At 71.2% G+C, this 56145-nt stretch carries 61 protein-coding genes and 1 other RNA gene (2 of these 62 running past the window's edge); 23 read left to right on the plus strand and 39 right to left on the minus strand.

Annotation, left to right across the window (positions count from 1 at the left end):
• Positions 1–275, minus strand: the 5' end (the start) of a protein-coding gene (locus E4P38_RS05295) for an alpha/beta hydrolase (protein WP_245160804.1). The gene continues 598 nt to the left of window position 1, outside the view; the window shows 275 of its 873 coding nt (coding positions 1–275); it begins with the start codon at positions 273–275; the stop codon falls past the left edge of the window.
• Between the two features lie 128 nt (positions 276–403).
• On the opposite strand from E4P38_RS05295, the gene E4P38_RS05300 reads away from it, so the two are divergent.
• Together E4P38_RS05300 and E4P38_RS05305 are read left to right on the plus strand one after the other, a co-directional pair.
• Entirely contained in the window at positions 404–1642 is a 1239-nt protein-coding gene (locus tag E4P38_RS05300; RefSeq protein ID WP_135130733.1) for a serpin family protein, read from the plus strand.
• Between the two features lie 45 nt (positions 1643–1687).
• Positions 1688–2722, plus strand: coding sequence for a uroporphyrinogen decarboxylase family protein (locus E4P38_RS05305; RefSeq protein ID WP_135130734.1), 1035 nt, complete (start codon positions 1688–1690; stop codon positions 2720–2722).
• Between the two features lie 61 nt (positions 2723–2783).
• On the opposite strand, the gene ssrA is transcribed toward E4P38_RS05305, so the two are convergent.
• From ssrA to prfB, 13 genes are all read right to left on the minus strand, one after another.
• Positions 2784–3159: a transfer-messenger RNA gene (gene ssrA / locus E4P38_RS05310) on the minus strand.
• A 66-nt stretch (positions 3160–3225) separates the two neighbouring features.
• Entirely contained in the window at positions 3226–3636 is a 411-nt protein-coding gene (locus tag E4P38_RS05315) for a protein-tyrosine phosphatase family protein (RefSeq protein WP_135130735.1), read from the minus strand.
• A gap of 3 nt (positions 3637–3639) precedes the next feature.
• Entirely contained in the window at positions 3640–4779 is a 1140-nt protein-coding gene (locus E4P38_RS05320) for a magnesium and cobalt transport protein CorA (protein ID WP_135130736.1), read from the minus strand.
• A 237-nt stretch (positions 4780–5016) separates the two neighbouring features.
• Positions 5017–5901 (minus strand): hypothetical protein, encoded by an 885-nt coding sequence (locus E4P38_RS05325; RefSeq protein WP_209308947.1) that lies wholly within the window; start codon positions 5899–5901, stop codon positions 5017–5019.
• Positions 5902–5911: 10 nt separating this feature from the next.
• The gene (locus E4P38_RS05330) at positions 5912–6913 is read right to left on the minus strand and encodes a GNAT family N-acetyltransferase (protein ID WP_135130737.1); all 1002 of its coding nucleotides are present in this window, start codon (positions 6911–6913) and stop codon (positions 5912–5914) included.
• 76 nt (positions 6914–6989) lie between these two features.
• Positions 6990–7367 carry a VOC family protein gene (locus E4P38_RS05335; protein WP_245160805.1) on the minus strand — a complete coding sequence of 126 codons (378 nt, stop codon included), beginning with the start codon at positions 7365–7367 and terminating at the stop codon, positions 6990–6992.
• Complete coding sequence (locus tag E4P38_RS05340) at positions 7367–8263, minus strand: amidohydrolase family protein (RefSeq protein ID WP_209308948.1); 897 nt, start codon at positions 8261–8263, stop codon at positions 7367–7369. Before E4P38_RS05340 ends, E4P38_RS05335 begins: the two co-directional genes overlap by 1 nt.
• Complete coding sequence (locus E4P38_RS05345) at positions 8263–9186, minus strand: NADP-dependent oxidoreductase (protein ID WP_135130740.1); 924 nt, start codon at positions 9184–9186, stop codon at positions 8263–8265. The genes E4P38_RS05340 and E4P38_RS05345 overlap by 1 nt, the downstream gene beginning before the upstream one ends.
• Entirely contained in the window at positions 9183–9659 is a 477-nt protein-coding gene (smpB, locus tag E4P38_RS05350) for an SsrA-binding protein SmpB (protein WP_135130741.1), read from the minus strand. Before smpB ends, E4P38_RS05345 begins: the two co-directional genes overlap by 4 nt.
• The gene (locus E4P38_RS05355) at positions 9632–9970 is read right to left on the minus strand and encodes a hypothetical protein (RefSeq protein WP_135130742.1); all 339 of its coding nucleotides are present in this window, start codon (positions 9968–9970) and stop codon (positions 9632–9634) included. The genes smpB and E4P38_RS05355 overlap by 28 nt, the downstream gene beginning before the upstream one ends.
• Before the next feature lie 53 nt (positions 9971–10023).
• Positions 10024–10908, minus strand: coding sequence for a permease-like cell division protein FtsX (ftsX, locus tag E4P38_RS05360; RefSeq protein WP_135130743.1), 885 nt, complete (start codon positions 10906–10908; stop codon positions 10024–10026).
• Between the two features lie 84 nt (positions 10909–10992).
• Positions 10993–11682, minus strand: a complete 690-nt coding sequence (gene ftsE / locus E4P38_RS05365) for a cell division ATP-binding protein FtsE (protein ID WP_135130744.1) — start codon at positions 11680–11682, stop codon at positions 10993–10995.
• A gap of 158 nt (positions 11683–11840) precedes the next feature.
• Entirely contained in the window at positions 11841–12953 is a 1113-nt protein-coding gene (prfB, locus tag E4P38_RS05370; RefSeq protein ID WP_135130745.1) for a peptide chain release factor 2, read from the minus strand.
• 46 nt (positions 12954–12999) lie between these two features.
• Between prfB and E4P38_RS05375 the strand changes: the two genes are divergently transcribed.
• Positions 13000–13287, plus strand: a complete 288-nt coding sequence (locus E4P38_RS05375) for a DUF6343 family protein (RefSeq protein ID WP_135130746.1) — start codon at positions 13000–13002, stop codon at positions 13285–13287.
• Between the two features lie 3 nt (positions 13288–13290).
• Here E4P38_RS05375 and E4P38_RS05380 read toward each other — a convergent pair whose 3' ends face one another.
• Positions 13291–15054: an EAL domain-containing protein gene (locus tag E4P38_RS05380; protein WP_245160806.1), complete on the minus strand. Its 1764-nt coding sequence runs from the start codon at positions 15052–15054 to the stop codon at positions 13291–13293.
• Between the two features lie 120 nt (positions 15055–15174).
• The gene (gene cutA, locus E4P38_RS05385) at positions 15175–15501 is read right to left on the minus strand and encodes a divalent-cation tolerance protein CutA (RefSeq protein WP_135130748.1); all 327 of its coding nucleotides are present in this window, start codon (positions 15499–15501) and stop codon (positions 15175–15177) included.
• A gap of 69 nt (positions 15502–15570) precedes the next feature.
• Between cutA and E4P38_RS05390 the strand changes: the two genes are divergently transcribed.
• A complete protein-coding gene (locus tag E4P38_RS05390) occupies positions 15571–15795 on the plus strand; it encodes a hypothetical protein (RefSeq protein ID WP_135130749.1) in 225 nt (74 codons plus the stop codon).
• Positions 15796–15798: 3 nt separating this feature from the next.
• Here the strand turns inward: E4P38_RS05390 and E4P38_RS05395 are convergent, their stop codons facing one another.
• The 11 genes from E4P38_RS05395 to E4P38_RS05445 all read right to left on the minus strand — a co-directional run bounded on the left by E4P38_RS05395 (position 15799) and on the right by E4P38_RS05445 (position 24634).
• Positions 15799–16839: a hypothetical protein gene (locus E4P38_RS05395; RefSeq protein ID WP_135130750.1), complete on the minus strand. Its 1041-nt coding sequence runs from the start codon at positions 16837–16839 to the stop codon at positions 15799–15801.
• Positions 16836–17294, minus strand: a complete 459-nt coding sequence (locus E4P38_RS05400; protein WP_135130751.1) for a hypothetical protein — start codon at positions 17292–17294, stop codon at positions 16836–16838. The genes E4P38_RS05395 and E4P38_RS05400 overlap by 4 nt, the downstream gene beginning before the upstream one ends.
• Positions 17295–17418: 124 nt before the next feature.
• Entirely contained in the window at positions 17419–17832 is a 414-nt protein-coding gene (locus E4P38_RS05405; RefSeq protein WP_135130752.1) for a VOC family protein, read from the minus strand.
• Between the two features lie 106 nt (positions 17833–17938).
• A complete protein-coding gene (locus E4P38_RS05410) occupies positions 17939–18394 on the minus strand; it encodes a DUF4383 domain-containing protein (RefSeq protein WP_135130753.1) in 456 nt (151 codons plus the stop codon).
• An 85-nt stretch (positions 18395–18479) separates the two neighbouring features.
• Positions 18480–20885 carry an EAL domain-containing protein gene (locus tag E4P38_RS05415; protein WP_135130754.1) on the minus strand — a complete coding sequence of 802 codons (2406 nt, stop codon included), beginning with the start codon at positions 20883–20885 and terminating at the stop codon, positions 18480–18482.
• A gap of 131 nt (positions 20886–21016) precedes the next feature.
• Positions 21017–21478, minus strand: a complete 462-nt coding sequence (locus tag E4P38_RS05420) for a hypothetical protein (protein WP_135130755.1) — start codon at positions 21476–21478, stop codon at positions 21017–21019.
• The gene (locus E4P38_RS05425) at positions 21475–21879 is read right to left on the minus strand and encodes a TadE/TadG family type IV pilus assembly protein (protein ID WP_245160807.1); all 405 of its coding nucleotides are present in this window, start codon (positions 21877–21879) and stop codon (positions 21475–21477) included. Before E4P38_RS05425 ends, E4P38_RS05420 begins: the two co-directional genes overlap by 4 nt.
• Positions 21880–21917: 38 nt before the next feature.
• Positions 21918–22124, minus strand: coding sequence for a hypothetical protein (locus E4P38_RS05430; RefSeq protein ID WP_135130757.1), 207 nt, complete (start codon positions 22122–22124; stop codon positions 21918–21920).
• Between the two features lie 29 nt (positions 22125–22153).
• Positions 22154–23095 (minus strand): type II secretion system F family protein, encoded by a 942-nt coding sequence (locus E4P38_RS05435; RefSeq protein ID WP_209308949.1) that lies wholly within the window; start codon positions 23093–23095, stop codon positions 22154–22156.
• A gap of 73 nt (positions 23096–23168) precedes the next feature.
• Entirely contained in the window at positions 23169–24032 is an 864-nt protein-coding gene (locus E4P38_RS05440; protein WP_135130758.1) for a type II secretion system F family protein, read from the minus strand.
• The gene (locus E4P38_RS05445) at positions 24029–24634 is read right to left on the minus strand and encodes a CpaF/VirB11 family protein (RefSeq protein ID WP_245160808.1); all 606 of its coding nucleotides are present in this window, start codon (positions 24632–24634) and stop codon (positions 24029–24031) included. Before E4P38_RS05445 ends, E4P38_RS05440 begins: the two co-directional genes overlap by 4 nt.
• Positions 24635–24659: 25 nt before the next feature.
• Here E4P38_RS05445 and E4P38_RS05450 point away from each other — a divergent pair, with 25 nt between their 5' ends.
• The 4 genes from E4P38_RS05450 (at position 24660) to E4P38_RS05465 (ending at position 29535) form a co-directional block, all read left to right on the plus strand.
• Positions 24660–26084, plus strand: a complete 1425-nt coding sequence (locus E4P38_RS05450; RefSeq protein ID WP_167760452.1) for a recombinase family protein — start codon at positions 24660–24662, stop codon at positions 26082–26084.
• Positions 26085–26794: 710 nt separating this feature from the next.
• Positions 26795–28201 (plus strand): AAA family ATPase, encoded by a 1407-nt coding sequence (locus tag E4P38_RS05460; protein WP_209308950.1) that lies wholly within the window; start codon positions 26795–26797, stop codon positions 28199–28201.
• 256 nt (positions 28202–28457) lie between these two features.
• Positions 28458–28598, plus strand: a complete 141-nt coding sequence (locus tag E4P38_RS22810; RefSeq protein WP_167760453.1) for a hypothetical protein — start codon at positions 28458–28460, stop codon at positions 28596–28598.
• The gene (locus E4P38_RS05465; protein ID WP_135130762.1) at positions 28591–29535 is read left to right on the plus strand and encodes a hypothetical protein; all 945 of its coding nucleotides are present in this window, start codon (positions 28591–28593) and stop codon (positions 29533–29535) included. The genes E4P38_RS22810 and E4P38_RS05465 overlap by 8 nt, the downstream gene beginning before the upstream one ends.
• Positions 29536–29832: 297 nt before the next feature.
• Here the strand turns inward: E4P38_RS05465 and E4P38_RS05470 are convergent, their stop codons facing one another.
• From E4P38_RS05470 to E4P38_RS23400, 10 genes are all read right to left on the minus strand, one after another.
• The gene (locus tag E4P38_RS05470; protein ID WP_135130763.1) at positions 29833–30354 is read right to left on the minus strand and encodes a hypothetical protein; all 522 of its coding nucleotides are present in this window, start codon (positions 30352–30354) and stop codon (positions 29833–29835) included.
• 50 nt (positions 30355–30404) lie between these two features.
• Complete coding sequence (locus tag E4P38_RS05475) at positions 30405–30590, minus strand: hypothetical protein (protein WP_135130764.1); 186 nt, start codon at positions 30588–30590, stop codon at positions 30405–30407.
• 139 nt (positions 30591–30729) lie between these two features.
• Entirely contained in the window at positions 30730–31242 is a 513-nt protein-coding gene (locus E4P38_RS23390; protein WP_280791048.1) for a translation initiation factor IF-2 N-terminal domain-containing protein, read from the minus strand.
• 456 nt (positions 31243–31698) lie between these two features.
• Entirely contained in the window at positions 31699–32493 is a 795-nt protein-coding gene (locus E4P38_RS05485) for a hypothetical protein (RefSeq protein ID WP_135130765.1), read from the minus strand.
• A gap of 82 nt (positions 32494–32575) precedes the next feature.
• Positions 32576–32773: an ATPase, T2SS/T4P/T4SS family gene (locus E4P38_RS05490; RefSeq protein WP_348633780.1), complete on the minus strand. Its 198-nt coding sequence runs from the start codon at positions 32771–32773 to the stop codon at positions 32576–32578.
• Between the two features lie 27 nt (positions 32774–32800).
• Entirely contained in the window at positions 32801–33910 is a 1110-nt protein-coding gene (locus E4P38_RS05495; RefSeq protein WP_135130766.1) for a site-specific integrase, read from the minus strand.
• 120 nt (positions 33911–34030) lie between these two features.
• Complete coding sequence (mobF, locus tag E4P38_RS05500) at positions 34031–37702, minus strand: MobF family relaxase (RefSeq protein WP_135130767.1); 3672 nt, start codon at positions 37700–37702, stop codon at positions 34031–34033.
• 772 nt (positions 37703–38474) lie between these two features.
• On the minus strand, positions 38475–38783 hold the full coding sequence (locus E4P38_RS05505) for a helix-turn-helix transcriptional regulator (RefSeq protein WP_167760454.1): 309 nt from the start codon (positions 38781–38783) through the stop codon (positions 38475–38477).
• A 1902-nt stretch (positions 38784–40685) separates the two neighbouring features.
• A complete protein-coding gene (locus tag E4P38_RS23395; RefSeq protein WP_245160811.1) occupies positions 40686–40844 on the minus strand; it encodes a hypothetical protein in 159 nt (52 codons plus the stop codon).
• 392 nt (positions 40845–41236) lie between these two features.
• On the minus strand, positions 41237–41734 hold the full coding sequence (locus tag E4P38_RS23400; protein ID WP_245160812.1) for a hypothetical protein: 498 nt from the start codon (positions 41732–41734) through the stop codon (positions 41237–41239).
• Positions 41735–42757: 1023 nt separating this feature from the next.
• Here E4P38_RS23400 and E4P38_RS05515 point away from each other — a divergent pair.
• The 3 genes from E4P38_RS05515 to E4P38_RS05525 all read left to right on the plus strand — a co-directional run bounded on the left by E4P38_RS05515 (position 42758) and on the right by E4P38_RS05525 (position 44498).
• A complete protein-coding gene (locus E4P38_RS05515) occupies positions 42758–42967 on the plus strand; it encodes a helix-turn-helix domain-containing protein (RefSeq protein ID WP_135130769.1) in 210 nt (69 codons plus the stop codon).
• 180 nt (positions 42968–43147) lie between these two features.
• On the plus strand, positions 43148–43804 hold the full coding sequence (locus E4P38_RS05520; RefSeq protein WP_135130770.1) for a hypothetical protein: 657 nt from the start codon (positions 43148–43150) through the stop codon (positions 43802–43804).
• On the plus strand, positions 43797–44498 hold the full coding sequence (locus tag E4P38_RS05525) for a LuxR family transcriptional regulator (protein ID WP_135130771.1): 702 nt from the start codon (positions 43797–43799) through the stop codon (positions 44496–44498). Before E4P38_RS05520 ends, E4P38_RS05525 begins: the two co-directional genes overlap by 8 nt.
• Positions 44499–44907: 409 nt before the next feature.
• On the opposite strand, the gene E4P38_RS05530 is transcribed toward E4P38_RS05525, so the two are convergent.
• Both E4P38_RS05530 and E4P38_RS05535 read right to left on the minus strand, forming a co-directional pair.
• Positions 44908–45126: a hypothetical protein gene (locus tag E4P38_RS05530; RefSeq protein WP_135130772.1), complete on the minus strand. Its 219-nt coding sequence runs from the start codon at positions 45124–45126 to the stop codon at positions 44908–44910.
• 119 nt (positions 45127–45245) lie between these two features.
• On the minus strand, positions 45246–45485 hold the full coding sequence (locus E4P38_RS05535; protein ID WP_135130773.1) for a hypothetical protein: 240 nt from the start codon (positions 45483–45485) through the stop codon (positions 45246–45248).
• 249 nt (positions 45486–45734) lie between these two features.
• Here E4P38_RS05535 and E4P38_RS23405 point away from each other — a divergent pair, with 249 nt between their 5' ends.
• The 12 genes from E4P38_RS23405 to E4P38_RS05590 form a co-directional block, all read left to right on the plus strand.
• Positions 45735–46169 (plus strand): hypothetical protein, encoded by a 435-nt coding sequence (locus E4P38_RS23405; RefSeq protein ID WP_245160813.1) that lies wholly within the window; start codon positions 45735–45737, stop codon positions 46167–46169.
• A 35-nt stretch (positions 46170–46204) separates the two neighbouring features.
• Positions 46205–46891, plus strand: a complete 687-nt coding sequence (locus tag E4P38_RS05540) for a response regulator transcription factor (RefSeq protein ID WP_245160814.1) — start codon at positions 46205–46207, stop codon at positions 46889–46891.
• Entirely contained in the window at positions 46888–48252 is a 1365-nt protein-coding gene (locus E4P38_RS05545; RefSeq protein WP_135130775.1) for a HAMP domain-containing sensor histidine kinase, read from the plus strand. Before E4P38_RS05540 ends, E4P38_RS05545 begins: the two co-directional genes overlap by 4 nt.
• Entirely contained in the window at positions 48249–48944 is a 696-nt protein-coding gene (locus tag E4P38_RS05550) for a VIT family protein (protein ID WP_135130776.1), read from the plus strand. Before E4P38_RS05545 ends, E4P38_RS05550 begins: the two co-directional genes overlap by 4 nt.
• Before the next feature lie 98 nt (positions 48945–49042).
• On the plus strand, positions 49043–49699 hold the full coding sequence (locus E4P38_RS05555) for a response regulator transcription factor (protein WP_348633781.1): 657 nt from the start codon (positions 49043–49045) through the stop codon (positions 49697–49699).
• Positions 49696–51084, plus strand: a complete 1389-nt coding sequence (locus E4P38_RS05560) for an ATP-binding protein (RefSeq protein WP_135130778.1) — start codon at positions 49696–49698, stop codon at positions 51082–51084. The genes E4P38_RS05555 and E4P38_RS05560 overlap by 4 nt, the downstream gene beginning before the upstream one ends.
• Positions 51085–51172: 88 nt before the next feature.
• Positions 51173–51517: a hypothetical protein gene (locus E4P38_RS05565; protein ID WP_135130779.1), complete on the plus strand. Its 345-nt coding sequence runs from the start codon at positions 51173–51175 to the stop codon at positions 51515–51517.
• Entirely contained in the window at positions 51510–51761 is a 252-nt protein-coding gene (locus E4P38_RS05570) for a hypothetical protein (RefSeq protein ID WP_135130780.1), read from the plus strand. Before E4P38_RS05565 ends, E4P38_RS05570 begins: the two co-directional genes overlap by 8 nt.
• 16 nt (positions 51762–51777) lie before the next feature.
• Entirely contained in the window at positions 51778–52656 is an 879-nt protein-coding gene (locus tag E4P38_RS05575) for an FAD:protein FMN transferase (RefSeq protein ID WP_167760455.1), read from the plus strand.
• Positions 52653–54287: a 2Fe-2S iron-sulfur cluster-binding protein gene (locus tag E4P38_RS05580; RefSeq protein WP_135130782.1), complete on the plus strand. Its 1635-nt coding sequence runs from the start codon at positions 52653–52655 to the stop codon at positions 54285–54287. The genes E4P38_RS05575 and E4P38_RS05580 overlap by 4 nt, the downstream gene beginning before the upstream one ends.
• A 93-nt stretch (positions 54288–54380) precedes the next feature.
• Positions 54381–54665, plus strand: coding sequence for a hypothetical protein (locus tag E4P38_RS05585; RefSeq protein WP_135130783.1), 285 nt, complete (start codon positions 54381–54383; stop codon positions 54663–54665).
• A gap of 696 nt (positions 54666–55361) precedes the next feature.
• Positions 55362–56145 carry the 5' portion of a SpoIIE family protein phosphatase gene (locus E4P38_RS05590; RefSeq protein WP_245160816.1) on the plus strand. It continues 1055 nt past the right edge of the window, so the window shows 784 of its 1839 coding nt (coding positions 1–784); its start codon is at positions 55362–55364; its stop codon lies beyond the right edge, outside the window.

Consider the following 56145-nt stretch of genomic DNA (forward strand, 5'->3'; position numbering starts at 1 on the left):
AGCGCGGAGATCAACGTCCAGTGCTGCGGGGAGATCTCGCTGATGTAGGCACCGCCGTGGAGGTAGATCGCCGCGCGCGTGGACCGGCCGTCCCGGGGGGCGACCGTGGTGCACGGGAAGCCCTCGACCTCCCGGCTGCGTACGTCGTGCCGCTTGCGCAGTGCCGCGGGTGGTGCGTAGGACGCCTTCGGCGCCGCGATCCGCTTCCGGGCACGTTCGACGGTGGCCATCCCGCGTTTGCGGGTCAGCCGCAGTACCGCCCGCACAGCTCTCATCCGCAGGCTGGCCATCTGCTCCCCCGTTCGCCGGCGTTCGTGCCGCGGAGACCCTATGCGTCCGCCTCGGCAGGCAACCCCGGGCCATCGGTGCGCGTCCAGGAGGCAGACGACCGAAAGGAGATGCGATGTCGGGGCACGCACGACTGGCCGTTGCTGCCTGCGCGGCCGCGGGGCTCGCCGCATGCGGCACGGCGGGCGCCTCGCCGTCGGTGCACCGGGGAGCGGTGGTCCCGGTGCAGACCGGGACCATGACCTCGGCCGAGGTCCCCGAGCGTCAGACCGCCTTCGGTCTCGACCTGCTGCACGCGGTGTGCGGAGGGACCGCGGGCGAGAACCTGCTGCTCTCACCGACCTCGGCGGCGGAGGCACTGAGCCTGCTGTTCCCCGCCGCCGACGGACGGACCGCGGACGCCGTGGGTGCCCTGCTCCACCTGCCGCCGTGGTCACCGGACCTCGTCGCCGCGATGCGCGAACACACGCAGGCGCTCGACGGCCTGCGCTACGACGGCGACCTGGACGCCGACGACGCACCCGACGCGCTGCAGATGAGCAACCGGCTCTGGACGGCGACCGGCCTGGAACCCGACCCGCGCTACCTCGACGACCTCGCGACCGCCTTCGACGCGGACGTGCGCGCGCTCGACTTCGCCGGCGATCCGGACGGCGCCACGGACCGGATCAACACCACGGTCGCCGACGACACCCGCGGGATCATCGAGGAGCTCTTCGACGAGCCCCTCCAGCCCAGCACGGTGGCCGTCCTGACCAATGCCCTGCACCTCAGGGCCCGGTGGGCGGACGCCTTCGACGACACCGAGCCGGCTCCGTTCGCGACGCCGTCCGGCGAGGTGGACGTCGACATGATGAGCGGCGCGACCGGTGCCGGCCGCGCCGTCGACGGGTGGCAGTCGGTCGAGCTGCCCTACCGGGACGGCACCCTGAGCGCGGTCGCCGTCCTGCCGCCCGAGGGCACCGATCCCTGCACGGTCGACGGCACGACGCTGGCCGGACTGCAGGACGCCGAATCGGAGGAGACGGGTGTCCGACTGCCGCGGATGACGATCGCGCAGTCACACCAGCTGCTCGACGTGCTGGCCGGTATGGGACTGCCGGCCGAGGGCGACTACTCGGGGCTCGGCGCGGACGGTCTGCGGATCTCGCAGGTGGTGCAGAAGACGTTCCTCGAGGTCGACGAGGAGGGCTCGGAGGCGGCGGCCGCGACCGGGGTGGCGATGGACGTGTCCGCGGCAGCCCCCGGGCAGTCGGAGACCGTCACCTTCGATCGTCCCTTCCTCGTCCTGCTCACCGACACGGCGACGCGGTCACCGTTGTTCGTCGCCGTCGTCGACGACCCGTCCACCTGACCGGCCACCGCGCGACGGTCGTCCCGCCCCCGCCAGGATGGGTCCATGCCCTCCGCGCTCCCGCCGTTGCCCACCTCCGTCGTCGGCAGCCTCCCCCAGCCCGACTGGCTCATCGACCGGGACCGGCTCGGGCACCAGTTCCCGCCGCGGGTCCGGGCGGCAGAGCTCTGGCGGATACCGGCGCAGCACCTCGTCGAGGCCCAGGACGACGCCACCCTGGTCACCATCCGGGCTCAGGAGGAGGCCGGGCTGGACATCCTCACCGACGGCGAGATCCGCCGGGAGTCCTACTCCAACCACTTCGCCACGGCGCTCGAGGGCATCGACGTCGGCAACCCGGGAACCGTCCGGAACCGGTCGGGCATCGACATCCCGGTGCCCCGGGTGACCGGCGAGATCCGGCGGCCCCGGCCGGTCCAGGTCGAGGACGTCCGCTTCCTCCGGACCCACACCGACCGCACGATCAAGATGACGGTCCCAGGCCCGTTCACCATGGCGCAGCAGGCGCAGGACGATCACTACGGCGACGACCGCGCGCTGGCGCTCGCCTATGCCGACGTCGTCCGTGCCGAGATCGCCGACCTGTTCGCGGCCGGCGCCGACATCGTGCAGATCGACGAGCCGTGGCTGCAGGCGCGCCCGGAGGTGGCCCGCCGCTACGGCGTCGAGGTGGTCACCCGCGCCGTGGCCGATGCCGCGGGACCGGTGCACGTGCACCTGTGTTTCGGGTACGCGGCGATGGTCGCCGAGCGGCCGGAGGGCTACTCGTTCCTGCCCGAGCTCGCGGACGTGCCGGCCGACACGATCTCGGTCGAGACGGCGCAGTCGCATCTGGACCCCACCAGCCTGCGGCCGCTGCGCGGGAAGGGGATCGCGCTCGGCGTCCTCGACCTCTCGACGCCCGACGTGGAGACCCCGGAGACGATCGTCATCCGCGTGCGACGCGCGCTCGACCACGTGGACGTCGACAAGCTCGTCCTCTCCAGCGACTGCGGCCTGAAGTACCTCCCGCGGGCGTCGGCGGTCGGCAAGATGCGCGCACTGGCCCAGGCAGCCGCGATGCTGCGGTCCGAGCTGTAGGCAGGGGACGTACGAGAGCCCCGGTCGGTGACCCGACCGGGGCTCTCGTGCACAACAGGGGTGGTGGAGGTGGCGGGAATCGAACCCGCGTCCTTCGGCGCATTACCAGGGCTTCTCCGAGCGCAGTCCGCACTGCCTCTACTCGACCCCACCGATCCTGCAGACAAGTCGGTGTGACGGGCCCAGTCGCTGTGTGGTGTCCTACGCGCGTCCGCGACCGGCGCGCGCAGTGAGTCATCTAGCTGATGCCAGGATCCGGGCCGATGACGAACCCGGGCTGACAGACTCGCCTAGCTACCGTCAGGCAGCGAGAGCGAAGTCGCGCTGATTGGAATCGGCGCTTGTGTTTTTTGCAACGGATGGTTAACGAGCTCATCGTTGCCTTCCTCGGCTCGCTTCCCCTGGTCACACGACCGAAGTCGAGACCATTCACCCCCTGTGTAGTTGTACGGAGAGGGTAACGGTCCCGGGCCCGGCCGTGTTCCCCCGGACGGGGGTGTCCCTCACCGGACCCGCCGCAGCCACCACCGCTGCCACGGCGTCTCGACCGCCCGCCGGGAGTATGCCGAACGCACCCAGTGGACGGCGGCAGCCGGGTCCAGCCCGTCGAGGACGGCGAGCGCGGCGAGCGCCGTCCCGGTCCGCCCCACTCCCCCGCGGCAGGCGACCTCGACCCGCTCGCCGGCGGCCGCCCGGCGACGCAGCTCCCGCAGGGCATCGAGCGCGTCGGCGGTGCTGGTCGGGACCCAGTAGTCGGGCCAGCGGACGCGCCGGTGCGGCCACGGCGGCCGTGGCCCCTCGGCCAGGACGAGAGCGAAGTCGGCCGAACTCGTTGCCTGGCCCAGTCGTCGTCCGCGGACGAGCGCACCGCCGGGCAGCCGGACGACGCCCCGCTCCTGCGCCCAGTCCGCCATCGCTCAGATCCAGTCGCGCCGCTTGAACACCAGGTAGAGCGTCAGGCTGACTCCGAGCATCAGCAGCAGTGCCAGCGGATAGCCGAACTGCCAGCTCAGCTCGGGCATCTCGTCGAAGTTCATCCCGTAGACGGTGCCGACGAGGGTGGGCGCAAAGAGGATGGCCGCCCAGGCGGAGATCTTCTTGACCTCCTCGCCCTGCGCGATCGAGGCCTCGGTGAGCTCGCGGATCTCCTCGTTCTGCCGCTGGGCGACCAGGGTCGCGTTGACGGTGAGGATGTCGCGCAGTTGCAGCCGGAAGCCCTCCGCCCGCTCGTTGACCTGGGTGACGTGGTCGGCGACGTCCCGGAGGTAGCTGCGCAGCTCCTCGTCGACGCCGTACTTGTCGAAGCCGGCGGTGATCGCGGCGAGGATCGCGGTCAGGGGCACCGACGCCCGCTGGAACTCCAGGACCTCCTGCGACAGCTCGTAGATGCGCCGCGAGACCCCCGGGTCCCCGCGGAAGACCTCGGTCTCGATCTCGTCGATGTCGTTGGCCAGCCCGTCGACGACCGGCCGGTACCCGTCGACGACGGCGTCCAGCGTCGCGTACAGCACGGCCTCGCTGCCCTTGGCCAGCAGCGCCGGCTCGCTCTCCAGCCGCCGGCGCACCCGGGAGAGATCGGGCGACTCGCTGTGCCGCACGGTGATAGCGAAGTCGGCCCCCAGGAACAGGTGCAGCTCCCCGAACTCGACCTCCTCCGCCTCGTCCAGGTACCGCGCCGACTTGAGGACGACGAACAGCGTGTTCCCGTAGCGCTCGAACTTGGGCCGCTGGTGGGCCTTGATCGCGTCCTCGACGGCGAGCTCGGGCAGGTCGAAGAGCTCCGCGAGGGCGCCCAGCTCCTGCGGCTCGGGACGGTAGAGGCCCAGCCACGCCAGCCGGTCCTCCCCCGCGAGCAGCTCGTCGCGGCTCTCCTCGGCGGTCGGGGGCGTGGCGACCCGGCGTCCGTCGGAGTAGACGGCGTTGTCGACCACTCGGGAGCGTGCGGCGGGCGCCGCGGGTGCGGGTGCCCCGGCGAGCGGAGGACGCAGCTCGCCCCGCGCGGGCCGGCGGGTGAGCGTGGTGAGGGCGGTGAGCGGCGCGAGGCGACGGTCGGTCATGACGGGCTCCCGGACGGGCGGAGGGCGGTGGGCACCGGGAGGTTCTCCGCACACGCCGTCCGGCCGCGCACTGCCGCGGCGATCAGGTGGGGAGGACCTCGGGCCCGGTACTGGGGGGCTCGGTACGCGAATCGCTGCGCATCGGCTCACCTCTCTCCCGCAGAAGGCCGCCGTCCCGTGCGGAGGCCGTCGTCCATCGTGTCATGTGCTGTCCAGTCGCCCGGACGGGTGACAGGCTCAGCGTCCGCCGGCGAAGACCTCGGCCGAGAACGCGCCGCCGGCGACCAGTTGTCGCGCGAAGCCCTTGCCGATGTCGATCACCCGCGCCGTCCGCTCCGGACCGAGGAGCAGCCACGGGTCGGCCGACAGCACGTCGGTCTCGGCCTCGATGCGGGCGCGCAGGTCCTGCCCCTCGGCGGTGAGTCCGTCGTCGGACAGCAGACCCCGCTCGACCAGCGCGGCCGACTCGGCCGCCCACTCGTCCTCGCTCCAGCCGCGGGTCGCCTTGGCCGCGGGCAGGGTGAAGCCGCGGCCGGTGGCGGTGTGGGTGATCAGCGCCTCCAGACCGTTGAGGTCGGCGTGCAGCAGGGCGGCGATGTGGCCGTCGCCGCGGTGCTCGCGCAGCAGCGTCGCGGCGTGCCAGAGGTCGAGCAGCGGCTCGCCGGGCCAGCCGAGGTCGGCGTGCCCGGCGTAGAGGGGGCGCCCCTCGGGGGTCAGCGCATCGCACGCCTCGCGCAGCAGACCCGCGAGTTCCGCGAACTCGGCGGAATCGATGACGTCGGCGCCGAGCAGTCTGGTGAGCGACGCCCGCGCGACCTCCCACCGGGCGTCGACCACCTGGTCGGGGGACGCCAGGGTCCAGGCGCGCGGGATCATGTGCGCGACCAGCGAGGGCGAGAAGTTGTAGAAGGTCGCCGTCACGACGCCGGCTCCGACCGCCCCCATCGGCGCGGCCCGGCCGGCGAAGTAGGACATCCGGCCCGGGCGCAGCCCGAGGGCGCTGAACTTCTCGTCGTGCTCGGGCGCGAAGTACATGTGCGCGTGCAGGGGTTCGATCGCGCGGTGGGCGCGGGCCACGACCGCGGGATCGAGACCGGACGGGTGCTGATCGGCGCTGACCATGCGCCGCACCCTACTGAGCGACCGACTCCGCCACCGGGGGCAGGTCCAGCGACCAGGAGACCCGGGTCCGGACGGTCCGGAAGCCCAGCCCCTCGTAGAGCCGGAGGGCTCCGGTCACGTTGTCGGTGTCGACGCCGAGCCCCGCGCTCGCGCAGTCGTTGCCGGCCGCCGTCCGCAGCACCTCGGCGATGAGCGCGCTGGCCACCCCCCGGCCCCGGGCGGCGGGGAGCACGCCGATCTGGCCCAGCACGACCTCGCGCGTGCCCCGCGCCGCGGTGTCGGCCTCGTAGACGTAGGACAGCACGTACCCGACGACCGCCCCGTCCTCGACGGCCAGGCGGGAGAGATCGGGCCGGAAGCCGCGCTGCCCGGTGAACAGCGCGCGCCACGCCTCCGGGTCCCGCTCGGAGGACCCGTGATGCCGGGTGAAGGCGGCGTTGTGCGCCCGGCGGATCTCGTCGTCCCGGTCCCAGGTGAACGGCACGAGTTCGACGCCGGCGACGGGCCGTGTCTCCGGGACGTCGGTGAGCGGGCGCTGCATCTCGCGGTACCAGCGCTCCGCCGCGAGACCGGCCCGGCGCACCAGCGACTCGAGTGCCGGCATGCCCCCGGGGACCTCGACGGTCAGCGCGCCCGGCGCCTCCGGGTGCCGCTCGGCGTGCAGCGCCGTCCCGCGGTCGAGCTGCCAGGCCAGCAGCGCCCGGCCGATGCCGCGTCCCCGGACGTCGGGACGCACCCGGCCCTCGAGGTAGACCGCGAACGCGTCCCGGAAGGTCGGGGACGCCATCACCGTCACGTACGCCACGACGATGCCCGCTGCGTCGCGGACGGCCAGACCATCGTGCCCGGGGTCCAGGCCCCACCCCTGCCACCACTCGGCGACGTCCTCGGCGTCGGGGTACTCGCCCGTGGAGTCGACCTGCTCGGCCGCGGCGAGCAGGGCGGCGACGGCGGCCACGTCGTCGTCGGACAGGGCGACGGCGCTGAAACCGTCGGGCAGCGGAGGGCTCACGCCGTCCGAGGCTAGGGAGCGAACGGCCGCCGGGCGACCGGATTTGCAGACGCCGCTCCGGCCGTCGCGCTGCGGGTCACTTCCGGACGAAGAGGCAGAACGGATGGCCTGCCGGGTCGCGGTAGACGCGCACGACCTCGCCGTCGTCCTCGTGGCCGCCCGCGAGCTCGGCGCCGGCCTGCACGGCGAGGGCGCCGGCCGCCTCGAGGTCGTCGACCAGGATGTCCAGGTGCTGCTGCATCTGCTGGGTGCCCGGCTCGGGCGGCCACACCGGCGGCACGTGGTCGGTCTCCAGCTGGAAGGACAGCCCGGTGCTCCCGTCCGCCGGCCGCAGGGTCGCCCACTCCTCCTCGTCGTCGCGGATCGGCCAGCCGAGCAGCCGCTGGTAGAAGCGGGCCAGGCCGCGCGGGTCGGGGGTGCCCAGTACGGCGGCGGTGAGGGTGAAGCTCGGCATCATGCCTCCAGTCCGAACAGACGGGCACCGTTCTCCCAGAGGACGGCGCGCAGCCACTCCTCCCCCAGGTCCAGCCGGTGCAGTGCCGCCAGCTGGTGGGCGTAGGGGTACGGGATCGAGGGGAAGTCGCTGCCGAGCAACACCTTGCCCCGCAGGGCCGACAGCCGGGGCCGGTCCGCCAGGTCGAAGGGCATCAGCCGCTCGGTGAAGTCGGTGGCGAACATCGTGGTGTCCAGGTGCACCCGCTCGTAGCGCTCGGCCAGGTCCATGAACTCGCGGTACTCCGGCATGCCCAGGTGCGCGATCACCAGCTGCAGCCGGGGATAGCGCTCCAGCAGACCGGTCACCGGCCGCGGCCCGGTGTGCTCGCCGGACAGCGGGCCGGACCCGCAGTGGATGACGACGGGGGTGCCGGTCTGCTCGAGCCGCGCCCACACGGCGTCGAGCTGGGGGTGCCGCGGGTCGAAGGCGCCGACCTGCACGTGCACCTTGAAGATCCGGGTGCCGCGGTCCAGCGCCTCGGCGACGTAGAAGGGCGCCTCCGGCTCGGGGAAGAACGTCGCCGACGGGAGAACGTGCGGATGCGCGGCGGCGAACTCGGCCGACCAGTCGTTCAGCCAGGCCGCCATCCCGGCCCGGTGCGGGTAGGGCAGCGTCGGGAACGCGCGGACGCCGAGCTGTTCGAGGACGGCCAGGCGCTCGTCCTCGGGCAGCGGGTAGGTGATCGGCCAGGCGGCGCCGTAGTGCGCCTCGGCCGAGGCGAAGTAGCGCCAGACCTTGGCCTGCACCCGCTCCGGCAGGAAGTGCACGTGGACGTCGACCAGCCCGGGCAGGCCGAGCTCGCGCCAGTACCGCGGGACGTCGGCGTCGTCGGCCGGCGGCTGCACCGGACTCATCATCGGAGGGTGACGACGACCTTGCCTCGGACGTGCCCGCCGGCGACCAGGCGGTGCGCGTCGGCGATCTGTTCCAGCGGGAACGCCTTCGCGATCGACACCCGCAGCTGGCCCGCGTCGGCCATCCGCCCGAGCTCCTCCAGGTCGTGCTGGTCGGGCCGGACGAAGACGTAACGCCCACCCAGGTCGAGGACGGCGGTGTCGATGATCGAGGCGATCCGCCCCCCGTCGCGCACCTGCTGGGGCGCGTCGGCGAGCGTCTCCCCGCCGACCAGGTCGAGGACGGCATCGACCGGCTTGCTCAGCTGCCCGCTGATCGGGCCGGCCGCGTAGTCGAGCATCTCCGCCGCGCCGGCGTCCCGGAGGAAGCCGTGGTTCTTCGGGCTCGCCGTCCCGATGACGTGCGCACCGAGTGCGGCCGCGATCTGGACGGCGAAGAAGCCGACCCCGCCGGATGCCCGGTGCACCAGCACCCGGTCGCCCTCGCCGACGTCGAGCACCTCGGCGAGCGCCTGGTAGGCGGTCAGCCCGGCCAGCGGCAGTGCCCCGGCCTCGGCGAAGGACAGCGACTCCGGCTTGTGCGCGAGGCAGCGCTGCGGCACGGGCACGAGGTCGGCAGCCGTGCCCCACTGGACGTCGTCCCGGCGGACGTAGCCGAACACCTCGTCGCCGACCGCGAAGTCGACCACCGCCGGGCCCACCTGCTCCACGACGCCGCTGAGGTCCCAGCCGGGGGTGATGGGGAAGTGGTGGGGATAGGCGCCGACGAGGTAGCCCTCGCGGATCGCCACGTCGACCGGGTTGACGCCCGCGGCGTGCGCACGGACGAGGACGACGTCCGGACCGACCGGCGGCTCCGGGTGGTCGGCAACGATCCGCAGGACCGACTCGTCGCCGAACCCGTCGTAGACGGCGGCTCTCAACGGCGGCCCTTCACATAGCGCCCGAAGGCCTTCTGGATCTCCCGGCGCGAGTCGCGCTCGGCGAGATCGTGCCGCTTGTCGTAGGACTTCTTGCCCTTCGCCAGCGCCAGCGTGGCCTTGACCTTGCCGTCCTTGAAGTACAGGTCCAGCGGGACGAGCGTGAGCCCGCCCTCCTTGATCTTGCTGACCAGCTTGTCGATCTCGGCGCGGTGCATCAGCACCTTGCGCTTGCGGCGCGGCGCGTGATTCGTCCAGGTGCCCTGCATGTACTCGGGGATGTGCACGTGCTGCAGCCAGACCTCGCCGTCGTCGATCGAGGCGAACCCGTCGACGAGGGAGGCGCGGCCGGCACGCAGGCTCTTCACCTCGGTACCGGTCAGCGCGAGGCCGACCTCGTAGGTGTCGAGGATCGAGTAGTCGTGCCGCGCCTTCTTGTTCTGGGCGATCAGCTTTCGCCCTGTCTCCCGCGGCATGACCCCAGGTTACCGTCGGGGCGGAGAACGATCATGGCGCCGGCCCGGGTCGACCGCCGCCGGGCACTCTCGCGCCCGGGGCGGGCGGCGTCCTCCGGATCGCGGGGCGTCGGCACCAGGTCGGCCGTCACCCGGAGGAGCTCGGCCCGGACGCCCTGCCGGGCGACGCGCCGTGCCGCCTCCGAGCCGGACAGTCCGCTCGCCAGGGCCGTCATCGCCGTGGCCATGGCGCCCGCACCGAGCGCGAAGTCGACCACCTCGGGCAGGCCGAGGTCGGGAACCGGTCCGTGTCGATGCGGGTCGCCGTGCATGCCCTCAGCGGCCACCCGGACGGGGGCCGTGCAGTCACCCGTCGAGCATGGTCCTACAGGCGGACGTAGAGCCGCAGCGTCACGTAGGAGGCGAAGCCGGCGAGGGCGACGCCGCCCACGGTGATGATCGCGCCCGTCGAGACGATGGCGCTCCAGTCGATCCCGGTGATGATGCCGGCCTTGATCGGGCCGGCGAGCGTGCGGTCGACGAACAGGACCTTGGTGAGGACCAGCCCGCCGACGGCGAGCAGCCCACCGATGAGCCCGGCGAACGCGGCCTCGAGGATGAACGGCAGCTGGGTGTACCAGCGCGAGGCCCCGACCAGCCGCATGATGTTCGTTTCGTTGCGCCGGTTGAACGCCGCGAGCTGGATGGTGTTGGAGATCAGGAGCAGCGCCGCCAGCGCCTGGATCACCGCCACGGCGATCGTCGCGTTGCGGGCGCCGTTGAGCAGGCTGAACAACCGGTCCAGGAAGTCACCCTCGTCGCGGACCTGGTCGACGCCGTTCTCCCCGTTCGGGAACTCCTCGGCGATGACCGGGTAGCGCTCGGGGTTGACCAGCTCGACGCGGAAGCTCTCCGGCAGCGCGTCGGCAGGCGTGTTCTGCACCAGCTCGGGCTGCTGGCTGAACTGCTGCTGGAAGCGCTCGTACGCCTCGTCCTTGGACTCGTAGATGTAGCTCTTGACCTCGGGCGAGTCCTTCAGCTCCGTCTCGATGGCCGAGCGCTGCTCGTCGGTGACGCCGTCGGCCAGGAAGATCGAGACCTGCACCTTGTCGTAGTAGATCTCCTTCATGTCGGAGATCATTCGAGCGATCAGGATGCCGGTGCCCATGAGACCGAGCGAGATGGCGGTCGTCAGGATCATCGCGACCGTCATGGTCAGGTTGCGACGCAGCCCGGTGGCCACCTCGGAGAGGACGAAATTGACGCGCATGGATTCCCTATCTGGATTCGTGCACGGGGCGAGTCGATCGCCGCGACGTCAGCTGCACGTGGGCCTGATGACTTGTCAGCGGCTCTAGCGCCCGACCCCGTAGACGCCGCGCGTCTGGTCGCGGGTGATGACGCCCCCGTTGAGCTCGATGACGCGACGGCGCATGGAGTCGACGATGTGGTAGTCGTGCGTCGCCATGATCACCGTGGTGCCCGTGCGGTTGATCCGCTCGAGCAGCAGCATGATGCCCTCGCTGGTCTCGGGGTCGAGGTTGCCGGTGGGCTCGTCGGCCAGCAGGACCAGCGGCCGGTTGACGAACGCGCGGGCGATCGCCACCCGCTGCTGCTCACCACCGGAGAGCTCGTTGGGCAGCCGGTGGGCCTTGCCCTCCAGGCCGACCATCTCCAGCACCTCGGGCACGACCCGCTTGATCGTCCGCGTCGGCTTGTTGATCACCTCGAGCGCGAAGGCCACGTTCTGGGCCACCGTGCGGTCACGCAGCAGGCGGAAGTCCTGGAAGACGCAGCCCATGGTCCGGCGCAGCTTCGGCACCTGCCACTTGCTCATCGTGTTGAGGACCTTGCCGTTGACGACGACGTTGCCCGAGGTGGGGGTGTCCTCCTTCAGCAGCAGCCGGAGGAACGTCGACTTCCCCGAACCGGAGGACCCGATGAGGAAGACGAACTCGCCCTTGTCGATCTCGGTGGACACGTCGTCGAGAGCCGGGCGGCCGCTGGCCGGATAGAGCTTGGTGACGTGTTGCAGTTCGATCACGAGGTGCCACGCTACCTGCCCCCGGCCCCACGACGGCGCGTTCGCGGAGGAACCGCCGGGAGTCGTATGCGCACAGCGTGACGGACGTGGCGGAACTGCCAGGTGGGTCGTCACGGACGGTTGTGTCCGGCCCGTGCGGTGTCCCGATGTGACCTTCGTCAGGTCGCGTCGACGGTCTCCTGCTGACGGCGCCAGCGGATGCCCGCCTCGATGAAGGCGTCGATGTCGCCGTCCAGGACCGCGGCGGTGTTGCCGGTCTCCTGCTCGGTCCGCAGGTCCTTGACCATCTGGTACGGGTGCAGGACGTAGGACCGCATCTGGTTGCCCCAGCTGCTGCCCTCGCCCTTGAGCGCGTCCATCTCGGCCCGCTGCTCGGCCTGCCGGACGACGAGCAGCCTCGCCTGCAGCACCCGCAGTGCGGCCGCGCGGTTCTGGATCTGGCTCTTCTCGTTCTGGCAGGACACCACGATGCCGGTCGGGATGTGCGTCATCCGGACGGCGGAGTCGGTGGTGTTCACGCTCTGCCCGCCGGGGCCGGAGGAGCGGAAGACGTCGACGCGGATCTCGTTCTCGGGGATCTCGACGTGGTCGGTCTGCTCCACCACCGGGAGCACCTCGACGCCGGCGAACGAGGTCTGCCGTCGTCCCTGGTTGTCGAAGGGGGAGATGCGCACGAGCCGGTGCGTGCCCTGCTCGACCGACAGCGTGCCGTAGGCGTAGGGGTGCTTCACGGCGAAGGTGGCCGACTTGATCCCGGCCTCCTCCGCGTAGCTCACGTCGTAGACCTCGGTCGGGTACTTGTGCCGCTCCGCCCAGCGCAGGTACATGCGCATGAGCATCTCGGCCCAGTCGGCGGCGTCGACGCCGCCGGCCTCGGAGCGGATGGTGACCAGTGCCTCCCGGGAGTCGTACTCACCGGAGAGCAGCGTGCGGACCTCGAGCTCGTCGATGACCGTGCGGATGCTGGTCAGCTCGCGCTCGGTCTCGGCGGTCGTGGCCTCGTCGTTCTCCTCCGCGGCCATCTCGTGCATCAGTGCGACGTCGTCGAGCCGGCCGCGCAGTTCCTCGACCCGGCGGAGGTCGCCCTGCAGGTAGGACAGCTTCGAGGTGATCGCCTGGGCGGCCTCGACGTCGTTCCACAGGTCGGGGGCGGCGGCCTGCTGCTCGAGGTCGGCGATCTCGTTGCGCATGTCGTCGACGCGGAGGACGGCCTCGATCGACTTCAGGGTCGTGTTGAGTTCGTCGAGTACGACGGAGAAGTCGGCAGCCACGTCTAGCCAGGGTAGTGCGCCCGCCGCACGGGGAGACAATTGCTGGATGAGCGAGCCTCGACGACCCCGTTCGCGGGAGGACTACGAGCGCGGCCTCCCCGATTACCACGACCCGACCGCCGGCTTCGCGGGCGCGCCGCCGGCCCAGTCGGCGCTCACCCTCCGTCTGGTCCTGGCGGTCTTCGGCGTGCTCGTCTGCGTGGCCGGCGGCATCGCGGTGCTGGCCGTCGGCGCCCCCACGTGGGCCGCTGTCGTGCTCTTCGTCCTGGGCGCGATCGCCCTCGTGGACATCGTCGTGATCGTGCGCCGCAAGGCGCGGGGCGAACCGGGCTGATCGTCAGGCGCGGCCGGCGACCACGGCGCGCTGTCGCGCGTGCTCCGGCATCCACCGCTCGAGCTGATCGGCCGGCATCGGGCGGGCGATGTAGTAGCCCTGCGCGAACGTGCAGCCGAGCTCGGCGGCCATCCGCAGCTGACCGGCGGTCTCGACTCCCTCGGCGAGGCTGCGCATGCCGCAGGCCTGCCCGAGGCTGACGACGGCGGCGATCGCGGCGGCCGACTGACCCGACGCGTCGTCGAGTCCGTTGACCAGACTGCGGTCGATCTTGAGGACGCCGGCCGGCATGGACACGAGCTGGCTCAGCGAGGAGTACCCGCAGCCGAAGTCGTCGATGGAGACCTCGACGCCGGAGACGCGCAGCGCGGCGAACTGAGCGGCGGCCCCCCGCGGATCCTCGGCGACACTGGTCTCGGTCAGTTCCAGGATCAACTGCTCGGGGGGCAGACCGGCCGCGGCCAGCGCCGCAGCGACGTCGTCCACCAGCGTGCCGGTCGCGAAGTGGCTGGCGCTGATGTTGACCCCGGTGATGAGGGTGAGGCCCGCCCGCGCCCACTCGGCGGTCTGTCGCGTCGCGGTCCGGAGCACCCAGTGGGTGAGCGGCACGATGAGTCCGTGCTGCTCGGCGACCGGGATGAACTCCATCGGCGGGACCAGTCCGCGCTCGGGGTGCTCCCATCGCACCAGGACCTCGACGCCGCTGACCTGGCCGGTCGGCAGGTGGAGCACCGGCTGGTAGTGGAGGACGAGCTGGCCGGTCTCGATGGCCTCCTCCAGCTCGGCGGCTACGAGCAGCCGGTACTGGGCGGCGGACCGAAGTTCGCTGCTGAACGTCCGGACGCCGTTGCGCCCGGCGGCCTTCGCGGCGTACATGGCCAGGTCGGCGTCCCGGACGAGGTCCGTGGAGCGGACGTCGCTGTCGCCCTCGCGAGCGGTGGCGACGCCGATGCTGGCGGTCAGCCGCGCGACACGGCCACCGAGGTCGAACGGCCGGTCGAACGACGTCCGGAAGCGCTCGGCCAGCGCCTCGGCGCCGTCCACGTCGCAGTCGGTGCAGAGGACGACGAACTCGTCCCCACCGAGCCGGCCGACCGCGTCCTCGGCACGCGTGCGCTCGATGAGCCGCGCCGCTAGCTGTCGCAGGAGGTCGTCGCCCACCTCGTGGCCGAGGGAGTCGTTGACCTCCTTGAACCCGTCGACGTCCAGGAAGAGCACGGTGACCGCTGGCCGGCCGGGCCGCCGCAGCTCGGTGTCGATGAGCTCGTGCAACCGCGCGCGGTTGGGTAGTTCGGTGAGCGGGTCGTGCCGCGAACGCCACGTCGATGCACGCTCGGCACGCACGCGCGAGGTGACGTCGGTGTGCGTGACCACGACGTGCCCCGCCTCCCTGAGCCTGGTGGCCTGCAGGTGGAACCACGTGACACCACCGGCGTGCGGCAGCGCGTAGTCGGAGGACACGCTGGTGCGCTCGCCCCGCGAGAGCTCCCCCAGGCTCGCGATCAGCGCCCGGTTGGTGCCGTCGTCCTGCATGTGCAGTGCCATGGCGAAGTAGCTGCCGCCGACGCCGACGAGCAGGTCGGAGCCGAGCAGGTCGGCCATGTCGTCCCACGCCGAGTTGGTCAGCAGGATGGTGCCGTCCGCGTCGATGAGCGTGGTCGGCGACGGCAGTGCGTCGAGGACCGCTCGCACGAGTGCGGCCTCTGCCGCTGGGTCGCTGTCGCGTGGGCGCACGTCGGCGGGCAGTTCGACTCGCCCGCGTCGCACGGCCACCGATCCCCCACTCGTCGCGGGCACGCCGATCCGGTGCCCCTCGCAGTTACATCGGCATGCGCGACGAAGGTCACGCCTTGTCGCGCCCGTCCCTCCCCGCAAAGGGTGAGGCCCTCAGGGGGTGCGGGTCTCCTGCACGATCCACTGCAGGTACGCCGGATTTCCGCCCGTCAGTGACTGTGCGATCACACACGGTACTTCGTACGGATGCAACTCTCGGGTCCGCTGGACCACCGCCGGCACCAGGGAGCGCCGGGTGTGCAGGGCGACCCTGGCCTCGGCCTCGTCGTGGACGGCGCCCTCCCAGCGGTACACCGATCGGATGGCACTGATGACGTGCCCGCAGGCGGCGAGCCGCTCCTCGACCAGCGTCCGGGTGAAGGCGGCGAGCCAGTCGGCGTCGGCAGCGGTCACCACGACCTCGCAGCACTCCTCGTCCACCGGCCCATCCTCGTGCGCTCCGAGTGGAACCGCCGTACGGGCGGGTAGGGGGTGGAGATGACCGACGACATGACCATCACAGTCGACAACGACGAGTACGTCCTGCGCCAGGACGACGACGGCCTGCAGGTGGGGCGCCGGGTCGCTGGCGACGTGGCGTGGCTCGACACCGTGGACCTCGGGCTGCTGCCCGGTCCGGCACGCGAGGCGCTCGAGAACGGGGACAGCTCGAACGAGGCGCTGCTGACCGCCGTCCGGGGGATCGCGCAGGCGGAGGAGGAGCGCGGCGCCTGACCCCTAGTCGTGACCCCGGCCGTTGCCCCGGCCGTTCCCGTTGCCGTCGCCGTCGCCATTGTCGGCGCCGTCGCCGTTCCGCTGGCCGTTGCCGTTCTTCTCTGCCGCGAGCCGGGCGAGGATCTCCGCGAGCCAGTCGGGGATGGCCGGCCGTGCGGCGGGCACGGCCGCGGGCTGGGGCACCGGTGCGGCGGCCGCGACGGGAGCCGGCACCGCGGGGACCGGCACGGCAGGCTCCGGTATCGCCGCTGACACGGGCGTGGGAGCGACCGCGGCGGGGTCGGGCTCAGGCGGTGGGACCGGCGAGGGGACCGCGGCCTGGGTCAGCGTCCGGCGGGCGATGCCGATCGCGCTCATGTCGGTGGGCCGGGGGGCGACCCAGTCGGCCCAGTTGGCGGGATCGAGCACGGTCGGGAGCAGTTCGGCCGCTCGGTCGCGGGGCAGCTGACCGATGACGCCACGGCTGACCGTCGAGGCCGTGAGCACGTCGCATGCGGCGAGCTGCAGGAAGTTCTTGTCCGCGGCGCACGCCTGGCGGTCCGCGACCGCTGCGGCGGTCTCCTGGACGACGGCCGCGACGGCCGCGAAGGTCTCCGGGTCGCTGTCCTCGCCTCCCAGCGGTGGCAGGTCGTCGCGAAGGGCGTGCACGATTCCCCCGACGGCGGGATCGAGGTCGACGACGGTGAGGGTCCCGGCGGCGGCACCCAGCGGCCAGCGGACGACGTCCCCTGGCATCAGGAGCTCATCGGTGTCGGAGAGCAGGCCCAACACGGTCGCCTCGGCGCTGCCCCGCTCGTGCACGCGGGCCGGCACACCCACATCGCCGGAGCGACGGACCAGCACCGGGACGTCGAGGTCGTTGCGCACGGTCATGGACGTCGCGTCGGCGCACGCGTCGAGGAGGAAGCCGGGCGGCACTCCTCCGCGGTTCGCGTCGGGCGTGCACAGGGGAGCCACCGGAACGGCCGAGGCTGTCGTCGGCTGCAGAGACGGGACCAGGACGACCGCGGCGACGGCGGTGAGCACGATCAGCGCGCGCCTCATGTCGGGAAGTCGCAGACGGGTTGGACGTAGTCGCCGATGTCGTCCAGCCCGTCGCTGATCGCCTCGCGGACGACCTCGGTGAGCGGTCCGTCCCGTGCTTCCCGGAGCGCCCCTCCGAGGTCTTCCAGCGACCGGTCGAGGACGAGGAAGCCGGGCTGCCGGCGGACGACGTCGAGCACGTCGTCGAGCTCGGTGATCGCACCGGTCAGCACCAGCGCGGCCGCGACGTCGCCCGGTTGGGCGACCAGCGTGCCGACGGCCCGCGGGAGGTCGGTGAGGTGCGTCGATCCGGCGAGCGCGGTGCAGAAGTCAGGGGCGCCGGACGGGGGTGCGTAGGTGAGGACGGCGACGTCGGCCCGCGGCGCCGGAGGCGGGGCACTCTCCTCCGCGAGACATCCGGCCAGGGCGACGGTGGATACGAGCAGGCCCAGCACCGGGAGCCTGCGGGGGAACACCCTCGCAACCTAGGGGGGCGCCCTCCGGGCCCGGGCGATCTTCACCCGGTCGGGCGACAGCGCGTGGGGTGAAGCGTGACCGACCGTGACCGTGGGTGCAGGCGGCCTCACCAGGAGGCGAGAATCAGCTGGTCGACTGGCTGATGTTGACCATCCACGCGACGCCGTAGGGGTCGACGCACATGCCGAACTCGTCGCCCCACACCTGCTTCTCCAGCGGCATCCGCACCTCGCCGCCCGCGGACAGCTTCTGGAAGTACCCGCGCAGGTCGTCGGCGTCGTCCCCGCTGAGGCTGACCGAGATGTTGCTGCCCTTGCTGCTGGGCATGCCGGCGGGGGTGTCGGAGCCCATCAGGGTGTAGCCGGACGGCGTCTCGAGCTGGGCGTGCATGACCTTGTTCTCTTCACCGGGGGCGGCACCGCCCATCTCGCCGAAGGTGCTCAGCGTCAGGTCGCCGCCGAACACGTCCCGGTAGAACTCCATCGCCTCGCGGGCGTTGTCCGCGAAGGCGATGTAGGGGTTGAGGCGAGAAGTCACGGGGAGCTCCCTTCCTGCACACGGGTACGTGGCGCCACCGTAGCGAGAAGGGTCCGCAGTCAGGCCGGGCTGCGGCGCCCGAGGCCGAGAGCTCCCCGGCGTCCGACTACCGAGCCGAGACGGAGGACTGCGACCCGGCCGGGGTGCCGGCGGCCACCGAGCCGAAGTACAGGGCCAGCGTGGCGGTGATCAGGTGCAGGAAGTTGTCCGGGTCGGCCAGACCGGACATGCCGAGCGTGCCCAGTACCCCGAAGAACCCCAGGACCGTCACCAGGCCCAGGACGACGCCGATGACGAGGTTGACGACGCGGGCGGCGCTGTGCCGGGGCGCGGCAGCGAGCCAGGCGATCGCCAGGACCAGGTGGATCGTGTTGTGCAGCGGGTTCACCGCGAAGATCAGCAGGGTGTGCGAGTGGTGCCCGGCGAAGTCGGAGAAGCCGGTGAGCGCGAAGCCCGTGACCGCGACCACGAGGTAGACCGCGCCGAAGACGAGGGCGAACCGCTGGGCGGGTGTCCAGGCGCGCAGGCCCGTGGGGGCGGCGGTGGTCTGCGAGCTGGTCATCGTGGATCTCCTGGTACGTCGTCCGGATGCCGGGTGGCTCTCAGCTATCGGCAGAGAGCCGGCCCGCCTTCAGACGAACCGTCGATCAGCCGGCGACGGCCTGCGACGACGGCTCCAGGTTCCAGCCGGGCTCGTCGGCCTGGCGGTGGAGCAGCTCGGCGAGCGCGCCCGAGGTCAACGGCCGGGCGAAGTAGTAGCCCTGGCCGTACTGGCAGGCCAGGCCCTGCAGGGTGCTGACCTGCTCCCGCTGCTCGATCCCCTCCGCGACCAGGTCGAGGTGCAGCGCGTGCCCGAGCTGGCTGATGGCCGAGACCATGACCGACTGGTTCGGGTCCTCGACGCCGGGGATGTCCGCGGGGGTCTCGCCGATGCGGTCCACGAAGGACTTGTCGATCTTCAGGATGTCCACCGGCAGGTTCTCCAGGTAGGACAGCGAGGAGTACCCGGTGCCGAAGTCGTCGATGGCGAGCCGGACGCCCAGGGCGCGCAGGGCGGACAGGATCGTCACGGTGGCCGGCAGGTCGACGAGCAGCAGGCTCTCGGTGATCTCCAGGATCAGGTGGGCCGGGTCCAGGCCGGTCTCCACCAGGACGTCACGGACGGAGTCGACCAGGCCGGGCTCGTCGAGTTCCCGGGCCGACAGGTTGACGCTGACGGTCATCGGCGGGGTCGTGGGATAGCTGGTGTGCCACGCGCGCATCTGCTGGCACGCCTCGCGGAGCACGTAGCGGCCGATGGGCACGATCAGCCCGGTCTGCTCGGCCAGGGGGATGAAGTCCAGCGGCGGGACCAGCCCACGCTCGGGGTGCTGCCAGCGCACCAGCGCCTCGACGCCGGCCAGCCGGCCGTTGGCCAGCTCCACGGTGGGCTGGTAGTAGACGGTGAACTCCCCGCGCTCGACGGCGCGGGCAAGCTCGGCCTTCATCTGCAGCTGGCCGATGATCGCCGAGTCCATCTCGGGCTCGAAGACGGCAGAGCGGCCCTTGCCGGCCGCCTTGGCGGCGTACATGGCGACGTCGGCGTGCCGCAGCAGCTCGGCGGCGTCGTGCTGACCGGCGGCCCCCATGGCGATGCCCACGCTGGCGGTGATCCGCACCTCGGCGCCGTCCCCAGCGGCCACGAACGGCTCGGCCAGGGCGCCCAGGAGCCGCTGCGCAGCGGCCTCGGGCCGGCCGGGCTCCGCGGCGTCCTCGATGAGGACGGCGAACTCGTCGCCGCCGAGCCGGGCGATGGTGTCGCTGGGGCGCAGCGTCCGCCGCAGTCGGTCGGCGACCGCGACGAGCAGGTCGTCGCCGGCCGTGTGACCGGAGCCGTCGTTCACGGCCTTGAAGTCGTCGAGGTCCACGAACAGGACGGCCACCGGTGCGGCGAGCCGGTCGGTGCGGGCCAGGGCGTGGTCGAGGCGGTCGGCGAACAGCGCCCGGTTGGCCAGGCCCGTGAGCGTGTCGTGGAAGGCGTTGTGCTGGAGCTGGGCTTCCAGCTGCTTCTGCTCGGTGACGTCGCGCGTGGTCACGACGACGGCGCGCACGTCGGGGTCGTCCAGCAGGTTGGTGTGGATGCTCTGCACGTGCCGGTAGCTGCCGTCGCGGTGCCGCAGTCGCAGCTGGGAGGTCGTGGTGGCACGGGCCTCGGCGGTGGCCTCGGCGCGGGCGGCGACCAGCGACAGCCGGTCCTCGGGGTGGGTGAGGTCGGCCAGCTGTGTCCCGATGAGCTCGTCCTCGGAGTAACCGAGCAGACGGGTGATCGAGGGCGTCTGGTAGCTGATGGCGAGATCGGCGTCGACCAGCGTGATCAGGTCGGAAGAATGGTGCACCAGGGCCCGGAAGCGGGCTTCCCCCTGTGCCTTTGCCGCCGCGACACCCAGTTCGCCGGATCGGCGCGCTGCTTCGAACCGGCGGAACAGCAGGCCCGCCATGACCGCGGCGAAGACCATCATGAAGAGCGTCTCGAAATCGGCTACCCGGCCGGCGCTCTCGTTGGCCTCGCGGTGCCGTTCGCCGGCGGTGTCCACGGCCTCTTGGAGCCGGACGCTCTCCTGCTGGACCTCGGCCACGCGGGCGATGGCGGTAGCGCTGCCGGCGATGAGCGCGTCGCGAGCGACGGCGGCCTCCCGCTGGTAGGTGGTGACCGCGGCGAAGACGTCGGCGTCGTCGGCGCCGTCCGGGGTTGCGGCGACCCGGTCAGCGGCGACGTCGACCCGGTGTCCGGCGGCGGCCAGGACGGCGGGGTCGGTCGCACCGGTCGTGGCGCGCCACAGGACCGCGTCCTGTGCGGACGCTGCCGCGTTCAGGTCGGCGAACAGGGCGTCGGCCCGCGACCGGGCGTCGGCCTGGTGCCGTAGCGCAACGACGCTGAAGCCCATGCCGAGGGCGATGTTGAAGGCGAGGACCACCGCGACCCAGCGACGCCAGGAACCGCCACGGAGCCGCACGAACAGCGCGGTCGGGAGACCGGTGCTGCCGACGACTGACGGTGCGGCGACATTCGCCACTTCCAGGCCCCTTTCGCGCCGCCATTCGGCGGACCTCCCATTGATCGGCCCGAAAGGAGTGGAACTGAAGCGTGCGTCAACCGCTCCCCTGATGGGGTGAGGCCGGCGATTCCAGGGGATTGGCCGGGAATTCAGCCGTCGACGTAGCGGTCGCGCTCGACGACGAACTGGCCGGTCGCGGTGTTCGCATCGATGAACTCCGGGAGGAACGGGATCCGCACGGTCACCGTCACGCACACCGAGAACTCCTCCCCCGGCGTCAGCGTCGGGCTGTATCCGGCGGCCGTCGCGCAGTCCGCGCCGGCCGCCGCATAGGCGACCCGGACGTCGGTGGCGTCGACCGACTGGTCCTCGACGGCCAGCTGCGCCGCCCGCAGCGCCCGGTCCCGACCCGTCGCCGGGTCCGGTGCGGTGGCGATCGCCCGGCCGGCTTCCCGCGCCGCCGCCGTCGAGGCGAACACCCCGCGCTGCACCGCCGAGAACCCGGCCACGATGTAGATCAGCGGCACGAACACGACCAGCGCGATGAAGACGAACTCCACCAGCGCCGAGCCGCGCTCCCCGTCCCCGAGACGGCTACGCAGCCAGGTCACGCAGCTTCCTTCACCGCGCGGCCGGTGACCTCCAGCGGGAGCAGGTTTCCCAACGTCGCCAGCAGCGACGGCACCGAGCCGGAGCAGCGGACGACCACGAGGGTCAGCCCACTCGCGTCGACCTCCTCACCGGAGGTGCAGGTCAGTCCCTCAGCCGTCTGCACCGAGGTCGCCCGGGCGACCACTTCCACGGTCCGCGCGGCCCCGAGGGACGAGTCGACGTCGGCGTTGGCGGCGTACCGAGCACCCGCCTGCGCGCTGGCCGTCACGACGTTGCGCATGTGCACGTAGACCGCCACCTGCAGGACCGCGAGCAGGAGCATCACGATCAGGATCGAGACCATCACGAAGTCGACGACGGCGCTGCCCCGCTCGCCAGAAGGGACCCCTCTGCCCCCCACCGCTCGCACGCTCGCGCCGGGACCCTGCAGAGGAGCCATCAACCACCGCTCGTGACGGAGGTGAGCGCGTTCGTCACCGCGTCGACGATCGCCGTCCGGAACGGGATGAGGATGGCCAGCACGAGGGCCGCCGTCATCACCGTGATCATCACCCAGCCCGGGACGTCGCCCCGTTCCGGATCCTCGCCTTTCACCCGAGCCGCGAGCGCGGCCAGGACGGCGGTCAGGTACGCGTAGGAACGCATGGAGCGTCCTTCCTCCTTCAGGTCCGCTGTCATTGCGCCAGCGAGACGATGCTGATCAGCCCCGGGAACAGGGCGAAGAGAACGGTGACCGGCAGCACCAGGAAGACGACCGGCACCATCATGGCGATCTCCTTGCGGCCGCCCGCCTCGAGCAGCCGGCGCTTCCCGGCCTCCCGGACGTCGGCGGCCTGGGCCCGGAGCACCTCGGCGAGCGGGGTGCCGCGCTCGATCGCGACCAGCAGCCCGTCGATGAACCGGGCCAGCGGGTCGAGCGATGTCCGGTCCGCCACCTGCTGCAGCGCGTCGACCAGCGGCACACCCGCCCGGGCGCGGCCCAGAGCGGCGCCGAGCTCGCGCGCCAGCTCGCCACCGGAGAGGCGGGTCACCCGCGCGATCGCCGCGGTAGGGCTCTCCCCCGCCGTCACGGCGAGCGCCAGCAGCTCGGCGACCACCGGGAACTCCGCGAGGAGAAGTTCCTCCCGCTGCTGCACCTGCTGGGTCAGCCACCAGTCGCGGCCCAGTACGCCACCGAGCAGACCGGCCAGGCAGAGCAGCCCCGCCGACAGCACGTTGACGCCGCCCGCGGCGACGGATCCGACCGTGGCGACCAGGGCGGCGCCGAGCAGACCGAGGCCACCCCAGACGACCTGCTCGACGCGGAAGTCCTCCACGGTGACGTCGGTGGCCAGCGCGTCGAGCCGCCGGCGCACCGCGGCGCGGCCGCCCAGCATCCGGTCGACCAGTCGGGCCCCGTCCCCGACCGCGGGACCGAACACCCGGCGGACGGCGGTGAGCAGTCCCGGCTCGGTCGCGGTGCCGAGCAGCCGGGACGGCGCCGGGGTGTCGTGCACGTAGGGCGCCAGCCGGTCGACCAGCCGCACCGACCGGAACGGCGGCGCGTAGCTGACGGCGAGCACCAGCCCGACGGCGGCGACCAGCCCGAGCAGCATGCCCATCAGCCCGGCGCTCACGAGGGCTCCTCGCTGGCGCTCGTCGCCCGCGTTCGCGGGACTGCTCTGCCCATCGGTGAGCTCGCCAGCTCGCTCACTGGAGCACCCGGACGTCCTCGGGCAGCCGCCCGATCCGCAGCATCACCCGGTAGGCGACGACGCAGACCACGCCGCCGACCAGCAGGATCGCGGTGCCGAGCGGGGAGTCGTAGGCGGCCAGCGTCGTCGACTGGGTGGCCAGGAGCAGCAGCACGACCCAGGGCGCGGCGACGGCCAGCCGTGCGGCCGACACGACCCAGCCCTGCCGGGTCTCGAGCTCGGCGCGGGCCCGGGCATCCTCGCGCAGGAACGTCGCCAGCGTGCGCAGCACCCGGCCGAGGTCGGTGCCCCCGACCTCCCGCGCGACCCGCAGGGTCTCCACGATGCGGTCACCGACCGGGTCCGCCAGGTCGTCCTTGAGTCGGTCGAGGCAGACGCTGAACCGACCGGTCGAGCGGTACTCGGCGGCGAAGCGGGCGAACGGCGCGCGCAGCACCTCCGGCCCACGACTCGACAGGGCCGAGAGCGCCTCCGGCAGCGACAGCCCCGCCCGGACGGCGGAGGCCAGGTTGTCGACGACCTCCGGCCACACCTCGCGCAGGTCCGCCGTGCGCTTGGCGGCCAGGCGGCGCACCTGCACGTAGGGCAGCGAGAAGCCGAAGAGGCCGAAGACCAGGCTCACGGTGACGGTGCCGGTGGTCAGCAGGACGATGACCAGGGCGAGCATCCCCAGCCCGACCTGCAGCGCGAGCAACTGCGCGGCGTTGATCCCGGTCAGCCCGGCCGCGGACAGCAACTGCTGCCGGCGTCCAGCACGACGTGGCGTGCGGCGCGGCTCCGGCGCCCGGGACCCGCTGCGCCACACGAGCAGCAGCCCGATGCCCAGCACGAGTCCGAGGAGGGCCCCGGACTCCGTCATGACCGGTCCCCGAGCAGGGCGGCGAGGTCTAGGCCGAGGGCGGCGAAGCGGTCGGGGTGCGGCGGGTAGCCGTCGGCGCGGACCAGCCGGCCGTCGCGCGAGGTGAAGATGTCGGCGGTCTCGATCACGCCGTTCTCCGCCCGGCCCGGCAGCCCCACGATCTCACGCACCCGCCGGTGCCCCGACACGTCGGTGCCCACATGGACGACGAGGTCGACGCTGGAGGCCACGGTCGGCACGACGAACGCCGTCCCGATGTTCTCCCCCGCCAGCAACGGCAGCGTGCACATCTTGACCACGGCCTCGCGGGCGCTGTTGGCGTGCAGCGTGCACATACCGGGCAGGCCGGAGTTCAGCGCGATCAGCAGGTCGAGGCACTCCTCCTGCCGGACCTCGCCGACGATGATCCGGGAGGGCCGCATCCGCAGCGCCTCCTTGACCAGCCGCCGGAGCGGGATCTCCCCGGCACCCTCGAGGTTGGGCTGTCGCGTCTGCATGGAGACGACGTCGGGCAGCGGCACGCGTAGCTCGAAGACCTCCTCGCAGGTGACCACCCGCTCGCGGGCGGGGATCGCCGCGCAGAGGCAGTTCAGCAGCGACACCTGTACGGAGTGGCATACTTGGGGCGTGACCACATCACTCCCCCAGCCCAGCCGCCGAGCCGTGGCCGACCAGCCACGCGCCGCCGTGTACTGCCGCATCTCAGACGACCGCCACGGACTTGGCCTGGGCGTGGAGCGTCAGCGCCAGGACTGCCACGGGCTGGCCGAACGCAACGGCTGGCGGGTTGTGGCCACTCACACGGACAACGACGTCAGCGCCTACTCCGGCAAAGTGCGGCCCGGCTACGTCGAGCTGATGCGTTCGATCGAGGCTGGCCAGGTTGACGTGGTCGTGGCCTGGGACCCCGACCGACTCCACCGCTCCCCCGCTGAGCTGGAAGGCTTCATCGCCGCAGTGGAGGGCGCCGGAGTTCAGGTAGTCAGCGTTCAGGCGGGCACGGTTGACCTATCCACCGCGGCCGGCCGACTCGTCGCCCGCATGCTCGGCAACATCGCCCGCCACGAATCGGAACACAAGAGCGAGAGGGTGCGCCGAGTCATGCAGCAGCGAGCAGAGTCCGGCCGGTCCCACGGCCGCCGCGCCTACGGCTGGACGCGTGAACACACGGCGGACGGCACCGGCCGGGAAGCGATCGCGCCGAGCGAGGCCGCCGTCGTTCGCCGCATCGCTGACGCGCTGCTCTCCGGAGAGTCCTTGCGCGCCGTGACTGCGGCTCTCAACTCCGACAGCGTCCCCACCCCTACCGGTGTCCCGGAGTGGGGGAAGAACATGGTGCGCGCCCTGGTGCTGCGCGAGCGCAATGCCGGCCTGCGGGTACACCGCGGTGAGGTGGTCGGCGATGGAGCATGGGAGCCGATCCTGCCGCGAGACCGATGGGAACAGGTCCGGGCGGTCCTGACTGACCCGGCCAGGAAGACCAGCACCGGCACCGCAGCCGCCCACCTGCTGTCCGGCATCGCGCACTGTGGAGTCTGCGGCGCCCGGCTGCGAGTGGCACAGAACCGTGGCGTTCCGTCCTACCGGTGCTCCGCCAATGGCTGCGTGATCCGCCGCAAGGAAGACCTCGATCACCTGGTGACCGAGCTGGTCATTGCGCGACTTGGTGCGCCCGACGCCGCCGACTTGTTCACCACCTCCGACAGTCCGGAACGCGTGGCCGCGGTGGCCGAGGCCGATCAGCTCCGCGCCCGCCTGGACGAAGCGGCCGACCAGTACGCGGACGGGCTGATTGACGGGCGCATGTTGGAGCGCATCACTGCCCGGTTGCGCCCGCAGCTGACCGAGGCTGAGGCGCGGTCCCGGCTGGTCGATTCCGCTCCCCTGCTCGATGGGCTGGCCGGCGCGCCAGACGTCCGAGGGGTGTGGAACGGCCTTTCTCTGAGCCGGCGCCGCGCCGTCGTGGAAACACTTATGACCGTCACCCTCAATCGCACCCGTCGCGGCGCCCGCACTTTCGACCCAGAGGCGGTCGCCATTACGTGGCGATAGCACGGTGCGTTTCTGACGTCTACCATAGAGAGCGAGCCTGACACACGGGCTGCCATAACTGAATAAGAACCGTGCTCCGTGGGGGAGCCAAACTTGCCGGCCGACCAGCCGACGAGTTCTCAGCTACCCACGGAGAACGGAAATGACTACTGCTCTACTTGATATCGACGCAGCCGCCGCCCGGCTCGGCGTGAACGTCCGATACATGCGCCACCTCGTGGCACACCGAACGATCCCGTACCACAAGGTCGGCCGGCTGGTCCGTTTCGACCCTGCTGACCTGGACGCTTTCGTGGCGACTGGTCGGCGCGAGGCGGTCTCAGCCTCATGACCGCCGTAGATACCTACGTCGCTCGCATGGTCGCCTCCGCGCCGACTCTGACCGCCTCGCAGCGCGAGCGCCTGACCGGCCTGCTGCGTCCGCCCGTCGTAAGCCCCGCCGCCCACCTCGCTGCGGCCGGCCAGCGTGAGGCGGTTTCTCTGCGATGACTGGAAATGGCAGCGGCGTCGCCCTGGCAGGGGACGACGCCGCAAAGACCGAGCGTCCGACCGAGAACACTGAGCCGTTTCCACTGTACGTCGCGGCCGAGCGTCGACACCGCGCCGAACTGGCCGAACAGTACGGGTCAGACGACCCGGCGAAGTGGCCGGAATACAAGCGCCCCGACACCGTGGAATGGAATCGGATGGTCGAGCAGCACAGGAAATGGTTGGCAGAGGCTGCGGCCGACGCCAGTTCGGTGCCGCAGGTCTGGTCGCGTCCCATCGAGCCGGCCGACCGACTGCCGTCCACGTTCGGAATGCGGATCGACATCGACGGGCGCACCGGCCGGCTCATGGTCCGGGATGCCAACGGAGCGGAGTGGGAGCCCGACCGCCGTACCGAGCTGGCCATTCCCGGTCACGTCGAGGCCGCCGAGGCCCGCCACGCCGCCGGGCGGCACGCTGACGCAACCGAGCACGGCTGCCCGTCCTGCTGGGTCCGCCAGGAGCGGCACAGAAATCCCGCTGGCAGCGTCGGCTTGAGCGACGGCATCCTGATGGCCGCGGGTGGCATGGACACCGTGCGGGCGCGCTGGCGGGCGCATCTGCTGTCGAGCCGCCGCGTCGCGGAGGAGCGTGAGATTCGCGCACCCCGCGAGGTCAGCGTGGACGGGCCGGCGTACAGCAGGCTTGATGAGCTGGCGGCCCTGGTCGGCGCCCCGATGCTGGTCGAGGACGTCTTGCCAGCCGGAGAATTGGCCTGGCTGGTCGCTCGGGGTGGAGTCGGCAAGACGACCCACGTCGTGGAGCTGATCTGGTCGGTGCTGACCGGCCAGCCGTTCCACGGCCGCGCGGTCGACTCCGACGGTCGCGCACTGCTCGTGGCCACGGAAGGCACCAACCACCTCCCCGCCCAGTTCGCGGCGGTCGAGGCCCACCACGACAGGCCCTTGACGCCGGCCGAGCGGGCGGACCTGACGATCCGCACGCAGCCGGTCGACCTATTCGGTGGCGGCCCGGAGCTTGAGGAGCTGATCGAACGCTGCCGCCGGACGCTGCCGGACCTCGTCGTCATCGACACGTTCCAGCGCTGCGCCGGCCGGGCGGACCAGAACAGCGCCTCTGACCTGTCCCGGATCACCGGCAACTTGGACCGGATCAAGCGAGCCAGCGGCGGCACCGTGCTCGTGGTCGCCCACGCCGGCAAGTCCTCCCAGGAGGCCCGCGGCTCGTCCGCCATGCAGGACGACGCGCGCGCCGTGTGGACGCTCAAGCGCGACGGCGATCGGGTTACCTGGGGCTTCCCGAAGGTCTACAACCGGCCGGACGGCTTCACGGAAACGCTGTACCCGCGGACCGTGGCCGGCGCGCTGGTCCTCGCCGACCAGCCCGACCCGGCCCGCGCCATCGCGTGGACGTCGAACAGCTCCGAGGCCAAGGTCGTCGGCGCCCTGCGCCAGCTGGCCCCGCTGGGACCGCAGAGCCAGTCCGCCATCGTCCGTCAGACCGAGCCGCTCGCTCAGTCCGCCGTCTCTGCGGCCCTCGCTCGGCTCGTCAAGGAAGGCGCCGTCCACCGCACGGGGGCGCCTGGTCGAGGCGCTGCCTACCGCTTAGCCGACGAGGACCCGAGATGAAGGAAACCGCAGGTCAGCGACCACTCTATCTCTGGACCATCTCCGGCAGAGATGGAGCAGATGAAGCCCTCAGATGGAGTGGAGATGCAAGAAACCGCAGGTCAGGGGCCACTTCATCTCGACCATCTCCCTTCATCTATCTGACTTCATCTCCCATCTCCCCCGACCAGAGGGAGGGGGAGATAGATGGAGATGGAGGCCAAGCCCGCCCGGCGCTGGCCGACACAGGACCCGACCAACGGAGAGGCCACAGCCCATGCACGACCACAGAACCGCCAGCCCGCGCTGGCCGGCGCTCGTCGCCTGGTGGCAGTTCGTCCTGCCGCCCGCCCCACTCGCCGGGGCGCCCGTCCCGGTGAACCGCACCAACAATCCGAAGGAGAACCACCATGTCTGAGCTGTTGGAGACCCCCGAGACCACCGACCTGACGGACGAGGAGCGCACGGCGCTGGCCGGCATCGACCGACCCGACCTCGGGCCGGACGCGCGCACCCGGTGGGCCACACCGTCCCGCCGGGTGCGCGACGAGCCGGAATCGGCCGTCTACCTCACGCGCATTCGCGACAGGCGGCCGGCCTGGCATGACGCCTCCACCCCGACCGCGGTCGCCGAGGCGTGGTCGGCGGTCGAAGTCGCCATCGCCGCTGACCTCGCCGCTCGCTCCGAGTTCGCCGAACTGCCAGAGCGTGAGGCGGCCGAGCGCCGCGCCATTGGCGCGGCGGCTGTGGCCGGTAAGGACATTCCGGAACTGACCAACTGGGAGCGAGAGCGCGTCATTCTGCTTGCTCGTCACGCCGTACTGGCTCAGCGGGTCAAGGCTGCGGCCAGCGCTTACCAGGACGCCGTTAGCGCCTCCCTGCCGGCCTGGCGCAAGGCCCTGGTCTCTGCGGTCGAGCCGGCCCGGGTCGAAGCTCAGCGCCGTTTCGACGGCGTCGCAGAGTCGGTCAAGGCCTGGCGCGACGCCATGGCCGCCGCGCACGCGGTCGACTCTGCACTGCACCCCGACGACGCCCTGCCGACGACGCTCGACAGCAGTGCTCGCGAAGTCGTTACTCATGGTGTCCGTGCTGCTGCTGCACTCGATGCGCTACTCAACTCAACTCATCCTGTCGTCCGTGGTTCATACCTGAACCGTGACGACAAGATGCGTCCGCAGCGTTGGGTTCGCGAGGCGCTGAACGAAACTCACAGCGGCGCATCACAGTTGGAGAGCGTCGAGATTGCTGAGCGATTCACCGTCACTCAAATGACCATAAACAACCGCAATGAGCACTTTCGTCGCGACAGCAGCAACAACGTCGATCTGACTGCTGACGAACTTTCCTCGCGGTGAAGCCGTCGAGCCGGCCAACCACCCTGGACGAGCCTCCGGGCGACGTGGCGGGCGCTGCCCACGGCGCCGCGGAATCGGCTCACCGGTCCGCCTTTGGCCGGCAAGTGCTGACAAGCTCGCCACGGTGCTCGGCTTGGCCACGCCCGAACTGGCGCGGCGTGGCGTCGAGGTCGATCGCACGCAGGTCGGCGAGCTCGTCGTTCGGCTGTGAGCGCACACGATGTGGCCGGCTGAGTCGGCGCGTCGGCGGTTCGGCGAGTCGGCGAGTCGGCGAGTCGGCGAGTCGGCGGGTCGGCGCTACATGCGATGTCGCCACTCAAGGCGGAAGTTCACGTTCTGCGGATACTCTCCAACGGGGGCCGCGTCATCCGATACCCGACCGACGTACCAAAGTCCGCCATTTGTCGACTTGAGCGCACTTCCATGTTCCTCGTCCAGGAACCGCCGAACTTCCAGGTAGTCGGCTTCTGTCGCGCAATGAACGCGCAGCATTCCCTCGGCCCCAGCCTCGGTGGGCGGGTCAAAGGAGATAACGTCCACCCAGCAACCCGACTGCAGCATGTTGTTCCCAAACGCCATGCGCTGAGTTACCGAGTCCGGCGGCAGGTCCAGTTCAGTGACCGGCAACGTCACGACTGCGGGATATGTGGACGGATCGGCCGGCAGGGGATCGCCTAGCTGCAATCGGCGCGCACCGCCGTCGCCGCCGACGATTGTCACGGTGGCAGCGAGGTAGGCCAGGACTCCCTTGTACTCAGCCGGCGAGCTGGCGCGGATGGTCAACGTGCCTTGGCCGGAGTCGTTCAGGTCGAGGCTCACGAGGTCGAGGCGCACACCGTCTGGCATGGCTCACCCTCTCCGATCGCGTCTCAGTCGCGCCGTACTGGCGGCTCCAGCCACCCACCGCCGTCGTTACACCCCGAGCAGAACAGCTGCATGCTGCCGTCCTTGTAGACGCGGGCCTGGTTGGACGTGACGGTGGCTCCGCCTGCGTCGTCGCACGGGTGGTCCCACCGCCAGTCGCCGGTCACCACGCGGAACTCACCTTCGCTCACGCCGGACCACACTCCTCCGCTAGCACGCGGTGAGCCCCCGTGGCTGGCCGCTTCCGGAGCCTATGCCGGACCCCTGTCGGCGGCACCCGGCAGGACCGGCGGCCCGGCTGGACAAGTCCGCCGGACCGCTGGCCACGAGCTACTGCAGGCCCGCCTCTCGCAGCACGGCGGCGATGGAGCCGAGCGAGGCCCCACCCCGGATGCGAGACAACACAGACTGACCCCGGACCACGGTCGGCAACATCTCCGGCGTGATGCCCGTCCGCGTGCATTCGGCCGCTAGGTCACCGTCATGAGGACCTAGGCCAGCACTGATCCAACGGCGCTTGTCCTCTGGGTCGATCCAATTTCGGAGATAGCTGTCGATCGGCCGACGCCGCGGCGGTGGAAGGTGGGTCGGCCAAAAGGGCTCCGGTGCCCTTTCGGATGGCGACACCGTCATGCGGCGGCCAGATGCCGAACTTCGCTGGGCCAGCCGCTCGCGCAACTGTCGCGCCGTGACTGCCTCAACTGTGCTGCTCGCGGATTTCACGAACTCGCCCATCTCCCTGAGGTGGGTGAGGACGGTCCTGCTGTCGACCCCGAACTCTCGGGCCAACTCGTGGACTCTCGCTTTACCGGGCGTGATGAACTCCCTCGATTCGGCATGCAAGATCGGGACCGATCCCGCATTAGCAGATTACGACGCGGCTATGACAGAACCGAGCGGTCGACACGCGCGAGTCCCGGAGATGCACTGGGTTGCAGGAGGTCTAGATGGTCCCGACGGACCAGGCGCGTGAGCGTAAGGCCGTACGTCCCGACCGTTGGAAACCCGTACGGGATGCGGCCTGCTATGCGACCCGGTGAAATGGCAGCAGAACGTGAGCCCCCTCCCCCACCCCATCATCGATGAATCAGGAGATGAATCGTGAGCGCAACGCACTCCTCCGGTATCCGAGGCGCGAAGCCAGCGATACTCAATCCGATTCACCTCGCGCGAGGATTGCGCAATTATCCACCAGGAGCAACTCAATGCTGAGAGCGCAGCGCGCATCACGGCAGTTCCCCGACGGTGGCTCCGGAACCACTTCCAAACTGCGACCCGTGGGAAAACCTTGCCACGAGGCTAGCTGAGACCCGTCGGCGGGCTCACGGCGTAGGCAATGAACATCGTACTGTCGTAGAATCCGTTTCGGTGAAAATTGCCGCCACTAGTCATTGTAATGTTGGCTTCCGTCCGCTCCGAGACGTCCTGATTGTCCACCACCCAAGTGAGTTCGACCTGCGACCCGATCGCCTCGTCGACCTTGCGGTTCGCCTTACGCTTCAACTCAAGAGTCCAGGTGAGCGCGCGATCCTGTGGGTCGCGCCCGACGCACGTGAAGCGCACCGTGTCGCCCACTGACAAGCGAGTAGGTGGCCGTCGATCTTTCGTGACGTCGTTACCGAAACTATCGGTCACGGACTCAATCACCGGATACCATGCCGCGTCCGGACCTTGGGAGCTTCGGTATTGGGCCACGATATTGCCAATCTCCCCAGTCATGCCCGCCAGGAGTTGTTGCTCGAAGTACAGCAATTGCCGACCGTGCATCGGAGCGTTGCGGATGGCAGAAATCCGGTCGGAGTACACGGTCCACCGCTTCTTATCGCCCAGGATTTTGGCGAAACGCACCCAATGCTTGTCGATGATCTTTGCCAGCTGTAGGTGTTCGGTAAATGCCAGAAGGTCTTCTGATATGACGACCCCGCGCCGTCTCCCTCGCTCATACTCCTGCTTCTCGCGCAGCTTTTCCAGGTCAATACCGGCACCCTCGTGCCAGTCCTGACCGAGCACGGCGCGGATAAGCTCCCGGAGGACACCCTCGAAGCGATTGATCAAATCACCCGGGCTGTCTGTGCCGCCCGGAGTCTCAGCCATGGACGGAGGGTAGCGAGGCGGCCGTACGCCAGCCAGGTGTCTTCGTTGCACCAGTCACGGAGCGCCACGCATGCTTTAGTGGCTAGGTGTGGAGCGTCGTCTTGCCGGCCTGGGTGCCGCCGGAGACCAGGATGTTCAGCCCGGACGCGACCGCGGCCTCCAGGAAGCGGGCCGCCTGGGTGGTGATCGTCCCCAATGAGACGAGCTCGTCGAGGCTGTGCGCCTGCAGGACGAACTTGCGGATGTTGACCGCCATGTGGCGTCGCGTGATGTCCGGGATGACGCGCTCGCAGCCTCTTTGCGCAGGTCAGCGCAGGTATGCGACTCCCTCAGTCCGCACGGAGTCCGCAGATGATGCGAATGCCGCGTCGACAGCCGCACGGGTTCGGGTGTCCGCGTCGGGCCATAGGTGCGAGTAGGTCCGCAGGGTCTCTGTCTCGTCCGCGTGGCCAAGGACGTGCGCCACGGTCTTCACCGACTCCCCGTAGCGGATCAGCGCCGAGGCAGTGAAGTGCCGCAGGTCGTGGAACCGCGCGGTCGGGAGGCCGGCGCGCTTGCGGAGCGGCTGCCACACCGAGTTGTTGAAGGTGTTGGCCCAGATCGGACCGCCGGTGCGTGACCGGAAGACGAGGTCGTCCGGTCCGGCCGGGAACCCCGCCAGGTGCTCGGCCAGCGCCGAGGCGACAACGTCGGCCAGTGGCACCGTGCGGATACTGCCGCGGGTCTTCGGCGGTGCGAGCTTCGGCGGCGCTCCCGGCACGAGCGTCAGCTGCTCGACGACGTCCAGCTCCCGCTCGAGGAACCGGATCCTGTTCACCTTGAGGCCCAGTGCCTCGCCGAGCCGGAGGCCACAGCCGGCACCCAGGACGACGAGGGCGCGGTACCGGTCGGGCGCCGCGTCGACCAAGGCCGCGACCTGCTCGACCGTCAAGGGGACGATCTTCTCCCGGTGCGGCCGAGGGGGAACGGTGTCCCGGCACGGTGACTTGGCGAGGAACCCGTCTTCGACGGCGTCGGCGAAGATGCCGGCTAGCAGCGCCATCATCTGCCGGCTGGTGGTCGGCGACAGCTTCGCCTCGAGCCCGCGACGGAACGCGAGCACCTGAGTTCTCGTGACTGCCGACAGCCGCTTGTCCCCGAACGCAGGCAGCAGGTGATTTCGCAGATAGGAGTCGTAGGCCCGGCGGGACGAGTCCCGTAGCGGCTGGGCGGGCAGCCAAGTCTCGACATAGGCACGGAAGGTGCTCCGGCCCCTCTTCGGGTCGACCCAGTCACCGCGCACCAACGCCGCGGTCTGCTCATCGAGCCACCGCTGAGCGTCGACCTTGCGTTTGAAGTGGCGGGCATGCTCCTTGCCGTTCTCGTCCCGGTACCGCGGCCGGTATGTGCCGTCAGGCCGCCTCGCGATCGACGCCACCGCTCATCGCCTCCCTGGTCGTGAATCTGGCCATGGCCAGCGCAGTCTCGCCTGGCCTGCTGACCCGAACGCTGACACCGCGCACGGGACTTGTCTTCGGGCTCCCGCCTCCCTGGGGATTCACCGAGGCATCCCCAGGGAGGCGTCGCGATGTAGTCCCAGCAGTCGGACATCCTCGGGGCGCGGCGGTCGGACGCCATGCTGCGGTGGCGCCGACGGGGAGGCGGGTGTCCGGGTGGTGACAAGCTCGGGGTCGTGGAGGGCCCGCCAGTGGTCACGCTCTTTGGCTAGCTGGTCGGCCGGCTGGGTGAGGAGAGCCGGGTCGGCCGTCAGGCGCGCGATGCGGGCGCGGACGGTGGCCAGTTCTGCGCGGGTGCCGGTGATGTGCCGGTCCGTGTCGGCGAGCCGCTCCGCCGGGTCGAGGGTCCAGGAGAGGGATCCGAAGCGGGCGAGCCGGTTCTCATGCTGACGGCGGGCGTCGGCGAGCGCGGCCCCGGCGTGCCGGTGGGCCTGCTGGGCGGTGGCTGCGGTCGCGCGCAACTGAGCGTGCTCCGGGCGGACGTGTTCGGTGTCGTGGCGGGCGTAGGAGTCGAAGGCGGTCCACAGCCGCGGTCGGTCGTCGGACCGGTCAGCCAGGCTGGCGATCTGCTGCGGGTCGGTGGGCATGGCCGGCAGGTAGGGCCGCCAGGCGTCCGCCCAGTCGATCAGTTGCTCGCCGGCTCGGTGCACCGCCGCCCGCCGAAGCTTGAGCCGGCCGGGACCGTCGAGCACGACCCGCGCGGCATCGCGGGCGGGGACACGCCCGCTGTCCCAGCTGTCGAGCAGCGTGTCGCGGATCCGGTCGATCTCGGCGGTGACGGCCGCGCCGCTGGCGTCGGCCCGCGCCGCGGCGTGGCGGGCGTCGATCCCCGTCTGCCGGTACCGGGCTTCCAGCGCGGTGAGCTGGCGGGCGTGGGCGGACTCGAGCGCGACGACCTCGCGCAGCGCGTCCCGGCGCGGCAAGTCGGAGGCGAGCCGATCCAGGCAGCGTTGCTCGGCCGTCCACGCGGAGTCCAGGTCGGCGAGCGCCTGCTCCAGCGGTCGGGGCCTGGCGTAGCGGGCGGCCTCGGCGGCCGCAAGTTCGGCGGCGTGTGCCGGGCCGAGATCGGCGCGGTCGCGGGCGAAGACCGCGAGCCACTGCTCCTGCGCCTCGGCCGGGTCGGTCGCGACGAGGTGGGCGGTGTTTGCGGTACGGCCGCGGGTCATCCCGACGTAGGCCGCGGCCGCGCCGGTGTCCTCGCCGACCACCAGGTGGGCGGCGGTCACGGTGTCGCCTTGGGTGCCGTGCGCGGTGGATGCGTAGGCAAGTTCCACGTGCGCGGTGACGTAGTGGGCGGGCAGCAGCCGCGCCCCTGTCCCGGCCGGGGTGACGTCGGGGGTGACGGCGGAGGTGACAGCGACGAACGCGCCGCCGGCGGGGGTGACATGCGGTGTGCCGTCGGGGGTGACCAGCAGCCCGCCGTCGGCGTCGACGCCGATGACCGCCCACACGTCGCGGTTGGCGACCTGCAGGTCGCGGTCGTTGCGGCGGGTCGCGATCCGGTCGCCGACGCCGATCCGCTCCCCCGCCCCGGTGACGACCACGCGTCGGTCGTCGACCCGGCCATCGGTGACCAGGCGGTCCCGGACGGCGGCGCTGAGGGCGGCAGCCTGCTCACGGGTGGCGACCACCACGGCCACCCGCTCGCCCCCGGTGTAGCCGTCGGCCGCGCCGGCGGCGAGCGCCTCCCGCAGCGCCTGCCCGTCGGGGTGCAGCCGGATCTGCCCGCGGGCCAGCAGCGCGTCGAACACCGCCCCGGGGTTGGTGCCGGCGCGCATCGCCAGGGTCAGCTCGGCGTACCCGGTGTCCGGTGCCGTGCGGCCGGCGGCGTCGGTGCAGGTGAAGCGGTGCACGCCGACCAGTGTCAGGTGCCCGGCCGGGTCGACCTGAGCCGCGGCGAGGTCCAGGACGCCACCGCGACCGACCGCCGCGAGCTGATGCCGGTCACCGAGCAGGGCGACGCGCACCCCGCACTCGTCGGCGACCGTCAGCAGGGCCCGGGCGGTGTCCTGATCCAGCATGCCCGCCTCGTCCACGACCAGCAGATCACCCGGACGCAGCCCCGTCCCCTCCCCCGGGCCTGCGTAGAAACCTCCTGTGGTGGGGCAGACGTCCCCGATACCGAGCCGGGCCCAGGCGCCGTCGTCGTTCCAGCGCCAGCCGTGCGCGAAGGCCAGCCGGGCCGCCGACCCGGCGACCGCGCCGACCTCCGCGGCGGCCACCTTGGCCGCCTTCAGCGTCGGGGTCACGACCACCAGCCGGCGACCCTGCTCGGCCAGCACGGTCCTGGTGGCGGCCAGCGTGGTGGTCTTGCCCGCGCCGGCCGCGCCCTCGATCACCACCAGGGCCCGCCGGCCGGCGAGCGCGGCGACCGCCGCCGCCTGTCCCGGGTCCAGCCGGGTGGCACCGGCTGCGATGTCGACCGGCGGTGTCCGGTCGGGGCCCGACACGTCGCCCGAGCGATCGGTGGCGCGGGAAGCCAGCCGGGCGGTGAGGTCGGCCTCGACGGCGAGCACCGGTGTGGAGGTCCAGGCCCGGATGTGCTCGGGCACCCCGCCGCGGTCCAGCAGCGGCACGCACCGGTCCATCGCGCGGGCGGTGACGTCTTCGGCGAGCTCGATGCGCACCGCCGGGTCGGTGACGATGCCGGCGGCGGCGAGCAGCTGTTCGACCTCCCCGCGCACGTCGGCGGCGTTCCACGCCGAGCGGGCGGCGGCCAGCCGGGCCAGCACCCGCTCCACCACCTGCTCCCGGTCCAGGCCGCCGACCGGGGTGGGTGTGAGGCCGATGGGAACACTCCGGTCGCGGTAGCCCAGGGCGACCAGCTCGGCCAGCCACCGTGCCGTGAGATCCTCCCCGGGCTGTGGCAGCACCTTGTCCGGGCGGCCCGCTGCCCACGCTCTGGAGTCCCAGGAGTGGCGTAACGCCGGGCCGGGGGATTCGCCGGGATGCGCCGCGGTCCATTCTCGTTCGTAGGTGTCGATGTTCCGGGCGATCTGCGCGGTCCGCGCGCTGAAGGCGCCCACGAAATTCGCGAGCTGCCGTATCTCGCCATCACCGTTAAATGCATATCCGTGGGCGGCGAGCGCGGCCCGGAATTGCGGGTCGCAGGCGACCGCGGCGTGCCCGATACCGTTGATTGCGGCGAGTGAATCGCGGACGCCGACGGTGTGCAGGCCGCGCCATTTCCCGGCGGCGAACACCCGGGCGTTGATCTGCAGGTGCAGATGGCGGTGCGGATCCCCGGCCCGCGACGTGTAGTGGGCCACCGTCACCGCCTCGGCCACCTCGACCGGCACCTGCACCTGCCCGCCCCGCGGACCGACCCGGGTGGTGGCGTGCTGCCCGAGCCAGCCGAGAATCTGCTCGGCCGCCCGGGCCTGGGCCGAGTCATACGCGGTCGCGATGTCCGGATGCAGCGCGGCCGCCAGCGACCACGTCTTCGGGCCGTTGACCACCACCTCGACGAACCGCACTGCATGCCCGTCGCCGCGCAGCTGCCCCCGCGGCTCCCCGGTGCCCGGGTCACAGCCGGCCACCCACGTCTCGTAGGCGTCGCCGGTCAGCGGCGCCAGCTCGGTCACCCGGCTCTCGGTGACGCTGAACCGGCGGGCGAGGCCGGCGCCCTCGGTGAGGTAGTAGTCATCCGCCCTGCCCCGGTCGGCCTCCACGTACTGCCGGGCAGCCGCCGGCGCGCCGGCGTAGATCTTCATTCCGCCATGCATTTTCAACGCCACCCGACAATGACCAACAAGTCACCCCTAGAAACGGCGATGGGCCCCGCGAAGCGGGGCCCGATCTACCTCCGAAGGTAGCATGCGTGCCGCTCTTTCGGGAGGACTTAAGGTTTCCCGGGAAAGGCTGGACTGGTGGGCGTAAGGACGTCGCCGGCGTCATGTCGTTGGTTGTCAACGGCGATTGTCGACTGAGAGCAGGCCGCCGCCTTCCGAGCCGCAGGTACGGATGACGATCGGCTCCGGGGTGCCCCGGCTCGGGTCGCCGGCCTCAGCGCTGAACTCGTGCCGGGTCACCCCGTGGGAGTCGATGCTGGCGAGCGGGTCGTCATGGACCGGCGGGCCGGCCTTGCCCGCCTTGCCGCGGCGGGGCTTGCCGAACGCGGCTCGGTGATCGCGACGCGGCCGACGACGACGCCGTCAGTGCGCACGTGCAGCGCGCCGAGTCTCGGGGAGGGATCGTCACCGGCCAGGGGGGCTGTCCACGCCGAGCTGCCAGGACACCAGTGCTTCCAGCGTGGTCATCACCGCGACGCCGCATCCGCAGACGCTCGCGGGCGCGGGATGGGCGGAGTACCGACACACGGCGGCCAGCTCGGCCTCGGGCCACGGCGTCCGGGCTATGGGCGCGACCAGCGGCACGGCTAGTGCCGGTCCACGCCGGGCGGGCGATGGCCGCCGCGCAGATGCCACACCCGCCAGCCGACGGAGGGGAAGGTCCGCTCGGCAACGAGAAGCAGGGGTGCGGCCCTCAACCGGAGGACACCAACCTGACGCCGGAGAGGAGCTGCACGTCATCGCCGCCGCCGCCCTCGACCTGAAATCCATGATGCGAGGCCGCCGGTGAGAAAATGCTGCGCGCCTCAAAGACGAAGAGGCGCGCCGCATCGCCTTTCAGGCCTATTGCAGCTGCAATCACTCGGAGTGTATGGATACGCGGTCGTGCCACTCGTCCACATTCGAGGCTGTTGATCGCCCGCAGGCTCAACCCAGCTCGATCCGCCACTTCGCGTTGGGTGAGGGCGGCGCGCTCGCGCCGGTCGCGGAGAAGTTCTCCCACAGTAAAAAATGGACCCACGGTGTCCCCCACTGCCGAAGGACGAAATTTTCCGGAGACCGAGACCTCGCGGTTTCGATGTCTGGGAGGAGAAGCTAGCGCGCTCTCTGGCGTTAGCACAAGATCCTAGCCGGACCTGAACGACACGATCCTGCAACGAAGCCTCCAGGACCCCTTACCAGGCCGTCTGCACTTTGTCTAGAGAAGATCCTCGGCAGTTTAAGCAACCGCCGCACGCACATGTACAGCATTTGATCGGATTTTATCGATAAGCATGTTGACCGCTGGCGATTACGCATTCCAACATGCTGCCGACCGGTTTCAAACTATCCAGGGCAGCAGAAGGTGGGTTCACGAGATGATCATTGGGCAGACGCGACGTCTAGCAGTTCTCATGGTAAGTATCCTCGCCATGCTGGGGTTGGTCCTTACCGCTCCAGCATGGGTAAACCCAGCATCGGCAGCTACAGCGGTCACCGTTAATGTGACTTGCACTTCGAATGGCGATGCAGCGTTTAATGCAGTCTACGAAGGGCAAAGGAATACGGCTTACAATGCATACTATAAGTACTCCTGGGTCTCGCCTAACGCAGGTGGCGGAAAGTTTGCGTGGACCTACTTCTCAAGAGTGGCTACGGGTTCCCAGGGACTAGGCAGCACAAACACTGTGTACCTGACCCTGGGCACTGCTGTGACCAAGGTAACCGTGGAGGTGAAAATCAACGGTGTTGTGGGTTCTGCGTCTGACACCTGCTGACCTCATGCACGCGCACTAACGTGTGTTGGCAGCCATTTCGCGAGATGACCGAGAGGGCCGGGTCCATCTCTTCAACTTTAGACCCTTCAACATTCCGGTAGCGCCGTCAGGCCCTCCGCAGTTCGTAGCGGGGGGCCTGACGGTGTACTGCTCAGATCGATTAGAGTCCGCGAACCTCTAACATCGGAAGGGCATTGTGCTCAAGCCCCCCTCTTTCGAACCTTCCGCATGCCGTTCGGAAAGTGATTTATCCGAGGTCGCGTCGGAACCGGTATACGCCTCTGGCGCCATCAAGGGTAGTTCTGAGACCAAGTTGCGAGCTTGGGCCTAGACCGTTTGAGACTTGATCGCAATAGCAGACCCGGCGAAGCTCGAAGGTGGGCCACACCAAGAATTCGCGCTGATCTAGCTGATAGCTCTGACTGCCGACCGTCAAGTCGTCGCTAGCGGCTAGCCGACCAGACCTTGACAAACTCGTCATGGCGCTAGGAAGATGACTTCTCCATCGACGGCAGAGGGTAGGGCTAGCGCACGCTTGACAAGTGCATTCCCTTAAGTCCCCCGCCGCCACTGGTTAGCGAAGGAGCATGCGTGAGTATTCACAGCTCTATTGAATCCTACCGTCAAGGAGTTCCCCTCCGAAGCTGGGGCCCTCAAGGCGCCGCTGATGCAGCGGTTGCTGAGTTGAACCTGAAGGCAGCTTCCGCAATAGAGGCGACACAGTCCCTTCTGAAAGGAGAGGCGCAGTCTAGCGAGAACACCAGCACTTTCGGGGCTGCCAATTTCTATGCGTTTCTTTCCGGGTATGAGCCGATATTCGTACTTGCAGGTCAGCCGCGGATCGTACCTGAAGTAGAAAACTTACTGACCCGCTTCTCAAAACACTTCGCGAGTCTGTCTCACTAGCCATCTATCGACGGCTCGTGCACCTTCTTCAGGGCGGCGGACAAGCGATCGACGCCAAGATACAGCTGTGAAGACGGTCTTGCGGGCCGCGTGAAGGATCGCCAACGGCGGGGCCTCGCGCGACCCCCGCCGCCGCCGCCGGCCGCATGAAGCAACCACCGCCTCGGCGTGGCCGCTCCCGCGGGTGCGGGAGCGGCCACGCCGGTCAGGTAGCGCCGGACGACGGATCGACGGTGGGCTGGTCAACGGCGTCGATGATCTGCTGTTCGATCTGGGCCGGGGGTGTAGCCGCACGAGACCAGGAACCGCAGCCAGCGGGCGTCGCCGGTGCCGGGGTTACGCCAGGACTGGCGGTGCAGCCCGGACTCGATGGCGCCGGCGACGTGGGCCAGCAGCGCCACCGTGAGCCGGGTGTCGGGCAGCTGTTCGCCGCTGGTCAGGGTGGGCGCGGGCTTGTCCTGGGTGGTCCACCACTGGCCGGGGGCGTCGATGCCGAGGTCGGCGGCGGCAGTCCTGGGCTCGGTTGGGTTGCCCGGACAGCCACCGGGACAGCGCCCGGGGGTCGGTGGCCAGTGTTTCGACCGTGAACCGCAGCGCCGCCTTGGGCGCGGTCTTGCGCTGCAGTAGGCCCTTGATCCACTCGCGGCGGGTCTCATTCGCCGCCGCCATCGCCTTGTTGTTCTCGATGGTGGCCCGCCGTTCGGCGGCGGCGGCCTCGCGTTCGGCTTCGCTGGGTTCCTCGGCTGCTGCGCCGGTGGGTAGGGCGGTGGCCGTCCAGCGGTCGCGGTGGCCGTTACCGGCCTGGGTCGGTGCACACCTCCATGGCTTGTGGCCCCTGCCAGCCGCTGGTGTTCACGTAGACCGCCGAGCCGGGGCAGCCGGCGTGGCCGTCGGCGGTCAGCGGCCTGCCGTCGTGGGTGAGGTCGGCCAGCCGGGTAGCGGCGCGGCCGGCGTCCTCGTCCAGGACGGTTCGCCCGGCGGCGGCCAGCTCCGCCAGCAGGGCGGCTGCCTGTTCGGCTTCGGCTCGGGCCTGCTTGGCGCGGGTCAGTGCGTGGGCGAACCGCCCGGGCCCCTCCCCCGCTGCCGCGATGAGGGCAGCGGTGGTGTCGGGGTCGTCGGCGTAGACGGCGACGGCGACGGCGGCGGCCTGGTCCAGGGTCAGCCCGGCACCGGCGACGGCGGCGGCGGTGTCGCCGTCCAGTCGGGCGACCCCGGCGGCCTTGGCGACCCGCTTGCGGCCGAGCCCGGTCGACTTGGCCACCCTGGCCAGGGGCACGCCGAGGTCGAGCATTGCCTGCACCCCGCGGGCCGCTCGCCCCTGCCGGTCCGATTGCTGCTCGTTGTGCTGCTGGTGCTGGTCATCTGGACCCTCCCGGAACTGGAGCCGAAGCCGGTACGGGAGGAGCTGCGGAACAGGTGTCCTGCCACCCATTCCCCCGGCCCGTCCGGCACAGAGCTCTGCTCAGGGGCCGGGAGCGACGGCGGGGGACGACCGGACCAAGACTGCTTCCGCAGCGCAGCGCCCGGAGGGCGGAAGGATCTTGGTCCGGTCGGGAGGAGACGGCGCGGGAGGCCCTACGCTGAGCTGCCGGACGGGTCGGGGGACCAGCAAGGACAGCCCGCCGCAGGCGGACCTTGACGACGGCGCAGCCGGCGCCGCGCGCAGCGTGGCCCGAAGGGTGTTCCTGGCCTGCCTCACCGGCCGCGGCGCGCGGACGTCAGCGGCGCGTCCACCGGTCAGGGAGCCTCGATCGCCCGACACGTCGCGCAGGTCCCTGGCGGACCGGTCACGGGCTCCGCCGTCTCGCCGTGCCCCGGGTGCGGTGTCCAGCGCCATGAGTTGAGCGTGGCCAGGTCAGCGCCGCCCCAGGGAGTCTGTCCGGATGTTGTGGACAGAAGCCGTTGTCCACACGGACCACTTGCGTGCGAGCGCCCCGATGCTCACGGCCTGCATCGGCTGACTGGAGGACAACAGGAGGACAACTGGAGGAACCCCCAGGTCAGCAGCGGACCTCCAGTTGTCCTCCAGTCCCTGAGCGAGAACGGGTCCTCGGCTGTCGTCGGCCTACCGGAGAACGTGCCGAACCCCAGCCGCAGGACCGGGGGCCGTCCACCGGCTGTCCCGGCGCCGATCCCCGGCGTCGGCGGATGAAGGGCCCCTGGCTGGCAGGTGACGTGCCAGAGGCGACCGCGACAGGAGAACAACCGGAGACGTCCGAGAAAGCTGGCTGTGAAGTGTCACCAACGGGCCCGAAATGGCGCCTTCTGTGGTGAAGGCACCGCCCAGCACCGACGATCCTCCGGGAGCCCAGTCATGCCCGACCCCACCGCCGAGCGCGAGCCCGAGCTGCTCACCATCACCGAGGCCGCCGATGTGCTCCGCGCGCCCGTCGCCACCCTCCGGTACTGGCGACACCTCGGCACCGGCCCGAACAGCTTCCGACTCGGCCGGCGCGTCCTCTACCGCCGCGCCGACCTGCGCACCTGGATCGACGCACAGGCAGACCAGCCCCCGCACCGATAGCCCCGCGCCTCCGGAGAGCGGCTGGACGGGCACGGGGCCGCTTCGGATTCCGGGCACACGGCGAGGCCCTGTGTCCACCCCCGCCCGTGGACACCGACGGCCATCCACAGACGCCGAACAGGACCCGCTCCGGCAGCGCCGGAACGGCGACGCTGCCCACACGCACCGAGAGGAGGAGCGATGGGATGGATGGGCCCGGTCGTGGACGGCCAGGAGCACGAGGGTTGGGTGGTGCCGCTGTTCGCCGACGGCGCGCAGGGCGCCGGCACCAGCAGCGCCCGCGGTCTGCTGATAGCCCGCCGACCCGACGACGAGCCGCGCAACGGCGACCGGGTGCGGCTGACCTACCGCGACGGCTCCACCGCCGAGGGCCTCTGGTCCGACGGCACGGTTCTCCGCGGCGATGGGATCGTGCACTCCCACAGCAGCGGTCAGGTCCGTCTCGAGGTGATCGACCAGGCGGAGCAGTGGCGCCCGGACGCCGCGGTCGTCGGCTGGGCCGCCGGCTGCACCTGCGGCTGGCGCGGCACCCCCTGGACCCGCGTCCCACCGGAGCTGGCCGACCCCGCGGCGCGGCGGCTCGCCACCGCCGGCCCGTGGGCCGACCTGGAGGCCGCCGACGAGAACCGGGTGCGGCAGGAATGGCGCCGACACATCGCCGGATGGCAAGCCCTCAAGGAGGTAGAACAGGCCGCCGCCCGGCAGGCCGCCGCCGACCGCGCGCTGGACGAGGCGGTCCGCGCCGCGGTCGCGGCCGGGGCCTCGTGGGCCGACATCGGCCGGGTCACCGGCCTGACGGCCCGGTCGGCCACCCAGCGGTGGTCGGTTCGTGACTGAGCGACCGACCGGCCACCCCGGACCGAGCGGCGGAACCCCGGTAGGGCAGCGCACCGTGCTCGTCGTCGACCTCGACGGCGAGCCGCTGGCGCCGCTGCGCGCCCTGGAGGAGATCCTGCTGTGCCTGGGCACGTGGGAGGACGACGACCGGCGGGATCCGGGTACCGGCACGGAGCCGCTGCGGGTGCCGGCGCCACTGGCCGACCGGGCCGCCCTCGCCGCCGTGCAGCGCCTGCTCACCGCCCTGGCGCCCACCCAGTCCCAGGAATCAGGGTGCGGCCGGCTGCTCGCCCCGGACGGCCGCTACGAGCACGCGCCGATGACCGCACTGACCCTGCCCACCGCCGACATCGACCTCCTCGCCGCCACCGCCGCCGCCCTCGGCCACCCCCTCGGCCACCCCCGGCTGGACGCCGACATCGCCGAGCTGGTCGCCGCCCACGCCGCACAGCTCCCCGGCGGCTACCGCCGGGCCGACCGCACCGAGCTCGTCTCGCTCCTCAGGCGGCTGGCCGGCCTGCTCGACCTCGCCGCCACCGACGACACCCGCCTGCTCACCGCTCGGCTGCGGGTCACCCCGCCCGGGGCCGACTGTGTGCTCAGCGACGCCGAGGAAGCCGCCCACGCCCGCACCGCCGACCGCATGAACCACATCTGGGCGCACGGCTCCGGCATCGACCGCTACCTCTACTGACCCCGCCCCGGCCGCGGCCCGGGACCGCTGCTGTAATCATCCTCGCCCGTCGCTTCACGGACGGCGCCGTCAGCCGCAGGACGTGGATGGCGCGGGCCACTGGCGCAGGAAGTTCGACTGGCAGCACGCCTGAGGCAGCCGAGGGGCCGGCACCGCGGGAAGGTCGTCCCGGAGCGAAAGCCATGCCCATCTCACGGTGCTACCCGACGGGATCATCGGCGAGCGCGCTCGCCGAACCGCCCGCCGTGCGTCTGTCCCGCGACGTCGGCGGTGTTGCACCCATCGCTGAGAGCGGCTCGCGCAGGTACTCGCGCATTCGAAGTCTCTGGCAAGCGCGCACTCCGCCGGGAAGAGAGGGACTGGCCCTCACACCTCGAGTAGCGGGAGCAGTTGTCCGGCTGGCCGTATGTCAGGCTGCCTGAGGCAGCGCCGCCCCTGGGGCAGCGCTGGGTGCGAGCGGTGAGGTCGGCCTCTGCTCCGGCGCCTCGCGGCAGGACCTCTCCCAGCCTTGGGAGATCAAAGCCAGGCGCGCCATCGCCTTGTCGAAGGAAAGCTGGATCTCCAACAGTCCGTCGGCCGCGACGTCGTCAGCGACATCGGTGTTCTTGGTGCCATCCAGAGTGGTCACAGGTCGCTTATCGGCAGCCAGCGCTCAGACTGTGACTGCGTTCGGGACATGTAGGGCGGATGCGCCGGGAATCCGTCGCTCGTGACCGCCGCGCGCACGCCCGGCTCTGCGGCCGTTGCTTAGCCTCGATCCACCTCCGCGGGCGCACGCTCGGCCGTGGTGGCGTCGACATGGTCAGTGGAGCGGTACTCACCCATGCCGCGCATGAGGAAGAACATGACCGCGAGCATCGCCAGGCAGGCAAGCAGCGGAACGCCGAATCCCAGGAGTGGGATCGTTCCGGACGGCAGCAGGAAGACGGCGAGCATGCCGGCGCCGGCGAGCGCGGCCATAAGCCACAGGTGCGAGCGGTGCTTCATGTGTCTCTCCTTCGAAAGCGGTTGGGCCGGCCGGCGGTGACCGCCGTGCCACCGGGTCGGTGCGAGCTGCCCGACCTCGGGGATCCGACGCTAGGGGGCCGTGGGTTAGCGCACGGTTCTTCACGGGTTCACATCCGGAAATGTCTGTCTTGCCGTCCGTTGACCATTGGTGGGCAGCGCCGTTAACCCGCAGTCATCGAGGCTGAGGTGGTCCGCAGAACAAGCTCACTGCCACCTCTGGAGATGCTCGTGACCAGCAGTTCTTCCGTCCGTCCCACGGCTGCCTCGTCGTCCGTGACGTCACGTCGGGTCGCGGCTGCCGCGATCGCCGCCGCCGGCATTTTGCACCTGGTCCTGGTGCCCGAGTACCTGGCAGAGGCGCCGCTGATCGGCGTCCTCTTTCTCGCTTCCGCGCCGTTGACCGGTTGGGCCGCCTGGCGGCTGTGGCGCCGGGAGGACCTGCCCGCTTGGCTGCTGGGTGCGGCCGTCTCCGCCGGGATGATCGGTGGGTTCCTGCTCAGCCGCACGGTCGGCTTCTTCGGCTACAGCTCCGCCGAATGGGCCGAGGGCATTCCGTCGTTGCTCGTCGAGGGCGTCTTCCTGGCCATCGCCGCCCGCCACGTGCCGAAGCTGCTGTCGCGGTCGCGGGCCACGAGCGCTTCCGTCTCGGCGGGTGGGCGCTGACCCGCGGCCGGCGTGTTCGAACCTACGATCCGCGCGTGACCCCGCGCATCCTCGTCGTGGAAGACGACCCGCTGATCGGGGCGAGCCTGCAGCGAGCCTTGGACGCCCATGGCTACTTCGCCGACTGGGTGACCGACGGGGCCGCGGCACTCGCCGCGGCCCGGTCGGCCCGGCCGTCACTGGTGCTGCTGGACCTCGGGCTGCCCGACACCGACGGAGTGGACCTCGCCCGCACCCTGCTCACCCTCGACCCCACGTTGCCGGTGGTGATGCTGACCGCCCGCACCGAGGAGGCCGACATGGTGACCGGGCTGCACGCCGGAGCGGTTGACTACGTCACGAAACCGTTCCGCCTGGCCGAGCTGCTGGCCCGGGTCCAGGCCCACCTGCGCACCGCCGAACGCCGCGAGTCGACCGCCCGCGTGATCACCGTCGGGGATCTGCGGCTCGACATCGGCGCCCGGCGGCTGTGGGTGGGCGGCGAGGAGGTCGAACTGCGAGCCAAGGAGTTCGACCTGCTGACACGGCTGGCCCGTGAACCCGGCCAGGTCGTCACCCGGCAGCAGCTGCTGACCGACGTGTGGGACGAGCACTGGTACGGATCGACCAAGACACTGGACGTGCACGTCGCCGGCCTGCGCCGCCGCCTGGGCGAGCGGCCGGGGGCACCGAGCCGGATCACCGCGCTGCGAGGCGTCGGCTACCGCCTCGAGCTGCCGTGACCCGCCGGATCGTGACCACCGTCCTGGTGGTCTGCACCCTGGCGGTCGCTCTGTTCTTCGTCCCGATGGCGCTGCTGGTGCGCGACCAGTACCGCCACACCGACCTGCTGGAGCTGCAGCGGCTGAACTTCGTCGCCGTCCGCCACGTACCCGACACCGCGGCCGACCGGGCCCGGTGGACCCCCGCGGACACCAACCCCGATCACCGCTACGCGCTCTATGACTCCTCCGGCCGGCGGATCACCGGGAACGGTCCCGTCACCGCGGACGCGGCCATCACCGAAGCGCTGCGGGGGGACGTGGCCGGCGGCGCGACCGACGACGAGATCGTGGCCGCGACACCGCTCGGCTCGGGTGCCCGGCCGACCGGTGCCCTGAGGATCGCCGAACCGCGGGAGGAGAGCACCGCGCGGACGGCGACCGCGATCGCCTGGATGTCCGCGCTGGCCGTGGCGGCCATCCTGTTCGCCGCCGGCGCCGGCTGGTGGCTGGTCCGACGGCTGCTTGGCCCAGTGCAGGCGCTGCGGGCGGCTGCGGACCGGCTCGGGCGGGGCGACTTCACCGTCGAAGTGCCCACGACCGCGCTGCAGGAGATCGATGACGTCGGTCGAGCACTGGCCGCCAGCGGCGCCCGGATCGGCCGGCTCGTCGAACGGGAACGGGCCTTCTCCGCCGACGCCTCCCACGAACTGCGCACGCCCGTGGCCGCGGTCCTCGTCGCGCTGGAGACCGAACTGCTCGCCCCCCGCCCCGACCGGCGCACCGTGCTGGTCGAGAGCATCGCCGCGCTCACCCGACTGGAGACCACCATCGAGGACCTGCTCCGCCTCGCCCGCGACAACCCCGGTGACCGTGAACCGGCCGACATCTGCGCACTCGCCAATGACATCGGTACCGACTGGCTGCCCCGATACGACGCCGCCCGGCGGCCGTTGCAGGTGTCGTGCCAGAACGCGCCGGCCGTGCCCGTCTCGGCGACCGCGGTGCGGCACATCCTCGACGTCCTGCTGGACAACGCGCTGCGCCACGGGGACGGAGCCGTATCCCTCGCCGCCGATGCCACGCCCGGCGGCGTGGCCATCACCGTCACCGACCAAGGGCCGGGCCCGCGTCAGCCCGAGACGCTGTTCACCCGACGCGATCCGCGCGCCGCCGGCACCGGCGTCGGCCTGGCCCTCGCCCGCTCACTCGCCGAGGCCGAGGGCGCACGCCTGCGGCTGCGCGCCGCCGCACCGACCACCTTTGAACTGCTCATCCCCCTCCGCCCGCAGGGCGGGACGACCGAGCCGAGCCCGGACCGACCGGACCAGGCCCGACCAACTTCGGGCCGGACACCAGCAGGACAGGAGAAGAACGCATGAGAGGGCACCAGGAAACGCACACCGGAGGACGCGCGGCATGGCTGCGCGCCGCGGTCCTCGGCGCCGACGACGGCATCGTCTCCACCGCAGCGCTCATGGCCGGGGTATCGGCCGCCGCCGGCTCAGCCGGGGCGGTGCTGACCGCCGGCCTCGCCGGGCTCGCCGCGGGCTCCATGTCCATGGCTGCCGGCGAATACGTCTCCGTCTCCTCCCAGCGCGACGCCGAACGCGCCGACGTGGCCAAGGAGCGGCAGGAACTCGCCGACGACCCCGACGCCGAGCTGGTCGAACTGACCCGCATCTACCAATCCCGCGGCCTGGAGCAGCCACTGGCCGAGCAGGTCGCGCGTGCCCTCACCGAGCAGGACGCGCTCGGCGCCCACCTGCGTGACGAACTCGGACATGCCGAGCAGACCGCAGCCAGGCCTGTTCAGGCGGCCGCCGTGTCCGCGCTCGCCTTCGCCCTCGGCGCGCTCGTTCCGGTCGTGGCCGCCCTCCTCAGCCCGACATCAGCCCGCCTCCCGGTACTGGTCGGAGCCACTCTGCTGGCGCTCGCCGTCCTCGGGAGTGTCGGCGCCCGCCTCGGTGGAGCCAGCCCGGCTCGTGGAGCGGCCAGGGTCCTGGTCGGGGGTGCGGCGGCCCTGCTGGTGACCGCCGCGATCGGGCGACTGGTCAGCATCTCGGGCCTCTGACCTACGTCCGGGGGAGAGTAATGGTGGAGAGCATCGCACCCTGGGATGGGACCAGCGGGCCGGCGAGCCCGGTCACCTCGGCGCCCGTCGGCCCGCGGCTGCTGGTCGTCGAGGACGACCCAGCGATCGCCGGACCTCTCGTCGAGGGTCTGGGCTACGAGGGGTTCCGGGTGCAATGGGCGCGGACCGGCGTCGAGGCGCTGGCCGCCAGCGGCGCGGACCTGGTGCTGCTGGACCTGGGGTTGCCGGACATCGACGGCCGTGAGGTCTGCCGCGAGCTGGCGGCGCGCGGCGGAATCCCGGTCATCATTGTCACCGCGCGCGGCGACGAGTTCGACCGCATCATGCTGCTGGAGATCGGGGCCGACGACTACGTCGTCAAGCCTTTCGGCTTCGGTGAGCTGGTCGCCCGTATCCGCGCGGTACTGCGGCGCGGCTCACCGGATCGCGGGTCCTCCCCCACCCGGCAGCAGCTCGGCGATCTGTCGATCGACCGGCGCAGTCGGCGGGTTCTGCTCGGCAGCGCCGAGGTGGACCTCACCGCCAAGGAGTTCGACCTGCTGGCTCTGCTCGGCGCCGAACCGGGGGCGGTGTGCCGACGGGAGGACATCATCGCCCGCGTGTGGGACGAGCACTGGTGGGGCTCCACCAAGACCCTCGACGTCCATGTCGCCTCGCTCCGCAAGAAGCTCGGTGACCCCCGCTGGATCACCACCCTGCGCGGTGTCGGCTATCGCCTCGACGTGCCACGATGATCCGCCGCCTGCTCATCTCCTACCTGACGGTCACCGTCCTCGCGTTGACCGCGCTGGTGATCCCGCTGGGCCTTGCCTTCACCAACCACGAGCGCGACACCCTGCTCGCCGCGGTGGAGCGCGACGCCACCGCCGTCGCCGCGCTCGTGGAGGACGACCTGGAGGCGGGCACCCGACCGCAGATCGACTCGCTGCTCACCGAGTACGCCGGCGGTGGCGGCCGGATCGTCGTGACCGACACCGGCGGCGTCAGTCGGGCCGACTCGGTGACCGGCCCCGGCCAGGACTTCACCAACCGGCCGGAGGTCACCACCGCCCTGGCCGGGGAACGGGCCCTGGGCATCCGGCGGTCGGAGACCCTCGGCGGTGACCTGGTCTACGTGGCCGTGCCCGTCACCTCCGGCGGTCAGGTGCACGGCGCGGTCCGGGTCACCTATCCGATCCGCGAGCTCGACGTGCTCGTCCAGCGCAACTGGCTGCGACTCACGCTTCTCTCGCTGGGCATCCTGGTCGCCGTCGCGGTCATCGGCACGGTCCTGGCCCGGCAGGTCACCCGGCCCGTCCGTCGACTGGAGGACGCAGCGCGAGACCTCGCCGACGGACGACTCGACGCCCGCGTGCCCGTGGACGTCGGCCCGCCGGAGCTGCGGTCCCTCGGTGAGACGTTCAACCGCACCGCCGGCCGGTTGGAGCGGCTGCTCACCGCGCAGCGGCAGTTCGTCGCCGACGCCTCGCACCAGCTGCGCAGCCCGCTGACGGCCCTGCGGCTGCGCTTGGAGAACCTGGAGCGGCACGTGCCCGCCGAGCAGCAGGACCGGCTGCGGGCCGCGGTCCGCGAGACCGACCGGCTGGGTCGCGTGGTCGAGTCCCTGCTGCTGCTCGCCCGCGCCGACGCCGCCGCGGGAACCCCCGGTCCGGTCGACGTCGACGACGTCCTGCGCGGGCGCCTGGAGGTGTGGAGGACCGTGGCCGCGCAACAGGACGTACGCCTCGTGGACGATGTCACGGTTCATGCGCTGGCGCTGGGCCTGCCCGGCGCCCTGGAGCAGATCCTGGACAACCTGCTGTCCAACGCGATCACCGCCTCACAGGCCGGCGGCACGGTGACTGTGGGTACCTCAGCATCGGAGCCGGGCTGGGTGGAGGTGTCGGTCACCGACGACGGCCCGGGGCTGTCGGAGGAACAGCGGCTGCGGGCCTTCGACCGGTTCTGGCAGGCGCCCGACCGCGCCGGCGGTGGCTCAGGGTTGGGCCTGGCCATCGCCCGGGATCTTGCCGAGGTCTCCGGCGCAACGATCACCCTCCAGCCGGGGCCGGGCGATCGCGGTCTGCGTGCCTCGGTTCGCCTGGCGCAGGCGCCGGCCCGATTCCTTACCTCCAGTTAACCCGCGACCTACCGGCTCCTGACCTGCTGCTTCCTACGGTGACAGGTGTACCGGACCACCCCGGTCCGGGACCACCAAGGAGGCACCTGTGTACCGACGGACGACGATCGCGGCCACCACGATGGCCCTGGCCCTGCTCGGCGGCGGCACCGCACTCGCCACGAACGCCGGGCTGTTCGGCAGCGGCTCTCCCGACGGCGCCGGTACCGTCCCGGCGGTCGCGACGCTGGACAACGCCGGCGTGCCCTCCGAAACGACCCCCGCACCCCCCGGGCCGGCCATGACCGAGGACTCCTCCACCGGCTCCGACCAGCGGGGCGAGGACGAGCGCGCCGAGTACGGCGCCCCCGGCGAGGAGTACGGGGGCGGCGAGGGGGGCGACTCGGGTCAGGGGTACGAGGGCGGCGAGCGGTCCGAGGTCGAGGATGACTGACCGCCCGGCCGCCGCCGGGCGACTGCCCCGGCCGGCCGCGATGGGGGCCCGGGTGCTGGCGTTCGCGGCCAGCCTGGCGGCGACCCTGGCGTTGATGGCCGGCATGGCCATGGCCGCCCAGGACACGCCCGCCGCGGTCGCACCGCAGCTCCCCACGTCGCCCGGCGATGGGGGGAACACCGCGGGTGTGCCCAGCTTCGGCCCGACGACCGCCCCGCCGACCACCACCAGCCGTGCTAGCTGAGCTGCGGTTTCCGGTCATGGGCAGCGTCGCCCACGTGGTGATCGTGGGCGAGGATCCGGCATCGCTGGCGCGCGGGGCACGGTCGCGCCTGGCCGAGCTGGAGTCCCGCTGGAGCCGATTCCGCGCGACCAGCGAGATCAGTTGGCTCAACGCCGCCGCGGGTCGGCCCGTGCTGGTCTCCGCGGACACCGTCGAGCTGCTCACCCGGGCGGTCGAGGGATGGCGTTGGACCGGCGGGCTGTTCGACCCCACCGTGGCTGCGGCCATGGTGGCGCACGGATATGACCGCGACCTCGCCCTGGTCCGCGCCGACCCGGTCACCCGGATTGCCTCCTCGGCGCCGGCACCCGGCTGCGCCGGGATCGAGATTGACCCCGTCGGCGGCATGGTGCGGCTTCCCGCCGGGGTCACCGTCGACCCTGGTGGCATCGGCAAGGGCCTCGCCGCCGATCTGGTCAGCGCCGAACTCATCGCGGCCGGAGCGACCGGCTGCCTGGTCAACGTCGGTGGCGACCTGCGGATCCGGGGCGATGCACCCACTGATGACGGGTGGGTGGTGACCGTGCCCGACCCGCACGACGACGGCCGGGAGCTGCTGCGGATAGCCCTGCAGCACGGAGCCGTGGCCACCACCAGCCGCCTCTCACGGCGCTGGTGGATCGGCGGCCGGCAGGTGGACCACCTCATGGACCCGGCCACCGGTACGCCGGCGTGCCGCGACATCGTGGCGATCACCGTGCTCGCCGCCGAAGGCTGGCGGGCCGAGGTGCTCAGCAAGGCGCTCGCCATCGACGGTGACGCGGCCCGCTCCATGCTCGCCGCCGCCGCCGCGGTCGCCGTCACCGCCACCGGCCAGCGCGTCCTCATCAACTGCCCGAAGGAGATCCTCCGGTGATCGACCCGCAGTTCTGGTGGTACCTGGCCCGGGCGACCGGCTTCGTGGCCTGGGGCCTGCTCACCGTGACCGTCGTGTGGGGGCTGCTGCTGCGCACCCGGCTCGTCGCCCGCTGGGTGCCGTGGGCATGGACCGCCGACGTGCACCGCTTCCTCGGCATCCTCGCCGTGATCTTCACCGGCCTGCACGTGACCGGCCTGCTCCTCGATGACTACGTGCAGCTGAGCCTGACCGACGTCGCCGTTCCCTTCGCCGCCGCCTGGCAACCCGTACCGGTCGCCCTCGGCGTCATCGCCGGCTACCTGATGATCGCCGTAGTAGGCAGTTCACTACTCATGCGCCGGCTGCCCCGACGCTGGTGGCACCGCATCCACCTGACCAGCTACCTGCTGTTCTGGCTGGCCACCATGCACGGCATCACCGCCGGAACCGACTCGGGCAGCGGACTGGCCCGCGCGGCCGTGGCCGGCGCCATCGTCGTCGTCCTGCTACTGACCCTCCTCCGCACCCGCGCGGCAGCTCCCCTCGCGGTCGCCGCCCCACCGGTGGCCAGCGGAGTTCCGCGATTCCACCCACTGACCGTCGCCGAGGTCCGCCGGGAAACCCCCGACGCGGTGTCGGTGGCCTTCTCCGTGCCGGCGGCACTGGCCTCGGCGTACCGTTTCCAGCCCGGCCAGTACCTGCTCGTGCGGACCCGGATCGACGGAGCCCTGGTCAGCCGTTCCTACTCCATCTGCAGCGGGATCACCGACGGGGAGCTGCGGATCGCGGTGCGGCAGGTGCCTGCGGGGCGCATGTCCACCTGGATCACCACCGCGCTGCGGACAGGGGACGTCCTCGACGTGGCACCGCCCGCCGGAACGTTCACCGTCGAGCTCAACAGCCTGCGCGGCCGGCACATTCTCGGCGTCGCCGCGGGCAGCGGCATCACCCCCGTCCTGTCGATCATCAGCAGCGTTCTCGCCACCGAACCGGCGAGCCGGTGCACACTGATCTACGGCAACCGCACCCCTTCGACCACCCTGTTCGCCGCCCGCCTCACGGCCCTGGAGGATCGCCACCCCGGGCGGCTGCGGGTCATCCACGTACGCAGCCGCGAGGCCGGCTCAAGCCAAGATCTGCGCGGCCACATCGACGCCAGCACGCTGCAGACCGTGCACGCCGACGCCGCCCTCTCCGGCGTCGAATCGGCCTACGTGTGCGGACCGGCACCCATGACCGCCCAGGTGCAGCGCATCCTGGTCGAGAACTTCACGGTCAACGCCGCCGGGGTCCATACCGAGGTGTTCACTCCCACGCCTGCCGCGCCGAGATCCACTGCGCAGACTGGGCCAAGGACCGTCGTGCTGCGCAGCGGTGGGCGCGACCACACCGTGGCGGTGGCGCCAGGCGAGACCGTTCTCGACGCCGGTCTGCGGGCTGGGCTGGACCTCCCCTACTCCTGCCGGGCGGGCATCTGCGGCACCTGCACCGCCCGAACGTCGGCAACGGCCTCCGCGTCGACCAGCCTGCCCCCGGCCGGGGACAGGCTCGTACTGACCTGCCAGATGCCGGCGCCGACGGGCAGCCAGGTCATCGACTTCGACACCGCCGCGCAACCGGCCACGCAGGCTGCCGCGGTACCGGCATGACTTCAGGCCCCGAAGAGCCGGCGGCCCAGTGCCGCGGACCCCGCCGCCACGAACACCCGTTCCGAGGCGCTCTGGACGTTACGGAGAATCAGCATGGAATCGCATCACATGCCGCTGACCGACGACGACCGGGCGCTGCTCGAGGCCCTGCAGTCCGCGGGCGGACCGGCGGGCATCTTCGATGTCGTCATCACGCTGAACCGTGGATCGGAGGGTGCCCCACGCGGCCAAGAATGGACGGCGAGGCAGCTCGAACTCATCGATACCTTCGTGGACTTGTACCGACGCGGGTTGGTCGACGAGGTGGCGCCGGCCGACTGGCACACCGGCGATGTCTACGCCCTCACCCCGCACGGGCACGCTGCCCTGGCGAGGTAACCGGGTACCGCGCCGCTCAGCTTGCGGGTCAGGAGGCCAGCAGCGGTCTGAAGGTGCCGCCGTTGACCCATCGGCTGTCCAGCGTTCGACGACGGCGGTGAACCGTCCTGGGTCTGACGGAGCCCGGGCTCAGCCCCGATCCACCGGCGGACCGGGGCGTGCCCGGTGATCCCCGGCGAGGTGGTCGCGGTGGTGCTTGGGCGTGAGGAAGTCGCCGGTCTGCCCGACTTTTCCACTGATGCCCCTCCGTCGTCGTGGCGGTGTGCCGACCATCAGGTCGCGGGGCTCGCACAGGGAGCACGACCCGGTAGAGCACGGACCACACGGGCTCCCAGGGCCGGTTGGCGGGCCGGTGCAGGGGCAGCCGCCCCGACGAAGGTCGTGATCCCGGGCCGGAACGTTGATGAGCACGCGTCGGACGGTTGCGGGGGTCGCTTTCGCCAGCGCCGCGGCCTGTCCCCCGCACATGGGCTGCATCAGGCACGCGCACAGGATCCCAATCGGGCACCCGGACCAGTGCGACCGATCCGTCGGACGACGTCGCCGATCGGGTCCGCCCAGCGTGCGGGCTCAGAGTGTGCAGGAGAACGGACCTTGGGATCTGTGCTGCACGTCACATAACGTCTCGCGTTTGACCCGTCACAATGAGGGGCATGCCGGGTCATTGGCCACCCGTGCGCGAGACGGGGGCTGGCTGTGACGCACGGGCGTGGGGACCACGACAGGTGGACGCCGGGCGGGCCGATGTCGGCGGAGGCCGAGCTGGCGTTGGACGCCGAGGATGGCGATGCACAGCGGACGCTGCTGGAGCTGGCCGTCACCGCCGCCGGCATCGGCACCTTCGACTGGGATCTGATTACCGGCACGCTGGGCTGGGACGAGCGCCTGGTGGAGATCTTCGGCTATGACCCGGACAGCTTCGACCAGACCATCGAGGGTTTCAACGTCCGCCTTCATCCCGAAGACCTGACTGCGGTCACCCAGCTGCTGCAGGAGGCGATCGACGGCTGCGGGGACTACGAGGCCGAGTACCGCATCGTTCTGCCCGACCGGGGAATGCGCTGGATCCAGGCCCGCGGCCGGGTGTTGTGCGACGAGGCCGGCGATGCGGTGCGGCTGCTGGGCGCGGCCTGGGACATCACCGCCCGCCGCAGCGCGCAGGAAGACGCGGACGCCGCTGCACGCCGCGCCGAACTGCTCACCCGGGTCGCGACCGAGCTGACCGAGCAGCTGGACGCCGAACAGGCGGTGGCGCACTTGGCCCGGCTGGTGGTGCCGACCCTGGCCGACTGGTGCATCGTCACCCTGGTCGAGGACCACGCCCGGGCGGGCTCGCTGCGCGGGCTGCGCGACGTCGCCAGCTGGCACGCCGATGAGGCGATGCGGCCACTCCTCCAGCGGTACACCGCCGGCCGTCTGGCGGCAATGATGCCCGATGCCTATCTGCATCGCGCCCTGACCGCCACGGGGCCGGTGCTCA

This window comes from Blastococcus sp. CT_GayMR16 (genome assembly GCF_004570875.1).
Lineage (GTDB): Bacteria > Actinomycetota > Actinomycetes > Mycobacteriales > Geodermatophilaceae > Blastococcus_B.

Bases quoted from the DNA above. Each gene is read 5' to 3' on its own strand.
- E4P38_RS05515 (WP_135130769.1), top strand. From the start codon at position 42,758: ATGCCCGACCCCACCGCCGAGCGCGAGCCCGAGCTGCTCACCATCACC.
- E4P38_RS05335 (WP_245160805.1), bottom strand. From the start codon at position 7,367: ATGCCGAGCTTCACCCTCACCGCCGCCGTACTGGGCACCCCCGACCCG.
- E4P38_RS05375 (WP_135130746.1), top strand. From the start codon at position 13,000: ATGAGCGAGCCTCGACGACCCCGTTCGCGGGAGGACTACGAGCGCGGC.
- E4P38_RS22810 (WP_167760453.1), top strand. From the start codon at position 28,458: ATGCACGACCACAGAACCGCCAGCCCGCGCTGGCCGGCGCTCGTCGCC.
- E4P38_RS05320 (WP_135130736.1), bottom strand. From the start codon at position 4,779: ATGACCGACCGTCGCCTCGCGCCGCTCACCGCCCTCACCACGCTCACC.
- E4P38_RS05355 (WP_135130742.1), bottom strand. From the start codon at position 9,970: ATGCACGGCGACCCGCATCGACACGGACCGGTTCCCGACCTCGGCCTG.
- E4P38_RS05520 (WP_135130770.1), top strand. From the start codon at position 43,148: ATGGGATGGATGGGCCCGGTCGTGGACGGCCAGGAGCACGAGGGTTGG.
- E4P38_RS05390 (WP_135130749.1), top strand. From the start codon at position 15,571: ATGACCATCACAGTCGACAACGACGAGTACGTCCTGCGCCAGGACGAC.
- E4P38_RS05575 (WP_167760455.1), top strand. From the start codon at position 51,778: ATGGGCAGCGTCGCCCACGTGGTGATCGTGGGCGAGGATCCGGCATCG.
- E4P38_RS05300 (WP_135130733.1), top strand. From the start codon at position 404: ATGTCGGGGCACGCACGACTGGCCGTTGCTGCCTGCGCGGCCGCGGGG.
- E4P38_RS05325 (WP_209308947.1), bottom strand. From the start codon at position 5,901: ATGGTCAGCGCCGATCAGCACCCGTCCGGTCTCGATCCCGCGGTCGTG.
- ftsX (WP_135130743.1), bottom strand. From the start codon at position 10,908: ATGCGCGTCAATTTCGTCCTCTCCGAGGTGGCCACCGGGCTGCGTCGC.
- E4P38_RS05465 (WP_135130762.1), top strand. From the start codon at position 28,591: ATGTCTGAGCTGTTGGAGACCCCCGAGACCACCGACCTGACGGACGAG.
- E4P38_RS05305 (WP_135130734.1), top strand. From the start codon at position 1,688: ATGCCCTCCGCGCTCCCGCCGTTGCCCACCTCCGTCGTCGGCAGCCTC.
- E4P38_RS05340 (WP_209308948.1), bottom strand. From the start codon at position 8,263: ATGAGTCCGGTGCAGCCGCCGGCCGACGACGCCGACGTCCCGCGGTAC.
- E4P38_RS23400 (WP_245160812.1), bottom strand. From the start codon at position 41,734: ATGCTCGACCTCGGCGTGCCCCTGGCCAGGGTGGCCAAGTCGACCGGG.
- mobF (WP_135130767.1), bottom strand. From the start codon at position 37,702: ATGAAGATCTACGCCGGCGCGCCGGCGGCTGCCCGGCAGTACGTGGAG.
- E4P38_RS05570 (WP_135130780.1), top strand. From the start codon at position 51,510: ATGACTGACCGCCCGGCCGCCGCCGGGCGACTGCCCCGGCCGGCCGCG.
- E4P38_RS05550 (WP_135130776.1), top strand. From the start codon at position 48,249: ATGAGAGGGCACCAGGAAACGCACACCGGAGGACGCGCGGCATGGCTG.
- smpB (WP_135130741.1), bottom strand. From the start codon at position 9,659: ATGCCGCGGGAGACAGGGCGAAAGCTGATCGCCCAGAACAAGAAGGCG.
- E4P38_RS05560 (WP_135130778.1), top strand. From the start codon at position 49,696: ATGATCCGCCGCCTGCTCATCTCCTACCTGACGGTCACCGTCCTCGCG.
- E4P38_RS05430 (WP_135130757.1), bottom strand. From the start codon at position 22,124: ATGCGTTCCTACGCGTACCTGACCGCCGTCCTGGCCGCGCTCGCGGCT.
- E4P38_RS05485 (WP_135130765.1), bottom strand. From the start codon at position 32,493: ATGGCTGAGACTCCGGGCGGCACAGACAGCCCGGGTGATTTGATCAAT.
- E4P38_RS05315 (WP_135130735.1), bottom strand. From the start codon at position 3,636: ATGGCGGACTGGGCGCAGGAGCGGGGCGTCGTCCGGCTGCCCGGCGGT.
- E4P38_RS05395 (WP_135130750.1), bottom strand. From the start codon at position 16,839: ATGAGGCGCGCGCTGATCGTGCTCACCGCCGTCGCCGCGGTCGTCCTG.
- E4P38_RS05585 (WP_135130783.1), top strand. From the start codon at position 54,381: ATGGAATCGCATCACATGCCGCTGACCGACGACGACCGGGCGCTGCTC.
- E4P38_RS05410 (WP_135130753.1), bottom strand. From the start codon at position 18,394: ATGACCAGCTCGCAGACCACCGCCGCCCCCACGGGCCTGCGCGCCTGG.
- E4P38_RS05440 (WP_135130758.1), bottom strand. From the start codon at position 24,032: ATGACGGAGTCCGGGGCCCTCCTCGGACTCGTGCTGGGCATCGGGCTG.
- E4P38_RS05535 (WP_135130773.1), bottom strand. From the start codon at position 45,485: ATGAAGCACCGCTCGCACCTGTGGCTTATGGCCGCGCTCGCCGGCGCC.